The organism is Phytoamicus setariae (genome assembly GCF_016722925.1).
Taxonomy (GTDB): Bacteria; Pseudomonadota; Alphaproteobacteria; order Rhizobiales; family Rhizobiaceae; genus Rhizobium_E; species Rhizobium_E setariae.
Genome location: NZ_JAEQNC010000008.1, coordinates 169,633 through 227,303 on the forward strand (window position 1 = coordinate 169,633; position 57,671 = coordinate 227,303).

Consider the following 57,671-nt stretch of genomic DNA (forward strand, 5'->3'; position numbering starts at 1 on the left):
GCGTCATGCTGATTTATCTCTTTTCGGTGAAGCTTGGCTGGCTACCTCCCTCCGGAATCGTCGATTGGCGTTCCTACATCATGCCGATGCTCACCATGGCCACCGCCGAGGCCGCGATTTTTTCACGCTTCACCCGCTCGGCCATGATCCAGGTGCTTGAGCATCCAATGGTGGAAACTGCATTAGCCAGCGGCTTTTCCCGCGTGAAGGTCCTGTGTGTGCATGTTCTGCCAAATGCCGGTCTCCCGCTGCTGACGATTACCGGGCTGTTTCTCGGCAGTCTGATCGGCGGCGGTGTGGTGACCGAAAACGTTTTCTCGTGGCCCGGAACTGGACGATTGCTCGTGGAGAGTGTCGGTGCACGTGATTTTACGGTCGTGCAGTGTTCAATCGTGTTGATCGGCATAACGATGATTGTCGCGAACTTGCTGGTTGACCTTTGCTACTTGTGGATCGATCCGCGGTTGCGCGATGCCAAACAAAGAGGTCGGTAATGTCTGTCGTATCAGAAATTGCCCTGAGCAAAAAAAGTGCCGCAGCCGAACCTATACCGTTGCTGGTCAAGCTTTCCATTCTGTTCACGCTGCTGCTCATTTTTTGTACGATTTTTGCGCAGTGGATCATGCCCTATCCCGTGACTGGAACGGATCTGCTCAACCGTTTTGCGCCGCCAGTTCTGTTCGGGGGGAACTGGGCGCACCCGTTCGGCACCGATAATTTGGGGCGCGATATGTTGTCCCTGGTCCTGCGTGCGGTTCAGGTCAGCTTTGTGATTGCATTTATCGGAACAATTGGCGGAGCGATTGCCGGTACTATCCTTGGTTTGATCGCGGCGTGGTCGGGCGGGATCATCGATGACATCATCGGCATTTTCGTCGATTTTCAGGCAACTATGCCATTTCTGGTGCTCGCACTCGCCCTGCTTGCGGTGCTGCCAAACGCGAACATGACGCTCTTCATCATTATCATGTGTATTTACGGTTGGGAGCGTTATACGCGCCTGGCTCGATCCGTGGCATTGGCAGCCAAGGAGTCTACCTTTGTGCAGGCACTGGCCGTAACTGGCACGCCCTCCTGGCGCATTTATAGTCTGCACATTCTTCCCAACGCGATGGGCGTGCTGCTTGTCAATATGTCGCTGAATTTTCCGGCAACCATTCTGGCTGAAACGTCCCTGAACTTTCTTGGCATCGGTATTCAGCCTCCCGATACCAGCCTTGGTGTTCTGATGGGGATCGGTCGAAATCACATCTATAACGCGCCCTGGCTAGCTCTCATTCCAGGACTCATCATCCTGCTAGCGACCTTGTCAGTATCGATCATCGGAGATTGGCTGCGTGACAAAATCGACCAGAACTAATCTCGAAAGGAAAGAAATTGAAAAAGATAATCGTATTAAGTGACATCCATCTTGGTCCATCTGGCACCGTGAAGTTCGGTCTGGACACGGCAGTGAGATTTGCCCGCGCACTCGATGATATCAACAAACTGTATGGAGATGCCGATCTCTGCGTCTTCGCCGGCGATATAGCCGATGAGGCCAATCCGGCAGCCTATCAGCTGTTTGAAGACATGCGCACGCGCCTTTCGATGCCGCAATACGTGCTTCTTGGCAATCATGATGACCGACAAGTCTATCTGGATAACTGCAAGGCTCCGATGCTGGATGTCGATGGCTTCGTGCAGGGCGCGCATGATCTGGGCGACACACGCATAGTCATGCTCGACAGCTCTGAGCCTGGTCACGTTGAAGGCATCCTGTGTCCGAAACGACTAAGCTGGCTCTCCGAGCAATTGTCAGCCGCCAAGGCCAAAAACCAACAGGTTGTTTTGATTATCCATCACAACCCACAGAAGCTATTTATGCCGGTGGACCGCTACAGTTTGGCGGAACCCGATATGCTTTTATCAGTTCTGAAAGAAAGTGGCGCTCGTATTCCTCTCATTATGGCGGGTCATTGCCATATCACCACGGCCGGAAGTTGGGGTGGCTTTCCAGTCGTGACGATCAGCGGAAATCAGCACAGCGTTGCGCCGTTTCTGCCGGGCATGACGGGCCAGCAAGCTTGCTACGAAGGACCCGCTCAGTTCGGCATTATCATGTGCGAAGAGGAAAACTGCACAGTACATTTCCATAGCTATATTAACCGGAATGTTGAGCTGCCTGCCGCAATGTTTCCATGGAAAAAGGACCAGTGGCAGAAGGTTCCAGATTTCTTACAATGAAAGGGCGTCGTTCAGGGGATAATCGCGACCTGTGTGAATGTTTGCGACAGGCCCACCGGGTAATGTCGGATTGGTTTCGTCAGAAGTTTGGACTTGCTTTGGAAAAGTGGAGGGGTTTCCCTTGAACTGAAAGGAAACCGGAATGCCGAAGCAAGACCGCTCAGAAGGCGCACAGGCCTGGAAGGATATTCAGCCGCGTGACAAATATGATCGAGAGCGATAGATGGGGCCACCATCAAATGCGTTGCGAAACAGCGCGGCCATCAATCCGATACCAAGCCCGAACATAAGGCCGCCAAAAAGCCCCGCAATCAAGAGCATGGCACGGCCAGGCGCATCAGCCGCAATTGGGGGAGTGGCTTCTGAAACGACTCGAATGTTGTTTTGTAAGAGGTTCTTCTCCTCGGTCGTCTCTCCTGCACGCTTGAGAACGGCCTCGTATATTTCCTTGTCGGCGGTGGCTTTGCGTTCAAGCTCCTTCAACTGCACCATCTCGGGTGAGATAGTCGATTGCAGCGACTTCTGGGCGGCAAGTTCACTCTGCAGGCTCTTCTCAGTTTTCGAGGCTTGATCGTATTCATCCTTGGCGCTCGACACCATGCGCGATAGCTCGTTTCTGAGCTCGCTCTTAAGCGTTTCCATCGAGGCCTTGGCTGCAATCAGAGATGGATGCCTGGAACCCATCTGGCTTTCGAGCCTTCCGAGGCTCGACGCAAGATTGGCATATTGGACACGGAGGCTGCTGAGCGTGCTGGAAGCAACGGTGTCTTTCAGCGTACCGTTGACCACGTCATTCACGTTGATACGAGTGGCGGAATCGAGTTTGGACTTGGCAGCTATCGTCGCCTGTTGAGTGGTGACCAAAAGATCGTTGAGCGCCGTCAGGCGCTTGTCGGAGATTAGGTCGCCTTCTGCTTCGATCAGATCATTTTCCGACCGGAATTGCTCCACCGCGCTTTCGGACTGTTCGACCTGCTTTCTCAGTTCATCCAACCGCCCTTGAAAGGCCGAGTTTATCGTCGCGTACTTGTCAAGCTTCCTCTGCTTCTCTTGATTGAGGAAAGTCTCGACCAGTGCATTCGCTATCTTGGCTGACTGTGTGGGCGAACCGGTCGTTACCTGGACTTCGGTGATGTAGGTATCGTCCGCACGCGTGATCTTGATAGCTTTCTTTAGGGACCCAACGACATCCTCGACGGTTCCGCCGGCGCTGGGGAGATCTCTGGTAAGCCTCAGCTTCATCACTACGGGCCAGACCACACTGTCGAGAGCAATGATTTTCGTTTGGCTGTCAATCGTCGCTTTCATGACTTCGGATTGCACACTCACGTCGCGACCTTCCTGGGAGGTGCGGATCGATGTAGGATCAAAATAGAGTGTCGATATAGCTGAATACTTGCTAGGAATTGTAATGGCGAACCCTGAACCACCCAACATGCCGGCGGCCACAAGACACAGCATCATGCCACGATAGGACCAGCCGATTCGCATCACAGAGAGAAGATCGATCAGGGGAATTCTTGTTCTGTGTTCGGCTGTCTGCTCATCGGCGGTTTCAAAGTAGTCCCGCTTTTCCGCCGAAGGATCTGGCTGTTCCAGCGATTTCGAGTCCGGCGCCTTTTTGGAAGCGATATACTGCGAGTATAGAACGACTGGCTTCTTGCTTCGAGTGTACGATCCGTCGGGGCGGATGCCTAATCGTGCCGTTGCAGCGGAAGGCGCTGTGCGATCTTGTTCTGACATTAGGTCGCTCTTCGAATTGTCTTCGTCTAGTCGATTGATAAAAATCAATAAACTTTTGTAGTTAATAATTGGTTTGCTCTGATCTGCTCTGATCCCTCAAAACGGGATCGTTTGTAATTGGGCACCGTGGGAAGATCCAAGGGCGGAGCCTTTACCGTTACTGCATGCTGCAGGCACCGGGCGCCTTGGAGGACGTGCCCATTTCTGAAAGCAGCGAGAGCAACTGCGGCTTATCGCCCGCTTCTGTCGGCTGTATGTTCATGTTTTCCGTTGGCGACCACCAGTCGCCGCCCGCCCAGTATGTCCAACCCAGCCAAACATCAGAGTTATCGCCGAGCGTTCTTACCGTCGATGCAATCGCTTCCAAACAGGCAGGCTGGTGCGACCCGCCGAATTCACCGAGAAAGGCTTTTTGGCCATGCTGCCTCAGCCATGTCGTCATTTTATCAAATGACGCTGCGACTTCCGTGGCTTTCGTGCATTCCGCATGGGTTCCCGAGGAATCCTCGTCAAAATATGTGTGAACTTCGAAGGCATATCGGTCCAGCGAGTCTTTTACGCCGAGCATGACCTCGGCATTGGAGCCGCTGCCGAAATCGACCTGCCAACTCCTGACACCGCTCCAATGCGTACCCGGCACTAAAATAAGGTTGCGAGCCTTCGCTGCCCTTATCCCGGTAATCGCTCCATTGACGGCCTTCAGCCAGTTCGTGGCACTGATATCGTAGGGCTCGTTCATCAACCCGAAAACAACGTGATCCTCATTGGCGAACTCGACGGCCAACCGAGTCCAGAAGTTAGCAAATTGACGAGTGGAGACCTTTTCTGACGTGACGCGATCGGGTCCGTAATAGCCGAAGTTATGAGGGTCGAGAACTACTGTGAACCCCTTTGCTCTAAGTCCATCGACCGCATTTCTTAGCCGCTCCATCTCAGCAGAGTCGAATCGCTCGCCCAATCTTGGTTGCAGTCTTTCCCACTTGAAAGGAAGCCTAACGGTGTCGAATCCTTTCTCCGCAAAATAGGTTTTGGTCTTTTCGGTCGGATATAAGAAATGGGTACCTTCAATACCGTCCACCTCACCATATTCGGCACCGGACAGGTTGACGCCCCGGAAACAAAGATCATCGGATCCAGCATGGGCTGGAGAAAGCGGCATCAAGGCGACAGCCGTCGCAAATAGAGTCCTAAAGGCAGGCCAGGGCGCAGTCGCGCTACGAGAATCCATTATTGGTCCCCATTTCCTATTCGGTTGCAGCCGCAATCTTGTCCGGCGTCGATGATCGTCGGAGTGCGCCTCTGCGACTGAGATAACGATCGACCGGAGACTCGAAGAACGCGTGAACGAGTATCCCGACAAGCACGGATAGTCCGAGGGACATGCCGACGAAGAGGATCTCGTTCTTCAGCGCATCAAACGGTACAAGGCCGTAAAGCATCCTGGCACCGGCGAGTACGAAAATGTGCGTGATATAGATGCTATAGGATGCGTCGCCCAGATAACGAAGCCAAGACAAAGTCGGCAACTTTGAGAAATTCATTGCCGTCGCAGCATACACGATGATCGCCGCGGGGACGCCCATCTTAAACAGTCTATCGACGGGGAGATGGGAATAGTCGAGGACGAGCAGGACGATCGTCGCTACGGCAATCAGCGACAGCGACAGCGCCGGCTTGACGGCGAGCCGGTGTCCCGCGACGTAGAAATGGCCCAATACCGTACCAGCTACGAATTCGAATACGACGAGATTGCCGTAGAACAGCGATGCCGTATTTTCGGTGGGCATCAACCAGCAAGATACCGACATGAGGACGAAGGCGCCGATCATCGAAACTAGCCGGACTGCTCGAGGAAGCAGCAGCAGCGCACCGAACATGAGATAGAAATACATTTCGTAGTTTAGTGTCCATCCGGGCACGATAACAGGGGCTATCATTGCACCCGACGGATCTGCCGGGTTGATCCAGGGAATGAAGAACAACGAGGCCAGCATGTGCGGAGCATCGAAGACGGTTGAGCGCAGAATGGAGGGCACGATAAGCGCGATAAGCGCGGCGAGGATCGTGGCTGACCAATAGAGCGGAACGATACGCCGTATACGTTTCCAATAGAAATCACCCATGGAAATCTGCTTGCCGCTGGTAGTAATCCACATGACGAAGCCGCTCAGGACAAAGAAGAGGTCGACGCCACTTTCACCGAAGGCCGCGCCGGCGAGCGCAGCATTAGGATCCAGCTTTTGAAGTTGAAGGATGGCGTGGAAATACACCACCAACAGTGCGGCGATCGCGCGTATGTACTGAATTTGAACCAACATCGAGCGTTCCCAATACGTTCTGTTGCCTGGTCAACGACGTATCTGCGGTGGCCGTCCGCCGTCCGAAACGTTCATATATCCGACTAACAACCACAAAAGCCCAGCGATCTTAATGGAAAAAACCGCTGTACCGCCGATCATCATGTTCATAAAAAAGAAAATAGAAAGTGAATATGCACATCGCCTTTGAGCTGGCGTTCTCCCTACCGGGAAGAAACATACAAATAACCAAAGAGCTGTAAAGCCGAAGATTGTGCTCGCGACGACGACATAGACATAGCCGCTATCCATCAATTCGGCGATACTTGGAATGCCAAGGCCCAAGATAGCCGGAAAATCTAATTCTATTATCTTTTTAACTGTCAGAACTACTCGGCCATCCAAATCGTCTCCGACAGCCTCGGGCGACACGATGTAGACAAGGAAACCAGCAATCACCACCAGCGGCATGATCAGGAGCGAAAGAGACTTGTCTAGGCGGGGAAAAACAAAATAACCAACATAGCACATGCTGGCGAACATCAGCATCGTACGTGAGTCGTTCGTGACTAGGATTAGTGCAATCGTGAACATGAAGAGTACACGATCGAAGATCCTCGTCTCCTTGAACATGGAAATCAAGAAAACCAGCAGCACGCCGGAAAAATTGGCAAGCGAAACCTGCTCGACGAACAAGGACGATGTCCGATGGTCGGCGATATTGAACGAGAAGCGGCCTGGAATCTTGATCGAATTCTGAAAGAGCTTTGACCCACCGAAGGAAATCTGCTCGAGCCCTCTAGTGTTGCGAAAATAATTCGCCGGTTCGAACAGGTCTTCAAAGATCTTTGTCCACCATGTTTCGACAATAAGGACTCCGAGCACCAGCAAGCATGCGACGCGAAATGTGATAATTATGGTCTGCTTGTTGGCATAAGTGCCGAGAAGACCGAAGCAGCATATGATCAGTGTATTACGAAAAAAATCGACGAAGACAGTTTTGTTTATCACCGAGACGTAGCTAGCAATCAAGAGATTGAAGATCACGAAGATAACCACGATTATATCTTCTCGATAAATCCCGCGATTGAGGACATAGAGAAGTGCCGCCGCAAGAACGGCAATCTCCGTTACCGCGACATGCGCGAATGCCATCGGCATGACGTGAGCGTTTATGATGGATAGACCACCGTTATAAAGAACGGCCGCTAACGCCATCGCACATATGGCAATGCTCGCCGCCTCTTTGTGCTCAAGTGTGGCGTAATGAACGGTAGAGTTGGTGAGCTGACTCATGCGGTATCGGTCAAAGGGCGCTGAGAGGGGGTGAATCGCCCCGGCTTTGCCGGAGACCGTTTGGTTTAAGTTATGCGGCCAATGCTGGTTTGTCCAGCATGGCGTAGTATCGTTTTTCCGCTTCGGCTGACCGGGCGTGTCGCAAACTTCCGTGTTTAACCCGATGGACCATCAGAAGAGAAATTCGCGCTCCAAATCTTGTGGAGCGTGCCGATGATTCTGGATGCCATTACCGAAAAGCTGAAGCGCCGGTCTAAAGAAGATTTCAAGGGCCGGCGGCGGCTGGACGATCAACGATCAGAACGATCTGCTTGCGCGCCTCTTCGGACTGAAAAAGATTAACAAAGCATGAAAAGGGCGTCGTTCAGGGGATAATCGCGACCTGTGTGAATGTTTGCGACAAGCCCGCTTTGGTCTCGCTAAATGGAGCGTCACCCTTCGCACGCACAGCACCTCCAACGTCCCTTCAACAAGATTGATTTCATATCTGCGTACCAGGGTGAGAACTACTGATGAAGACGACGGCTTGCTTTCACAACTTCCACCGATCGCAATCAGTTAACCACTTGACCTGGCTCAGTCATGCAACGGGCAGGCGGTAACGGCCCGTTATCTTCTGAGCGATAACGTCGGTCGATAAGGAGGTCCCTATGTGCGGCATCGCCGGGTATTTCGGACACGTTCCAGACGGAGCGAATTTGCTTTCCCGTATGGCCGGCGCGATCGTGCATCGCGGACCGGATGGGCAAGGCGTGTCTTCGTGGCCGAACGCCGGTTTGGCGCACCGCCGCCTCGCGATTGTCGACCTCGCGAATGGCCAACAGCCGATGTCGACCGAGGACGGCAGGTTCTCAATCTCGTTCAACGGCGAGATTTTCAACCACGTCGAACTACGGCGGGAGCTTGAGGCCAAGGGACGCCGCTTCAGAACCGCGACAGACACCGAAGTCATCCTGCATCTCTATGAGGAACTCGGAGAACGATCCCTTTCCCTGCTGAACGGCGATTTTGCTTTCGCGGTCTGGGATTCTGTCCGGGAACAAATGTTTCTCGCACGCGACAGGATGGGCGTGAGGCCGCTCTTCTACACCCGTCATCGCGCGGCTGTATATTTCGCCTCCGAGGTGAAAGCTTTGTTGCAGGTGCCGGGGCTTCAGGCCACGCTTGACACCGTTGCCCTCGACCAGATTTTCACGCTCTGGGCACCGTTGGCCCCGCGGACGGCATTCAAGAATATCTTCGAACTGGAGTCTGCGACATATGCCATCGTGGATCGAGACGGCGTAAGGACCAGCCCCTACTGGAGACTGGAATTTCCGGACCATGGTGACCACTCGCCGACAGATGCAACCGACGAACTCGGCGATCTCTTGGCTGATGCAGTCCGGCTACGGCTCAGGGCGGACGTCCAGGTCGGCTGCTATCTTTCCGGCGGCCTCGATTCTTCCCTCGTGGCGGCGATTGCCTCTGAACAGGGCGGCCAGCCTCTGCGAACGTTCGCACTCGCCTTCGAAAGCTCGGAGCACGACGAGCGCCTTTTTCAACAGATCGTGGCCGACCGATTGGGTACGCGGCATGTTCAGACGGTGATCGCTAATGGCGATGTGGCGCTGGATTTTCCTGATGTCGTCCGCCATACGGAACGGCCCGTCATCCGTTCAGCTCCAGCCCCTCTTTTCTCGCTCGCCCGGACAGTGAGAGCCGACGGAATCAAAGCCGTTCTGACGGGAGAAGGAGCCGACGAGATCTTCGCCGGATACGATATCTTCAAGGAGGCGAAGGTGCGGCGGTTTTGCGCTCGTCAGCCCGCTTCGAAAAAGCGTCCGCTTCTGTTCCGAAAACTCTATCCCTATCTTCCGAATCTCAATCGGCAGCCAGCCGAGTACCTCTCGGCCTTTTTCTCCGTTGGAGCGGAAGACCTCGCCGATCCGCTGTTCTCGCACCGACCGAGGTTCAAGTCGACAGCCGCGTCGAAGATGTTCTTTTCCGAAGACCTGCGACGAACGCTTGGACGTTACGACGCGGCCGAGGAGATGGCGTCCCTCCTGCCCGACGACTTCCGCCGCTGGCATCCGCTGCACCAGGCGCAGTACCTCGAAACACGCTTCCTGCTCCCCGGTTACATCCTTTCCAGCCAAGGGGACCGGATGGCCATGGCGCACGGTGTTGAAGGACGCTTCCCCTTCCTCGACCATCGGCTGGTCGAGTTCGCTGCCCGGCTTGCGCCTGAACGGAAGCTCCGGGGACTGGACGAAAAACACATCCTGCGCCGCGTTGCCAGAGACCGTCTGCCCGAGGTGATCGCCGAACGCAGGAAACAGCCTTATCGAGCGCCTGACAGCGAAGCCTTCGTCGGAAGAGGCACGCATGGATTCGTCGACGCGGCACTTCGGCCGGAAACCGTCAAGGAGTTCGGGGTCTTCGATCCGGCGAAAGTGAAAAGGCTGCACGAGAAATGTGCGGCAAACCCTTCATCCGGGTTCAGGGACAATTCGGCGTTCATGGGAATATTGTCGACCCAGCTTTGGCAGCAGACCTTTTCTGAGGGATCGGCGGCAAGGGCCGCCACCTCGGCAGCGTAAAGAGAGAAAAATGTTCAGCAATCCAGTGGTAGAGATAAGAAGATTCATCGTCGAAAACTTCTTGTTCGGAGACGAAAGCGCCATGACCGGCGACAAGGAATCCCTGATAGACAACGGGATCCTGGACTCCACCGGCGTGCTCGAACTCGTGGCGTTCATCGAGGAGACCTACGACTTCACGATGGCCGATGAGGAAATCATTCCCGCAAACCTCGATTCCGTCGTCCGGATCGCGGGCTTCGTGATGTCGAAGACGGTACGCCAATCGGCGTAAGCGGAGGTCGGCGATGCGCTTCGAACGGTTCCTGGACGATAGTTCAAGGCGTTTCGCCTCCAAGACGGCGATCGTCGCCGGATCCACGCGAATGACCTATCAGGAGTTGGACCCTCTCTCGCAGGGGCTCGCCAATGTCCTGTTCGAGCATGGCGTGCGCAGCGGCGACCGCGTGCTCGTCTTCATGGACAATTGCGCCGAAGCGGCTGTTTCCATTTTCGGCATCTTGCGGGCCGGTGGCGTGTTCAGCGTTATCAACCCTTCCACCAAGGCCTCGAAGCTCGCCTACATCATCGACGATTGCGAACCCGCTGCCATCCTGACGTCGGGTCGTTTGCTGCAGATCGCCCGGCAGGCTCTTAAAGAAGCCGCGACACCCCGCCCGCCGTTCGTGCTGGCGACAGGTATCGATGCGGAAGAGATGACCACCAGCAGGATCGGGTCGTTCGAAGCCTGCCGTTCCGGGCCTTCCGGTCCCGTGAGGCATGGGGGTACGGAAGATGACCTCGCGATGCTCGTCTACACGTCGGGTTCCACCGGGCGGCCCAAGGGCGTGATGATGACGCATCGCAACGTCGAGGCGGCTTCGAAGTCCATTATTTCCTATCTCGAGAGCACTCCCGACGACATCATTTTCAACGTGCTGCCACTTGCCTTCGACTATGGCCTCTACCAGTTGCTGATGTCGGTCCGCCTCGGCGCGACGCTGGTGCTGGAGAAATCCTTCGCGTTTCCTTCCGCGATGCTCGACATGATGCGCCGCGAGAAGGTCACCGGCCTCCCTCTGGTCCCGACGATGGCGGCAGTCCTGCTGCGCATGCGCGATCTTGCCCCGGGATCGCTGCCAACGCTGCGTTACATCACAAACACGGCGGCGGCGCTGCCCGTCGACCACATTGCCGATTTGCAACGGCTGTTTCCGGATGCGCTTCTCTATTCGATGTACGGGCTTACGGAATGCAAGCGCTGCACCTACCTGCCTCCTTCGGAGCTGGGACGGAGACCGGATTCGGTGGGCATCCCCATTCCCGGCACGGAGGCGTTCGTGGTGGGCGGCAAGGGAGAAATCGTAGAGCCCGGCGAAATCGGCGAATTGGTCGTGCAGGGACCGCATGTCATGCGGGGCTACTGGCGCGACGAGGTCGCCACCGCTGACGCTTTGCGACCCGGACCGAACCCGCTGCTCCCGGCACTGCACACGGGAGACCTCTTTCGTCGAGACGAGGATGGCTTCCTGTATTTCGTCGGGCGTCGGGACGACATCATCAAGACAAGGGGTGAGAAAGTCGCTCCCAAGGAGGTGGAAGCGGTTCTCCATACCCATCCCGGCGTCGCCGAAGCGGTGGTGACGGGCGTCGCCGATCCCGTCCTGGGCCAAGCCGTCTCCGCTTTGGTGGTCATCCGCGACAAGAGTGTCACGGTCGGCGAACTCATCCGCCATTGCCAACGCGATCTCGAGGATTTCATGGTTCCGAAACACCTGGCTCTCACCGAAAGCCTGCCGAAGACCGATACGGGCAAGGTCAGCCGGAGGCTTGCAGCGGCGTTATTGGAGGCGGACCTTTGAACGGTCGCGGCACGCAACAGGCGGATGCGGCGTTTCTCGATATCGATAGCGCCGCGGAAATCGACCGCATCGCGGTGGCCATGCGCAGCCAATTGCGGGCAATGAAGAAGCGCGGGCTGATCCTGGGGCTTTCCGGCGGCATCGACTCCAGCGTCTGCGCGACTCTCGCGGTCAAGGCGGTCGGAGCGAAGAACGTGCTAGCCCTGCTGATGCCGGAGCAAGACTCGGAGTCCGACAGCGGCCGGCTGGGCAGGCTTGTCGCTGATCGGCTGGGGATTGAATACGTTGAAGAGGACATCGCACCCACTCTTGCGGCGCTAGGGTGCTATGCACGGCGGGACGCCTTTATCAGGCAGGTCGTGCCGGATTATGGTCCAGGATGGCGTTCCAAGGTCGTCATTGCCGAACTGGCCTCACATGACGGCTTTCGCCTATCATCGCTGGTCGTCGAGGACCCGGACGGAAACAAGGAGACGCACCGCCTGTCCTTGTCGGCGTATCTGGGCATCGTCGCTGCCACCAGCATGAAGCAGCGCACCAGGAAGCTGATCGAATATTACCACGCCGATCGGCTGAATTTCGCGGTGCTCGGCACGCCAAACCGCCTTGAGTTCGACCAGGGCTTCTTCGTCAAGAATGGCGACGGCGCTGCGGACCTGAAACCTATCGCGCATCTTTACAAGACCCAGGTCTATGCACTGGCGGCATCACTCGGGATCCCCGATGAAATCCAGCGCCGTCCGCCGACGACCGACACCTACAGCCTGTCGCAGACGCAGGAGGAGTTCTACTTCTCCCTGCCATACGCCCAGATGGACATCTGCCTGTTCGGCTTGAACAACGGCCTCTCGGCCGATAGCGTCGGATTTGCCGCCGGGCTGGCACCCGAACAGGTGGAGCGCGTCTGGCGGGACATTCGCTCCAAACGGAAAACGACCGCCTATCTGCACTCCAAGGCGCAACTCGCAGGAGAGGTTCCCGAAGTCTCCTAGAGCAATTCCAGCAAAAGAGCGCAGCGGTTTTGTGTTCGGGATTGCGTTAAAATAGAGGGCTAGAGCGCTTCCGCGATTCGGAGAAAAGCGGAAATGCTCTAGGGTCTGTCAGTCGAACTTTCCGCCGATGTGGCGACCCCAGCTTTCTCCGGCGAGGCCGTTCACAAAGGCTTTTCCTGCAGCGAAGCAATCGAGGACCGCTTCATCACGCGAAAACACGATGGTGGAGGAGGCGTTGGCAAAGAATATGCCCTTGCCGAGCATGGCATGCAGAAACGCCTGCTGTGTACGTCCGCGCAGGCCCGCCGCTCCGCGCTGATCGGCGTCATGGAGCATAATATCGACTACCGTTCCCTCCATCCCGGGTCGGGCGAGTATTTGCAGCACGCGGCCCACGCCGCCCTCGTGGAGATGATAGAGAACTGCTCCGACCGGCACGCCATCCGGCCTCGTGACCAGCACGGCGACAGGTTCCCCGTAGAGGGGCTTTTCAAATGCCTCGCGCACCGTATACCGCAGCAGTCTTTCTTCCCAAGAAAGCCGCAATTCGTAATGCGTCGTCAGGGGCACGATGGCATCTGCGAACTCGCCCGCATCGACACGCGTGACGAGGAGCCCGCCCATCGCGCTTCGGGCCTGCTCCTTGCCGGGGCCGCCTCGTTTGTACAGGCGGTCCAGGGTGCGGGCAGCCGGAAGCACCAACTTGCGAAGCGGGGATTTCCTCAAGACCATGTCGCAGCCGAACGCCGCGGGTCTGAGGATGCGCATCCACTCCAGGCTGTAGGGAGCGAGTACCGTGCCCCTCAGGGCGCGGGCCATATCGAGCGAAGTCTTGTTTGCCGTTTCGCTAAGCGACAGGTCTTGTGGCCCCGACAGGAAGGACTTCAGCAACCTCGCGCCCGCGGTAGGGTTTTTCTCGCGGTCCCGCACCATCAGCGCGCCACAAAAGGCGGCCTTCAACGTGCTGCCCTTGAACGTCATCGGCACAACATTGACGCCGACGAAACCCGAGACGACGCCTCCACCGTCGACGTGAACCAGCGACGGGATCTCGGCATCCACGGTCGGCCCGCCGAGATAGAACTCACCAAGGCATTTCGCCAAGCCGGGCGACGGCGTGGCACGCGGCTTAAGAAACGTGTCCTGGTAGAGAGCCGCGACCTCGCCGATATCTCTCTCCTGAAGCGGCCGGACATGACTCACGCTGTCGATCTCCCATTCGGTTCTCCCGCGGGAGCAAAGCGCCGCGCGACGGCGACGCGAGGCACGCCGTTGGCATCCGCTATGAATTCGGCGGGATGATACGCCTTGCTGCGTGCGATGAGCGTGCCGACCTGCCGAGCCTGCCCCTCCCCGAATTCACACAGCAGAAAACCGCCGGGCTTGAGGAAAGCGACGGCTTCACGAACCAGCCGTTGATGGACCGAGATACCGAAGGGACCACCGTCGAACGCCTCACGCGGTTCGTCAACCAGAAGATCGGCTTTCGGCCCGTCGAGCCGCGACGTCGAAATATAAGGAGGATTGCAGACGATCATGTCGATCGTTCCCTCGAGCCTGTCATCCGTGAAGGCGGCAAACAAGTCGCCCTGGCGGACCTCGATTCGGTCCGCCAGGGCGTTGAGTTCACAGTTGAACTTCGCAACTTGCATCGCAGCAGATTTCAAGTCGGCAGCCCACACCTTGCAGTGGGCAACCCGCGCGGCGATCGCGACCGCCAAATTGCCGCTGCCGCAGCACATGTCGATCACCCGAAGAGTCCTGTCCACCGGGAACTCGAGGAGGCATTGCACGGCGTGGTTCCCCAGCGTTTCTGTTTCGCGGCGCGGCTTGAGGACGCCTTCCGGCGCGATAACATCGACGCCCATGAATTTCATCGAGTTTCGTTGTTCGTCCGTCGGCATGGCTGTCCCGTGGTGTATGAACCGATCTAGGCAGCATCGAACACGAATCCTACTAAATTCGTACTAATACGGCGGCGATTCTGCTTTACGAGCTCCCTGGGAAAGGGAATCTCTCACCGCAGTTGTTTACATCGCAGACGGGCTTGTCGCAAACATTCACACAGGTCGCGATTATCCCCTGAACGACGCCCTTTTCATGCTTTGTTAATCTTTTTCAGTCCGAAGAGGCGCGCAAGCAGATCGTTCTGATCGTTGATCGTCCAGCCGCCGGAAAAGCCGAAGCCCTTCCTCAGCCACAGCATCGCTTCAAAACCGGCAATCGTTCGCCTCGCCGTTTTGAAGGTCTGGAAACCGCCGATTCTAGGCATGTTCTTCTTCACCCGAAATGGTCGCTCTCGATGCCTTGCTGGAGATGCTTGGTGACGCAATGCACGGGATCTGGATGCAACAGTCCATCATCGACTGACGTTTTGATCGCCGACGGGAAGGTATTGGCGCCATCCGTGCCGATCTTTTCAGGCGAGAGCAAGGGCTCGTTCTTCAGCATCTTGCGGAAGACGCGCTTGGCAGCATCCAGATCACGCCTTGCAGTCAGCAGGAAATCGACGGGGTTTCCGTGCTTGTCGATGGCTCGATACAGATATCGCCATTTGCCGCGTATCCTGATGTAGGTTTCGTCAATCCGGACCGATCCGCAATGGGGCCGGCGGAACTGGCGAAGCCGCTTCTCGATCATCGGCGCAGAGGCCAGAACCCACCTGTTGATCGTGCTGTGATCGACCCAAACCCACGTTTGCGAAACATTTCTTCCAGATCCCGATAGCGGAGCGGATAGCGCAGATTACCATGCCACCGCCTGCACGATCAGCCGTGCCTCGAAATGCCGGCCCTTGAAATCTTCTTTAGACCGGCGCTTCAGCTTTTCGGTAATTGCATTCAGAATCATCGGCACGCTCCACAAGATTTGGAGCGCGAATTTCTCTTCTGATGGTCCATCGGGTTAAACACGGAAGTTTGCGACACGCCCGAATTCGGGCTTGGACCGATGCTGATGGCTTTGCTCAAGGCAAATGGCGGCAACGCGCGGAAGGCGGGGTAGGGGATGATTTATGGTTGGAGGTCGTGGGAGTTCAAATTGAATCGCGACGACGGATCTCGCCTGGAATGTGACTGCGGCAAGCGTTACGTCACCAGTCGGCCGGCCCATAGCTTGGCAGTTGCCGCCATCGTTGCGAGATGGTCGGATGCGCTAAAGCCGGAAATGGCCTTGCGCGGCTTGAGATCATGATCGCCATCCTCGAGCCAGAGAAACGCTATCGCATTGGAGAGCCTGTAATTGGCAACTTCGTCCCTGGTTCCAAACTGGTCGCGTGTTCCCTGGCAGATCAGCGCAGGCGTCTTGATCTGCTCCAAATGCCGCGTGCGCAGACTTTCTGGCTTGCCTGGCGGGTGGAACGGATAACCGAGGCAGAGCAGACCGGCAATTTGCCGGGAGGCGTAGAGTTCATCGGCGACCATGCTGGCCACGCGACCGCCCATCGATTTGCCGCCGATGATCAACGGGGTTTTTGCATCAAGAGCCGCAATCGCTGCCAGGTACTCTCCCTTCAGAGTTTCTGCTTTCGGTGGAGGCTTGCGCGTGCCGGCGTTTCGGCGGGCTGCCATGTAGCCGAACTCAAATCGCGCGACGCGAAAACCGGTAGCAACAAGCGCTGCGGTAGCGGCAGTCATCGCTGCCGAATCCATCGGCGCGCCTGCACCATGCGCGAGCAGGATTGTCACGCGAGCATGATCGAGTCCATCAACGAGAAACATTTGATGCAAAAGGCTCTCCATCGCTAAAAACTTACCGTTCATCAGGCCCGTGACAATCTTGGTCGCAGCAATGCCCTGGACGTATCACAAACCGGCTGCCTTGGTGAGATTAATCCTGAACCGGTCGGGTCGGCGCTGATACTTGCGCGTCATTTCTGCCGATGCATGCCCAAGCTGCTTTTGCACATAGCGTTCGTCGACCTCGGCCGACGAAGCGAGACCCGCGCCTAGCGAATGGCCGGCAAATTTCTGCGCTCGTTCGGCTTCGCTGAGATCACCGCGCACGCCCGCCGCCAGCGCTGGGCGCTTTACCAGCTTTGCCACTTCCTGATCATGCAGGCGATCGGGGCCGACAGCCTTGCCTTGCCCGGTCACGCGGCGAAAAATCGGGCCATGGTGAATTTTTGCGAGTTTGAGCCAAGTCTGGACGGCAACAACCGGGCAGGTGGCATCGGATGAGCCACGACCAATCTCGACTTCGCGCCACCCAGTCTTTTCCCGGATCGTGAGCGGAATGCCCTTATCCAAAATCTCGATCCAGCCCGAACAATCGTCGGTTTGGTCGCGACTGACGTCAAGGTCGACGATTTCAGAGCGTCGTAAGCCGCCGGCAAATCCCACAGCAGCATGGCGCGATCCCGCAAGCCTCGCAGAGTGCCACGGTCGAGCGTTTCAAGCATGGCCAGGATGTCTTCTGGCAGCACGGCTTCCTTCTGGCGGGGAGGGGATGCATGCGTGTTGCGGATACCGGCGAGCACGGTTGCAATATGCCGATCCTTCCGGTCCAACGACAAGCCGCGCTGGGAAAAATTCCAGATGAGCGAGGACAGCCGCCTTTCGATCGTCGCCACCGAATTCGGTTGCTGCTCGCCCGGAGTTACTCCCCCCCGAAGCCGGGCGCGCCTTACACCTATGTGACGACGAAGCACTTCCTTTGCGCATTCGGCTTCGACACGCTGCGTGACCTTCCGGACATCGGGGCGATGGAGGATGCAGGACTGTTGAGCCGCCGGCCGATAGAGTGAAAGGTATCGGGCGCAGCACTATTACGCCTGTAGGTGGCATAGAGGTCAAAGCGTCAGCGACGGTTTCCGCGGCTGATTTCAAGGGGGCACAGACTTCCGTTTGGGTGTCGTGCTCTACGACGGCGATGCAGTTCTCCCCTTTAGGGACCGCCTCTGCGCCGCGCCGCTCTCAGGCCTTTGGAGCTAGGCAATCTGGCTACCGAAACCATCATCAATTAGGACCTCCGTTCGAATTCCCTGAAAGCGGGCTCAGGCTGCGGAGCTGACTTCCGCATTGGCCAGCTTGGCTTGGTACGAAGTACCTCAACCACAGGATTGTTGGTCGTGGTTCCGTTCCTCTCACGCGATATTGCCTAGGTCGGTTTTCCACCATCGAACCAAAGGCCGGGCCACGACAGTTCCGCCTATTTCACAATTGCTAAGTTGTGCAGAAGATTCCTTCCGCTTCTGTGCGGAAAATAGAAACTCATTTCTCGTTTCATAGCATCATATAATACATAAAAAATATAGAAAATATGTTTTAAGGATTTGGCAATGGCAATTGAAACTGTTGACCCGCACGACGGGTGGATGTCGAATTCCCGTTTGCCGGACGGAGCTGTGGCCGGCACTCTGCGTTTGCTGGAGCCGGTGTTTCGCAATTGTCTGGCGATCGCCCTTTTCCTTCTGCTTTGGGAACTGGCCCCACGCGTCGGCTTGATCAACCGGACGTTTCTGCCACCCTTTTCCGAGATCATCGTCAAGGGCGTCGAGTATGCGTGGTCCGGCCAATTGCTGCCGCAGATACTGGTGAGTGTCGGCCGGGCGGCAGGCGGGTTTAGCTTGGGCGTCGTGACCGCGGTTCCACTTGGGATATTGCTCGGTTGGTACAGGCCGCTTGAAGCCTACCTCAACCCGCTGCTGCAACTGCTGCGCCAGACCAATCCGGTGTCGCTCTTTCCGGCCTTCATCTTGTTCTTCGGGATCGGATATTTCACAAATGTGGCGATCATCTATTGGGTGGTGGTCTGGCCGATCCTGCTCGGCACGACGAGCGGCGTGCGCTATGTCGACCCATTGTTGGTTAAATACGCACGCTCCGTGGGACTCTCCGACTGGCAACTGCTTCTCAAGGTGGTACTGCCGTCGTCAGTGCCATCGATCATCACGGGCATGCGGCTGGCAGTCACCTATTCTTTCCTGATGCTTGTCGTTTCGGAGATGGTCGGGGCGTCGAGCGGCCTTGGCTACATGATCGTCAATGCTCAATACTTGCTGAGCATTCACCTCCTCTATGTCGGCGTCATCGTCCTTGCCCTCCTGGGCATCGCCAGCAACTGGCTTCTGGTTGGGCTGGAACGCCGCCTGACCTCATGGAAGCAGGACATCAATCCCTGAACCAAAACCATTCCGGCAAGCGCTAACCTTCCACGTCGGCCGGCAACCAAGGAGATGAATAAATGAAATTCAACGTCACGAAAATCCGGGCGACCCTGGCAACGGTCTCCGTCGCCGTCATGCTATCCACATCTGGCCTTGCCCAGGCCGCGGAACTGCAAACCGCCAAGATCTTCTATCCCGGAGCTTTCGGCTGGGCTGGGGGCTTCGAACTTGTCGAAGTTGCCGATGCCAAGGGCTTCTTCAAGAAGCACGGCATCGACGCACAATTGACCACATTGCCGTGGGATCAGTACACCGTCGCACTTGATAGCGGTGCCATCGATTTTGCGCCCTATGCGGATTATGCCTACTTCATCAATGTCTACGACAAGGGCGTCAAAGCCAAGGAGGTCGTGTCCTCGACGCTACCTTTCGATCCGCGCAATGCTGGAGATGCGCTTGTCGTCGACGCAAGTGGCCCAATCAAGAGTGGCGAGGACTTGAAGGGCAAGAAAATCGGCACAGTCAATCCGAGTTTTTCGGGCGTTTGGTTCGTGCTGGATTGGTTGGGAAAGAAGGGGATAACCAAGGACGACGTGACAATCGTTACCATTCCTCAGGCGCAGCTCGAGCAGGTGCTGAAACAGGGTGGCGTCGATGCCATCATTGCCTATTCGCCGTTGGATGCCGAACTTCGCCGCCGCAAGGATGAAGGGTTTCGCGAGTTGTTCCAATGGACCGACGTTGCCGGCAGGCCGGTACTGCGCGGCGGCACAATGGCGTCCGAAAAGACCATTGCGGAACGGCCTGATCTGGTGAAGGGTTACGTAGCGGCCATCGCAGAAGCTGCGGACTGGGCGAATGGGCATCCGGCTGATGTCGTCAAGCTCGGCATTGAGCGCGGCCGTATTGCCGCCGATCTCGCTCCCTACATCTATACCCGTGACGGCAAGGGTGACTACAGCACGCTTTCATGGTCGACGCATGGCCTGAATAAAGAGGCAGATATTGCTTTCTGGCTTGATGTGGTCGAACGCGCCGGCATCGTGCCGAAGGGCAGGCACAAGCCTTCGGATTTCTATACCAACGAGTTCAATCCCCACGCCGACAAGACAGCGTCGAACTGAAGCCAGTTGAAGAGGAGCCGCGTCCGGCAGCCTGGACGCGGTCCCGTCTCTTAACGATCCACGCGAAAGATCCTCCCATGAGCAGCGCCATCAGCATTCAGAATGTCGGTAAGACCTTCACGGTCGCCGGCGGCCCGGAAAACCACGGTAAGCCGCAAACCTTCACGGCGCTTGCCGATATCAATCTGGACGTCAGGGCCGGTGAGTTCGTTTCTGTCGTCGGGCCCAGTGGCTGTGGCAAATCCACTCTGCTGGATCTACTTGGTGGGCTTGCGACCCCCTCGTCCGGAAAAATCCTGATCGACGGCCAGCCGATCAAGGGGCCGGCGCTCGATCGTGGCATCGTCTTTCAGCAGTACGCGCTCTTTCCGTGGAAATCGGCGCTCAAGAACATTGAATTCGGCCTGGAGATCAAAGGCGTCGCGAAGACCGAGCGCAGTCGCATCGCGCTGCATTTTCTCGACATGGTCGGCTTGTCGGAATTTGCCGACCGCTATCCGCACGAACTGTCCGGTGGCATGAAGCAGCGCGTCGCGATTGCCCGCAGCCTGGCCTACGATCCCGGGGTACTGCTGATGGACGAACCGTTCGCCGCGCTCGACGCCCAAACCCGCGAAACCTTGCAGGAGGAGCTACTGCGGATCTGGGAGCGGTCTGGCAAGACCATTATCTTCATCACCCATGGCATCGAGGAAGCGATCTACCTCGGCCAGCGCGTTGCGGTCATGTCGGCCAAGCCTGGGCGGATCAAGGCAATCCTAGACATTCCTTTCAAATCTAGGACCAGTGAGAACGATCTGCGCTCGACACCGGAATTTGCGGCATTGCGCCATCAGGTCTGGGGTCTCTTGCACAGTGGCGCAGCCCAGCATGCCGCCAGGGCCGCATGAGACCTGCAAAGGCTTCTCCGTTTTCGTCATGAACACCGTCGCGCCATTGGCGCCGATCTCTTAACCTCGGCTGCGCGAACAGACCTCTCGAAGGCACTCTCGCAGCCATCGATGGCCCGGATCTGCGTCCAGCCGGGGATGCCAGAGCATCGACACCGTGAACTCCGGCATCGGAAATGGCAGCGCAAAGCTATGCATGCCAGCGCGGAGGTGTTGGGTATGCTTTTCGGCCACGGTAGCGACAAGGTCGGTAGAGCGGCAAAGAGAAAGGGCGGTTGAATAGCCATCGACGATCGTTGCAACGTCGCGCTCCAATCCAAGGTGCAAAAGAGCTTCGTCGATTGGACCCTTTGCAAGGCCGCGCCGCGAGACTGACACATGCCTGTTCGCGGCGTACAGCGGGGCTGTGATCTCACTGTCAGCCAACGGGTGCGTAGCGCGTATGACCCCGATGAACCTATCGCGGAACAGGGCCTGGGAACGCACCTCCGGACTTGTCGCCTTGCCGACAACACCGGTTTCGAGATCGACCGTACCTTCGCGCAAGGGAGCACTGTCCTTGTTTGGCTTCTGCACAAAGCGAAGCTGGACGCCTGGGGCTTCCTTCTGGATGCGGGCAATCAGGCTCGGGCCGAAGTTTTCAACGAACCCATCACTGGTACGCAGTGTAAACGTCCGCACGAGACGACCGAGGTCAAGTCTTTCTGCTGGACGCAGGACCGCCTCGGCCTCGTCCACAATCCTGCCGACCCGCTCGCGCAGCTCAATGGCCCGCGGTGTCGGAACGAGTCCGCGACCAGCCCTTACCAACAATGGATCACCTGTCGTCTCGCGCAGCCGGGCCAGTGCCCGGCTCATGGCGGATGGGCTTAACCGCAGTCGGTAGGCGGCACGCGCCACGCTGCCTTCTGCAAGCAGGACATCGAGGGTGAAGAGCAGGTTGAGATCGGGTTTGGACATGCGTCTTCATAGCACGCATATCGAATGATGTGGCGTCTAACGCACGAATACAATGCAAACGATGCGTATTCCGCCATCTATTGCGAGGGACTACGCTTCTTGCAGCCTCATATCAGGGGCGATTTGAAAGGAAGCATCGTGACGGAAGTGGCTACGGACCAGCAAGGCAATGGAGGTACACCGCTAAGTCCAACAGCGCGTTGGGCGCTATCGGCGCTGTCGATCTCGATGTTTCTGTCATCACTCGGCACAAGCATAGCCAATGTTGGATTGCCCACGCTGGCCGAAGCGTTCGATGCCTCGTTCCAGCAGGTACAGTGGGCTGTTCTGGCCTATCTTCTGTCCATCACCACGCTGATCGTCAGCGTTGGCCGGCTGGGCGATATGATTGGCCGGCGACGGCTGCTGCTTGCCGGGATAGGCCTCTTCACCGCCGCATCGGTCGCCGCAGGGGTTGCACCTGCATTGTGGGTGCTTGTTGCCGCCAGGGCCATGCAAGGGGCGGGTGCAGCCATCATGATGGCAATGACAATGGCCTTTGTGGGTGAGATCGTCCCGAAGGCGAAGACAGGGACCGCAATGGGGCTTCTCGGAACCATGTCTGCGATTGGCACGGCCGTTGGCCCATCCCTGGGCGGGCTACTGATCGCCAGCTGCGGTTGGCGGGCAATCTTTCTTGTCAATCTTCCGCTCGGAATCCTGGCATTTTTCCTGGCTCTGACAAAACTGCCGAACGACGGCTTGCCGAACAAGGGGCGAACCAGCTTCGACACCGCCGGCACGCTCCTGCTTGCTCTTACACTCGCCGCATATGCACTGGCCATGACCACGGGCGGGGGCAGCTTCGGACCACAGAACATGGCCCTGCTTGTGGCCGCCGCCGTTGGTCTAGCCACCTTTGTATTTGTCGAGATGCGAGTGGCGTCGCCTTTGATCCGCCTGGCGATGCTGCGCGAGACGAGCCTGATCGTGGGCCTGGCGACAAGCACAATGGTCTCCACCGTGATGATGGCGACTTTGGTGGTGGGTCCCTTTTACCTTGTCCGTGGCCTCAGCCTCGATGCCGCCGCCGCTGGGCTCGTCTTGTCGGTTGGCCCGTTTGTCGCCGCGCTGACTGCCGTCCCGGCCGGCCGCATTGCCGATCGCCTCGGCGCACAAAGGGTGCTGGTGGCAGGCCTCATCTTCGTGTTGATAGGCTGCCTGTTTCTCTCGATTTTGCCAGAGACGCTCGGCGTTCCCGGCTACGTTGTACCCATCTCCGTCATCACGTTCGGCTATTCGCTTTTTCAAACCGCCAACAACACATCTGTCATGAGCGACGTTCGGGCGGATCAACGTGGCGTGGTTTCCGGATTGCTCAATCTGTCTCGTAATCTGGGACTGGTCACCGGCGCGTCCGTGATGGGCGCTGTCTTCTCGTTTGCCTCGGGTGGAGCAGACGTAACGACTGCCACGGCGGTGGTCGTGGCACCGGCCATGCGTACAACATTCACAATCGCGACGGCGCTTATTTCAGTGGCGCTCGCAATTGCGGTCGCAGGGCATACATTCGTGACAATGCGCTCCGCTCGCGACGTTTCCTGAGGACCAACGCCGTCCATCTTCCAAGCTGCGCCTCCCTTTCAAATGGGCGGCGCAATCGGCATAAATAAGTAAAATCTAAATTAAATAGGCGATTGCATGGGGGTGCGCTAGAATGAGCCGGATCGCTGGTATCCCAGCCCTGGGATGGCGCATGCTTTGTTGGAAAACCGATGAAACAGAGACTTGCCGCAGTGCTGGCGGCAGATATGGCAGGCTATAGTCGGCTGATGGAGGCCGATGAAGCAGGTACGCTCGCCCGCCTCAGAACGCACCGTATTGAGTTGATCGATCCCGCCATCGCAAAGAACGAGGGCCGGATCATCAAAACGACGGGTGACGGTATGCTGGTCGAATTCCAGAGCGTGACCGACGCCGTGAAATGCGCCGTGGAAATCCAGCAGCGCATGAAAAGGCGCAATTCGGATGTGCCTCAGGATCGGCGGATCGAATTCAGGATCGGCGTCAATCTCGGCGATATCATTTTCGACGACGGTGACATCTTCGGCGATGGCGTCAATATCGCCGCTCGCGTCGAACAATTGGCCGATGTGGGGGGCATATGCATCACCGCCGCGGTGGCAACGCAGATTGCGGATCGTCTCGAAGTCCCCATAGAGCATCTGGGCGAGAAGATGCTGAAGAACATCAGTCGTCCCGTCCATCTTTATAGGGTTGGGCTCGAGGAGGCCGTGCTGCAGCCTGCGTCGGAAGGCAAGGATACGAAGCGGGCCGTTTCGAAACCCACAATCGTCGTCCTGCCGTTCGACAATATGAGCGGCGATCCTGAGCAGGAGTTTTTCGCCGATGGCTTGACCGAAGACATTATCACCGCACTGTCCCGCCGCCACGAGCTCTTCGTCATCTCGCGCAACTCCAGCTTCGTCTACAAGAACCAGCCCGTGAACGTGCGTGAGGTCGCCGAGAAGCTGGGGGCTCAGTATCTGGTGGAAGGCAGCGTCCGAAAAAACGCAGACAGGGTGCGTGTCACGGTCCAGCTCATCGACGCGATCAATGATGCCCATATCTGGGCGGACAAGTACGACCGAAAACTGGACGACATTTTTGCCATTCAAGATGAGGTAACGGCGGCGATTGCAGCCACGCTGCCCGGGCGCGTCGAGGCGGCCCAGCGAGATCAGCTGGCTCGCACCAAGCCTGCGAACATGGCCGCATATGAGTGTGCGCTCGCAGCCAAGGTGCTGCACCACCGAGGCACTGTCGCCGACAACGAGCAGGCTCAGACCCTGATAGAGCGGGCCGTCGCGCTCGACCCCGGATATGCTCACGCCCACGCCTGGCGGGCGTGCATCCTCGGGCAAGCGTGGGTCCATGGCTGGTGCGAAGACAAAGACACCGTCTGGTCCAATATTGTTGCCGAGCTGGAACGGGCGCTAGCGCTCGACGACAATGACGCCGACGTCCATCGTATTCTTGCGGCCGTGAACGTGAACAACAACGAACTGACGACGGCGCGCTATCACCAGGAGCGTGCCCTTTCCCTCAATCCCAATTACGACCTGGTGGTGGTCCAGCAGGGCGAGCTGTTGACGTGGCTTGGGCGACCGGACGAGGGGGTTGAGTGGATTCGCAAGGCAATGCGGCTCAACCCGCATCATCCCGAACGGTTTTGGAGCCATCTCGGAAAAGCCTATTTCGCCGCGCGGCAGTATGGCGATGCGATCGAGGCTTTCATGCACCTTTCGGCAATGGACGACGTCCAGCATGCTTTCGCCGCGGCCTGCTATGGCTGGCTAGGCGACGACATTGCTGCAGCTGCGCATATCAAGAAGGTCAAAGCACTCAATCCCGATTTTGACATCGAAGTCTTCCTCGCCACGCTGCACTATGCAAAGGAGTCCGACGCGCAGCACATCCGTGAAGGGCTTGTCAAAGCTGGCGCGGGCGACTGCTTGGCAGAAACGAACGACCTCGCCGCACAATAAGGTCTCCACTTCCGCTTCGTCATGAACGGATATGCGATCGTAGTGCTTTCGCAAGGAGAAGGCTTTCGCGACGCTCTAGGAATGCGACGGAAGGCCCTACGCCAGGGCCCGGCCGGAGCGACCGCGCCGAAAATCTGATGGCGAAACGCCAGCTAAGCGGCGAAAGGACTTGCTAAAAGCGCTCAATGAGCCGAAACCGCTGTCCATCGCGATATTCAGCACACTCGCGTCATCCTCCATCAGCAGCGCCTGTGCATAGCTCAACCGCAGCAGGTTGACGTAGGCGTTCAGCGTCATTCCGGTCGTTCGGCGAAATGCGTTCATCGCGTATTTGGGGTGCAGACCGACCTTGGCGGCAATATCCGTTGCACCGATCTCATCGCGAAAGTTTGCGGCGATGTAGCCGCACATGGCCTGGACTACGCGTGATGACTGGCTGTGCAACGCACTGACATTTTGTTCAGCGGCCAGTTTTCCGGCGACCATACGATAGGAGTCAAACCGCACCCGATCGAGTCGCAGCAGCAACTCGTCCACGGCGTGCTGCGATTTCATTGCATCCTTCGAGCCCACATAATCGAACCAGCGGGGAAAATTCTCGTAGTCCGCCGCTCCCGTTACGCGCGACACCAGGGTGGCGCCCCCCATCAGGCGATGAGGCACATCGGGTGGTAGCTGCAGCCGGAAGAAATAGACCAAAGGCAAATGGGCTCCGGCGTAAAGCGCATCCTCACTGCTCCAGTCCATCTGGTGCGGCAGCCCACCCCAAAACAGCGCCAAGTCCCCCTCCGAAAGGGATACGTCGTGACCAGCCATCCGATAGCGAACCGAACCGCGCATGATGAAGTTGACCTCGACCTGCGCATGCCAGTGTGGAGAAGCCATCGCGACTGGATGGCGGTGGAACATGTGCAGCACCGTCGGTGTCGATTCAATCGTGCTGGCGCGGGGGCGCCAGCGAATTATTTCCGGAATCTTACTTTCGGACAACTCGACCTTCCCTTCCTGTGAGACACGGCCTTTGGGATGGATAACCTATCAATGCACGAACCGTGCGCAACGGGGAAAACACAACCAGCGTCGAGAATCGAAAAACTGCGCGCGAAACAACGACAACGTCATGGGAGGACGGCTTCAAGATGGGAATCTCATACACTGCAACACTGGGTGCTGCCGCGATCATGCTTGCGACCAACGTATCGGCGGGCGAGATTGTCTTCAATTCGGACATGTCTTGGCCGCAGTCCAAAAAAGCGCTCGAGCGTATCGTCGATGGCTTTCAGAAGGCCAATCCAGGTATCACGGTAAAGGTCAACTACTTCGACAACGAAGGATATAAATCCGCGATCCGGAACTTCCTGACCGCCGATGCGCCCGATCTCGTCAACTGGTTCGCAGGCAATCGCATGGCGCCCTTCGTCAAGGCGGGGCTGTTCGAGCCGGTCGATGATGTCTGGGCAGCCAACGGGCTCGACGAATCCCTGAAATCCGCTGCTTCGTCGATGACCATGGATGGCAAGAAATGGGGTGTTCCCTACACCTACTACCAGTGGGGCATCTACTACAGGAAGGACATCTTCGCGGAACACGGCCTGACGCCGCCGAAGACCTGGGACGAATTGATCGCCGCTTGCGAGAAACTCAACGCGGCGGGGATCAAGCCCTTCGCCATCGGCACCAAGGCGCTCTGGCCTGCAGCTGGCTGGTTCGACTATCTCGACCTGCGCGTCAACGGCTACGAATTCCATATGGATCTCACAAGCGGCCGCGCGTCCTATACCGACCCGAAGGTCAAGGCTGTGTTCGACAAGTGGGCGGAGCTGGTGAAGCCGGGATACTTCATCGACAACCACGCCGCCCTCGACTGGCAGGACGCCATCCCGCTGATCGTGCAGGGCAAGGCGGCGATGTACCTGATGGGCAATTTCGCCGTGGCAAACATGAAAGAAGGCGGGTTGACCGAGGATCAGCTCGGATATCTGCCATTCCCCGAAATGACGCCCGGCGTACCACGCGCCGAAGACGCACCGACCAATACGATCCATATTCCGGCCGCCGCCAAGAACAAGGAGGACGCGAAGAAGTTCCTCGCTTACCTCGCGCAGCCGGAAGTGCAGGCGGAGGCCAACGTTATCCTCGGTCAGCTCCCCGTAAACAGCAAATCCAAGCGTCCTGACGATGTCTACCTGCAGGCCGGCTTCGAATTGCTTTCCTCGGCGCATGGCCTGGCCCAGTTCTACGACCGTGACGCGCCCGCCGATATGGCCAAGGTCGGCATGGAAGGCTTCCAGGAGTTCATGGTCAAGCCGGATCGGATCGACGGCATTCTGGCTAATCTCGAGAAAATGCGCGGGCGTGCCTACAAGTAATGTCCTCCCAAGCGCAGGGGAGCGGCCAAGCGGTCGCTCCCTTTCTCACTCCATGACCTGATGCAGCCGCGGATGAAAACGTGACCGACAAGACTTTGGGCGCATTGCCTCAATCGCGCTGGTGGAAAAGAAGCCAGCGCAAGCTGGCGCCATGGATTTTCATGGCACCTGCATGCATCGTCTTCGCGGTCTATGTGATCGCGCCTATCTTCCAGTCCATCTGGATCTCTTTCTACGATTGGGACGGGATCGGGGTCAGCACGTGGGTCGGGCTCGGCAACTATGCCGAACTGTTCCACGACGATACTTTCTACACGGCGATCGGAAACAACCTGATCTGGCTCGTCCTGTATTTCCTGGCGTTGCCCGCCGGCCTGCTCCTGGCAATCTTCCTTAACCAGACGGTGACGGGCGTCCGTCTCTATAAGTCGCTGTTCTTCTTTCCATTCGTCATCAGCCAAGTCGTCGTCGGCCTGATCTTTTCCTGGTTCTACGCGCCTGATTTCGGTCTGCTATACCGGCTTATTCGCACACTCACCGGTGCCGAGGTCGCGATCCTGGCCGACGAGCGCTACGTCACCTATGGGATCATCGCAGCCGGGCTCTGGCCGCAGATCGCCTATTGCATGATCCTCTACCTTGCCGCCCTGAATACGGTGTCGAAAGAACAGATCGAGGCAGCGCGCATCGATGGAGCGAAGGGCTGGCGGATGCTCTTGCACATTGTGCTGCCGCAATTGATGCCGGCGACCTTTATCGCGATCGTCGTCACCATCATCGGCGCGCTGCGTTCCTTCGACTTGATTTCCATCATGACGAAAGGCGGTCCCTACGGCACCAGCACGGTGCTGTCCTACTTCATGTACGAGCAGGCGCTCTCGGAATACGGCTTCCGCATGGGGTACGGCGCGGCAATCGCTGTCGTCTTGTTCCTGATGATGATGGCGCTCATCTCGGGCTTCGTGTGGCGCATGATGCGCGACGGCAAAGTGGGGCACTAGAATGTTTCCGACACCTGTCCAGCGTCGTTCCGCCTTCGCCCAATGGCGTTATGCGATCGTGGTTCCCGTAACGCTCGTCATTTGGCTCCTGCCACTGATCGGCGTCGCGGTCACCTCACTGAAGCCGGCCGGCGACCTTGCCGCCGGGAATTACTTCGGTCTCCCTTCTCATCTGGCTTTCGAGAACTACGCGGCCGTCTTCCACAACTCGCCGATCGGTCAATACATACTCAATTCCTTCAAGGTGACGATCCCCTCGGTCGTCGGTGCACTCTGCCTGTCGCTGCTCGCCGGTTTCGCGCTCGCAGTCTATGATTTCAGGTCGCGGCTGTTGATATTCTTCCTTTTTGTCGCGGGCAATTTCGTGCCGTTCCAGATCCTGATGGTGCCGGTGCGCGACCTGACGCTGAAACTCGGCATGTATGACACGATCGGCGGGCTGATTGCCTTTCACGTGGCCTTTCAGACCGGTTTCTGCACCCTCTTCATGCGCAATTTCATCAAGGCGCTGCCAGTCGAGTTGATCGAGTCGGCACGCGTGGAGGGCGTTTCGGAGTTCCGTATCTTCTGGCACATCGTGCTGCCGTTGATGCGCCCTGCGATCGCGGCACTTGCGGTGCTCGTCTTCACCTTCGTCTGGAACGACTATTTCTGGGGCCTGGTGCTCGCCCAGGGCAGCCACGCCTTGCCGGTGACCGTGGGACTCTACTCGCTCAACGGGCAATGGGTTGCGGTGTGGAACCTGATTTCGGCCGCCTCTCTCATCGCCGCGCTTCCGCCGGTCATCATGTTCTTTCTCATGCAACGTCATTTCATCGCCGGCCTCACCATGGGCGCGACGAAGGGCTGAATCTGGAGTTCGATATTATGGAAACATCTGAAACGCCGAAGATCCGCTGGGGGATCCTTGGTCCTGGAAACATTGCCAAGGCGTTTACGCAGGGAATCGCGCATTCCCAAACCGGGGAATTGGTTGCGATCGGCACCCGCAACCCCGGCAAGCCCGGATTGGCCGACGTATTCCCAGGTGCACGTATTCTCGAAGGCTACGACGCACTGCTGGCCGACAATACCGTCGATGCCGTTTACATAGCGACCCCGCATCCCACGCATGCGCAGTGGGCCATTAAGGCGCTGGAAGCCGGCAAGCACGTCCTCGTCGAGAAGCCCGTCGGACTGACCGCGTTTGAAGCCGGCGCCATGGTCCATGCCGCCCGCAAGGCCGGCAAGTTCCTCGGGGAAGCCTACATGTACCGGGTCCATCCGCAGACGTTGCGGCTCGTCGAACTGGTCGCAAGCGGCGCCATAGGCGACGTGCGGCTGATCAAGTCCAGTTTCGGCTTTGCCATGCCCGCCGTTTTGCCGGAACACCGCCTCTATTCCAGCGATCTCGCTGGCGGCGGCATCATGGATGTCGGCGGCTATCCGGTCTCGATGGCCAGGCTCATCGCCGGGGCGGCTGTTGGAAAACCCTTTCTCGATCCAGACTCTGTTGTGGGCAGCGCCCATCTCGGTCAAACCGGTGTCGACGAATGGGCATCCGCCATATTGCATTTCGACAACGGCATTGTGGCCGAAGTGTCGTGCTCGGTCTCCGTCGCCCAGGACAATGTGCTGCGCATATTTGGCAGCCAGGGGCGGATCGAGGTCGATGACTTCTGGTTTGCCAGCGGCAAGCAAGGCGGCGTTGGCAACATCAGGATCCTGCGCCCCGATGGCAGTGCGGAGACGGTTTCCGTTGAGGAGAAAGGCTGGCTCTACGCATTCGAGGCAGATGCGGCCGGTTATGCGATACGGGAGGGACGGCAGGAATTCGCCTGGCCCGGAATGAGTTGGGCCGACAGCCTTGGCAATCTGCGTGTCATGGACAAATGGCGCTCGGCCGCAGGGCTGGAATTCAGCATCGAAAAGCCTTCAATGCGCACGACCACGCTTTCCGGGCGCAAGCTGAAGCCGCGCGGCAACCGGATCCCCACGAAGGCGTTGCCCGGTCTGGCGCGCCCGATTTCGAATTTGGCGCTCGGCTTCGAGGATTTCCGGACCTTTTCCTCGGCCAGCATCCTGCTGGATGCCTTTTTCGAGTATGGCGGCAATCTTTTCGATACTGCCTTCCACTACGCCCAGGGCATACCCGAAACGCTGTTCGGTCAGTGGCAGCGCAATCGCGGGGTGCGCGAAGAGATCGTGATCATCGGCAAAGGCGCACACACTCCCTTTTGCACGCCCGACGCCATCGGGAAGCAGCTTTCCGTATCGCTCGACCGCCTGCAGACCGATCATGTCGATGTTTACTTCATGCACAGGGACAATCCGACCGTCCCCGTCGGTGAGTTTGTCGATGCCATGGATGCCGAGTTCAGGGCTGGCCGTATCCGGGGGCCGTTTGGCGGGTCGAACTGGACGCGCGAACGCATGGAAGAAGCCATCGCTTATGCCCACAAGAACGGCAAGCAGGCGCCTGGCGTGCTGTCCAACAACTTTTCGCTGGCCGAGATGCTGGTGCCGCTGTGGGAGGGATGCGTCGCTTCTTCCGATGACGCCTGGAAAGAGTGGTTGACCAGCCGCCAGATGCCGAACTTCGGCTGGTCCAGCCAGGGGCGCGGCTTCTTTACCGATCGTGCCGGCCGCGACAAGCGCGACAATCAAGAACTCGTCCGGTCATGGTATTCCGAAGGAAATTTCATGCGCCGCGATCGCGCCGTCGAACTCGCCCATCGCCTTGGCAAGCACCCGATCCATGTCGCGCTCGCCTATGTTCTTGCGCAACCCTTTCCCTCCTTCCCGCTGATCGGTCCTCGCACACTGGAGGAATTGGACGACAGTCTCGAAGCGCTCGCCATCCCGCTTTCGCCAGAGGATCTCGATTGGCTTGCCCGAGGCGCCGTGGCGCTGGAACACAAGGCAGGATGAAAAATGTCCGTAAACGAGAGACAGGGAGGGTTGCTTGAGCGAGATTGAACTCAGGTCGGTGCGCAAGTCGTTCGGGGCACTGGACATCATTCACGGCATCGACCTTGCAATCGAGCCCGGCGAACTGTGCGTGTTCGTCGGCCCCTCGGGTTGCGGCAAGTCGACCCTGCTTCGCATGATTGCCGGCCTGGAAGACATCACGGACGGTGAAATCCATATCGGCGGAAGGATCGTCAACAAGCTGGATCCGGGCGATCGGGAGATCGCGATGGTCTTCCAGTCCTACGCACTCTATCCGCACATGACCGTGGCGCAAAACATGGGTTTCGGATTGCGGATGTCCGGCGCGCCGAAAACCGAGATTGCCAGGCGTGTCGATGAAGCGGCCGGCATCCTGCAACTCCAGCCGCTGCTGCAGCGCAAACCTGCGCAGCTTTCCGGCGGTCAGCGGCAACGCGTGGCGATTGGCCGCGCGATCGTGCGCAACCCGAAGGCATTTCTGTTCGATGAGCCGCTATCCAATCTCGATGCCGAGCTCCGCGTCCATATGCGTGTCGAGATTGCCAAGCTTCATCAGGCACTCAAGACGACGATGGTCTACGTGACCCACGACCAGGTCGAGGCAATGACGCTGGCCGACAAGATCGTCGTGCTGCGCGCCGGTCGCGTCGAGCAGATCGGTTCTCCGATGGAGCTTTACAACAATCCGGACAACGTCTTCGTGGCGGGCTTTATCGGTTCGCCGAGAATCAATCTGTTGCAGGCACGGGTCGGCGTAAACGGTGTGCTGACGATCGGTGATTGTCGCTTCCAGCCGACGCTCGATGTCAAACTTGCCGAAGGGGAGAAAGTGACGGTCGGCTTGAGGCCGGAGCATTTCGACACAAACGGGAATGCCGAAGCGTCCCTCGCCATGAACGTCGATGTCGTGGAGAACCTCGGTGGGACGTCGATCTGGCACGGAAGTCTTTCGACAGGGGAAAGGCTGCTCATCGAGCGAAAAGGCTTCCGTGAAATGCATCCCGGCGATGGTGTGCAACTTTCCTTTTCGCCCCGCGACGCGCTGATCTTCGACCCCAACGGCGTGCGGTTGCGTTGAGCCTTCATTGCCCCCGAAACAAGCTTGGCTCAAATTTCGTGCCTGTCGGTCTGTTGACGCGAGGAGGGATTTTCACGCTTCAATTGTCACGGAACGTGCCGATAATTCTGAATGCCCTCGTTGAGGAGCCAGTCACAAGGCAAATTCAGGACCGTAAGCGGATCATCCAGGCTGTTGCCCGGGCGCCATAAGGCGCTGCTGCGCGCCGGCCGGGCGATCCTTCAGCACCTTCCCACTCAAAGGGAGCCGAGCGAGCACTTACGTGGCAATGCGATCTAAAGAGCAAAATCCGCGGCAGTAAGGTCAACGCGCCCGCTCAGGTCGATCTGAAAATCGGACACCTTGTCGCCGTCAATATCGCCGGAGATCAAGGTATGCGAGCCGTTTCCGGTCCCCTGCTGATCCCAGGTCAGTTGACCCTTAACGCCGGTGAACCCGTGCCCTTCAGCAGCGACGAACGAAAAGTTGCCCTCGCCGGAGACGCCGCCATTGGCATCTATGCTTGACAGATCTATCTTGTCACTGAGATGGATGAAGTCTGTGATAAGATCTCGGGTCGAGGCGGTCTTGCCCATTTCGGAGACTGAGTCGAACTCGAAATAATCCTTTCCGCCGCCGCCGCTGAGAATGTCAGGGCCTTTGCCGCCGATGAGATTATCGATGCCGGCCCCGCCCACCAGCTCGTCGTTACCATCGCCCCCCGATAGCGTGTCGTTGCCTCCTGCTCCGCGCAGGACGTCATTACCGGCATCACCGAGCACAACGTCGTCACCGGTGCTGCCAACGAAATGATCGTCGCCGACATCGAAAGAGAATATTTCGACTGAGGAATATTCGTCGCCCTTGGCCTCGCCAAGGTTTTTGGTCGGATCGATGAGATTGACCGTGCTCTCTGTGGTGAGCCTGACCGTGTCGGTACCGGCACCACCAATGATGACGTCTGCGCCGGCTCCGCCGTTCAGCACGTCATTTCCATCCTTGCCGAGCAGCGTGTCCTCGCCGTCGCCACCATCGAGATTGTCGTCGCCGGTGCCGCCATTGAGGAAATCGTCGCCATTGGCGCCGGTCAAGGCGTCAGCACCGTCGCCGCCGAGAATGAAGTCATCCCCGTTTCCGCCCCAGGCGAAATCATCTCCGCCATAGGCATGAATGACATCGTCACCGTCAAAACTGAGGAGCTGGTCAGCAATTGCAGTGCCCTGGATATCGTCACTTTCCGACAGCAGCGCGGCGGCGATGGTGGCTGCACTGAAGGCGGAGGCGGGGACGTTAACGTTGAATAGCGAATTGAACATGGATCCGCTTGTCGGCAGCGTGGAAATTTCGATCGAATAGACCTGGGTTGCGGTGGAGGAGCCTTCACCGAAAATGACTTTGTCAAACAGACCTTCCAATTGCCCCGGAAAAGCCTGCGACTGCGTGACATTTTCTCCGCTGAGTTGAGTAAACAGAACAGCGCTGCCGTTGCGCAACTGCACCACCGCCGGGTTAAAGGGATCGTTCTGGCCAGCGCTCAGAATGGACGTTCCCTGCGCTTTTGCGAGATCGAGCGCTTCCAGGATACTCCTCGAAACGCCGCCGACAATGTAGTGCTGAACGATTGCCATGCCTTCTCCTGTCGCTGCGGAATATCGCCGAACAGGCCGAACATAGCCCTCGGCCATCAAGGCCATATTTAGTTTTTGCACTCTCTGATTTGCCAGTCAACGCACACTAATTGACGACCCGAACCGTAGCAACTCGAAGAAAATCTCCGGGCTTGATGAGGGTGTCTAATCGCACATGGGGTGCCAAGTATTCTGATGTCTGGTGACGAAACTTCTGTCTTATCTTTTGGTCATTCAGGCGTATATTTGAACGCATGAATAATGATCGGGTGACCGTGCGGCCCCGGAGGTTTTGCCAACAGGCAATACGAACCTTCGTTCTGGCACTCATCTGGGGTTCGGCATTCCTGATTTCCGTCGCTTCGACAGCGGGCACGGAACGCGTTGCTTTTATGCTGCAGCTGAATGGCGCCGTCAGCCCCGCATCCGCCGATTATGTGATCCGCGGCATAAAGCTTGCCGGCGAGCGTCACGTGGCATTGGTCGTTCTGCAGATGGACACGCCCGGCGGCCTCGACACGTCGATGCGGGAAATCATTCGCGCGATCCTTGCTTCATCCGTGCCTGTCGCAAGTTTCGTGGCCCCGAGCGGTGCGCGCGCGGCCAGCGCCGGTACCTACATTCTCTATGCCAGCCACATCGCCGCCATGGCACCGGGCACCAATCTGGGCGCCGCGACGCCCATTGCTCTCGGAGGCGGCGGAGAAGACGACGGCCGGGATGGTGAGAGCAAGAAACCACAGTCGCGCAGTGCTGCAGAGACCAAGGCAGTGAACGACGCGGCCGCCTATCTTCGGGGTCTGGCCGAGTTGCGCAATCGGAATGCCGACTGGGCAGAGAAGGCGGTACGTGAAGCAGCCAGCCTTTCATCCACCGCAGCAGAACGGGAGAAGATCATTGATTTCGTCGCGGCCACCGTCGATGAGCTGATGGCGAAAGCCAACGGTCGCACGGTGCGGGTGGGTGAAGGGGATATCCGGCTCGATACGACCGGTCTCATGGTCCAAAACATCGAGCCTGACTGGAGAACCCGTCTCCTATCGGTCATCGCCGACCCGAACGTGGCGCTCATCCTGATGGTTATCGGCATCTATGGTCTGATATTCGAGTTTCTCACGCCCGGGGCCGTGATACCGGGGACTGTCGGCGGCATATGTCTCCTGCTCGGTCTTTATGCCCTGGCCATGTTGCCCGTCAGCTACGCCGGCGTCGGCCTCATCGTCCTTGCGGTTGGCTTGCTTGTCGCGGAAGCGCATGCGCCGAGTTTCGGCGTCCTTGGCCTTGGCGGTGCGGTCGCGCTTGTCCTGGGAGCAACCATTCTCTTCGATACGGATGTGCCTGAATTGGAAGTGAGCCGGCAAGTCCTGGTTGGCATCGCCATCTCCGCTCTCGCCTTCAGCCTCATTGTCGTTCGGCTCGCATTCGTAGCGCGCCGGCACGCTGTTGTGACGGGTGCGGAGCAGATGATCGGCATTTCGGGTACAGTTTCCAGTTGGACGGACACCAGCGGTTATATCGTCGCCCATGGAGAGCGCTGGAGCGCCGTCTCCGCCGAACGGCTCTCGGCCGGTGACGATGTGAGAGTGATTGCCAGAGATGGGCTAACGCTTGAGGTCGCCCGCAATTCCCGCAAGGATCGGCAACCTCTGGAAGGCAGGGAGGAGCGCGCATGACCATGCTCGGAGGTTTCATCTTCTATATTGTCGCGCTCATCCTACTGCTGGTCATTCTGGCGAACGCGATCAAGATTCTGCGCGAATATCAGCGGGCAGTCGTTTTTACTCTGGGCCGGTTTACCGGCGTGAAGGGTCCCGGATTGATCCTGCTTGTTCCCTACGTGCAGCAAATGGTGCGGGTCGACCTGCGGACGCGTGTGCTCGATGTCCCCAGCCAGGACGTCATCTCGCACGACAACGTCTCGGTTCGCGTCAGCGCAGTGATTTACTTCAGGGTCATCGATCCGGAGAAGTCGACGATCCAGGTCGAGGATTTCATGGCAGCCACGAGCCAGCTCGCTCAAACGACGTTGCGCTCGGTGCTTGGCAAGCACGATCTCGATGAGATGCTCGCGGAACGCGACAGGCTGAACGAGGATATTCAGAGAATGCTCGACGCTCAAACGGATGCGTGGGGCATCAAAGTTGCCAACGTTGAGATCAAACATGTCGACATCAACGAATCGATGATCCGTGCGATTGCCCGGCAGGCGGAAGCTGAACGCGAGCGGCGCGCGAAAGTCATCAATGCCGAGGGTGAGCAGCAGGCCGCGGCGAAGTTGGTGGAAGCCGCCGAAATGCTGGCCAAGCAGCCTTTGTCCATGCAACTTCGCTACTTGAGCACGCTGAACGTCATTGCCGGAGAAAACAGCTCAACGATCATATTCCCATTCCCGATGGAACTCGTTCATCTCCTGGCCGGCAGGACGGACCCACCAGGAAAATGACGAACGGAGGCGATTTAGGGGAGCGTCGGCTTGTTCCCGGCGAACATTGGATAGGTAGGAGGGAATATATCCTCGACCCTCGGATGACCCCATGTGCGGTCAGGATACTTCGCCACCAACCCGTCGAATTGTGCCTGAGCGCGTCGGCGGGCTTCGTTGAGGTCAATACCCGCAACCGCGCCGTCGCACATCGAAAGGCGTCCGTCGACGAAGACGGCGCGCGTCACGCGACCGGTTGCGCCGAAGATAAGCGATTGCACGGGATCCACGGTCGGGGCGAAGCGCGGGTCGCTCAGGTCGAAGATCGCGATGTCGGCTTTGGCGCCCGGCTGCAGCCGGCCGAGATCGGGACGACCGAGAGCGTCCGCGCCGCCCGTCGTGGCCGCGTCAAAGACCTCCGAGGTCGCCAGTCCTGCCGCTCCGCCTTCCGCGATCCGCCCGGTCATCAGGGCAACGGCCATGTTCAGTACCATGTCGGGTGGCGCGGTGTCGGTGCCCATGCCGATGCGGATACCGAGATCACGGCAGCGGCGGAAGGATCGCAACATCCCCCCATCGCGCGCATAGACCAGCGGGCAATGGGCAATGGTAACACCATGCGCTGCATAGAGATTGAGGTCCTCGGGCTCCGCCTCCACCGCATGGGGGGCGATGAGCCGCTCATTCAGAAGACTATGTCGGGCAAGCCATTGCGGGCCGGTGGTACCGTGCAGTTGCTGGACCGTCTGCCGTTCCATCTTGCCTTGCGCCATATGCAGCCGGACCGGCAGGCCCATTTCCGACGAGGCGGCCATGGTTCGCTGTAGAAGCGGCAGCGTGCAGGTCTCCACGCGGTCAGGCGCCAGCATCGCTTGCACCAGGCCCTCGTGCTGTCCCGCCACCCGCTCGGCAAAGGCAATGGCGTCATCGAGCCCGTGCAGGCCGCGCGCCTCGTCGAAGACCGGCTTCAGCACGCCGGGCGCCTCGCAAACCATGCCGCCGGATCGATAGGCGGGACCTAACCAGACGCGCAGGCCGAGTTCGCCGGCGGCTTCGGCGGCGGCTTCGAATTCGGCTGATGTCTCGCCCCACTCACGATAGAACAGCGAGGCAATCGGCAGGGCGGTTGTGATGCCGCTCAGCAGCAACTGGCTGAAGGCAAAGCGCTTCTGGAAGGCCAGTTCCTCGGGTGAATACATTTCGTAGGGTCCGCGTTCGACATAGCTGCGCGGCCAGACGCGGCCGGTGGCCCAGCCGGGATCGTAGTCGACGGTCAACAGCGTTGTATCGAGGTCGGAAAGCGCGTCGAGATCGATGAACCCGGGCGAGACCAGCATGTCGCCAAGCTCGATACGTCGGGCGACCTCACCGGGAAAGCGAGCCCCGACATAGAGGACCTGGGCACCCTCAATGACGATTTCGCCGTCCCGCAGCAAGCAGTGACGCCCATTGGCGTGCGCGACGATCCAGCGGGCAGCGAGCGCGGTGCGGCCAGACGGACGGGCGCCGAGGGTGAGGGCGGACAGGTTCATAAGTATCAATACTCCACGATTGTAGCGTCTTCGGCTATCGCGTTTGGCGCGCAATGGTAACGACGCGGTATTAACGGGCCGGACCCGCCGCTCCCACCTGATCGCCGGTCTTGTCGCGGGGAAAGGCATAGGCTCCAACCTTCGAAGTGCGAAAGCCTCCACCCGCCAACGCCTCGGCCAGCTTCACCGCCGCTGTCACGCCGTCGATTACCGGTACTCCAGTCTCGCGCGACAGCCAGTCACACAGTTCCGCCATACCCGCGCAACCAAGCACGATGGCATCCACTCCGTCCTCGCGAAGCGCGGCGCGAGCTTCTGCCAAAAGCCGTGTTCGCGCCGTTGCCGGGTTGGCTTCCAGCGCCAGGACCGGCAGGTCGACGGCGCGCACCCGACGGCAGCGCGCCGCGGCACCATAATGCGCAATCAGGTCTTCGATCACGGGTACCGAGCGCGGCAACGTTGTGATGACCGAAAACCGCGCCGCCACCGTCACTGCCACCTGAACCGCCGCCTGGCAGATGCCGATGACGGGGCCAGAAGCCACCTCGCGCGCGGCGGCAAGCCCTGGATCGTCGAAGCAGGCGATCACATGCGCCGATGCCCCTCGCGCCTCGGCGGAACGAATGGCTGCGAGCATCGCGGGCACGGCCATGGCCTCATCTGAGTAGCCCTCGATGGAGGCGGGGCCGCCGATGGATGTCACCGCCTCGATCACGGTGCCCTCGGCCCGAGCCGCTTCGGCCGCGTGGGCGATCTGGGCGGTCATCGAGGCGGTGGAATTGGGGTTGATCACATGGATACGGATCACTTTGCAGCCCTTTCTGATCTGGGCGTCACCTGTGCAACCTCGTAAGGCCAGAGTGAATCAGGCTTCTTCATTTCGAATTGACGGTCGGAGGTGATGTAATTGTCGGCATGCAGGCGTGCGATCGGCTGATAGGTTTCAGGGTTTACATATCTTCCTGCAGCATCAAGGCACCGGTCATGGACATGCATGTGGACGACCTCGCCGATAATCAGCGCACGCTTGTCATAATCGATGATCCGTTCGACCCGACATTCGAAGCTGCATGGGCTTTCGGCAATGCGGGCGACGTCGATCTGCTTGCAGGGGAGGGGCGTCAGCCCAGCGAAAGCCAGTTCGTCCACATCCGCGGTGAAGTTTACCGCGCAGACGATCATTGCCTCGGCGATGGACATGTCGACCATGTTGACGACGAATTCGCCGGTGCGGCGAATGTTGCCAACGGTATCCTTCTCGTCGCCGTTGCCGCGATACTGGATGCCAAGGACGACCAGTGGCGGCTCGTGCGAGAAGACGTTGAAGAAGCTCATCGGGGCAGCGTTGTTATGTCCTGCAAGCGAACGGGTTCCGACCAGGGCGATCGGCCGTGGGCCTATGAAATTCGTCAGCATCCGGTAGCGGTCAGGGCCGGGAAGTGTGGTGAAGTCGACGTTCATGGTCAGACCGTCCTCGACGGATTGCTCGCCTCGCCTGCAACCACCGCACCCCGGCGCACGACACACCGGCCCACGGGACGTCGGCAAAGCGCGTCACCTGCATTCTGCGCCGCGATCATCACGAAATCGGCGCGGGCGCCGGCGCGAAGGCCGTAGTCGGCAAGACCGATGGCGCGGGCTGCAGCTTCGGTCGCGCAGCCGATGGCGCGGCGGAAATCCTCGTCGGTGTTCCAGTCGAAGCGGTAGGCGGTGAGGAAAGCGCGCTCCAGCATGTCGCCATTGCCGAAGGGCGACCAGGAATCGCGGATGCCGTCGGACCCACAGCAGACCGTCACCCCGATCTCGGTCAGCCGCTCCACGGGCGGGACCGCAACGTCGGCGGGGGCAGACGTCATCAGTGAAATCCGGAGATCGGCCAAACGCTGCCCGATCTGGTCCAATCGCGCCTCGGGGATCATACCGAGGCAATAGGCATGCGAGATCATCACTTTGCCGGCAAGGCCAGATGCCTTGGTATGGTCGGCGATGCGCTCGATCTGCCATGCGCCGAGAGCGCCCTTGTCATGCAGGTGGATATCAACGCCCGCGCCTTTTTCGACGGCAAGATCGAAGATGAAGCGAAGCTGCCCCTCGGGGTCGCCATCGATCCCGGCCGGATCGAGGCCGCCGACGGTTTCCACGCCCATGTCGATAGCCTGCCGCATCAGGTCCGCGGTGCCGGGGCGGCACAATAGGCCTTGCTGCGGAAAGGCAACGAATTGCAGGTCGACCCTGTCGCGCCACGTCTCGCGCAGCCGCAGCATGGCCTCGACATGTGAAAGGCCCATGTCGGGCGCCACATCGATATGCGAACGAACGGTTGTAGTGCCATGCCGCAACATCTCCGAAAGTAGGCGAGAAGCGCGCTCCTCGGGCGGAGTAGTATTCGAGGACAGAATACGGCGTTCGTTGTCGATGTAATCGCGCAGGCGTCCCGCACGACGGCCGGACTGCCAGCTTTCGCCCCAAAGCGTCTTGTCCAGGTGGACATGCGGTTCGACAAAAGCCGGCAGGACCAGCCGCCCGTCACCGTCGACAGCGTCAGGGGCCGTGATGCCGGGGCCAATGGCTTCGATCCGGCCGCCGGTGCAGCGTATGCCGATGGTCTCGCCGTCGATATTCCGCAGGTTGGTGTAGGTGGTGGTCATGCTTGCCCTCGATTATTCTGGCGCGGCGCCTTGCGGGCCGCGCCGTTTAACTTGTCAGCCTTTGAGGCGGGTCCAGATCTTGTCACGCAGATCGCGGGCCTTGGGGCCGCAGTCCTTCGTCGGGACCAGCCGGCTGGAATATTCGGCAGGCATGTTGATTGCTTCCATCTTCCGCCACTGTTCGCTCAGGAACTCGTCAGACTTGATCGCATTGGCATAGGCGATGGCGTTCGACACCGCAGCCGCATTTTCGGGCGCCATCATCCAGTTGATGAAGATCTTTGCATTCTCGGGATGCGGGGCATTGGCGGGAACCGCGAAGTTGTCGCGGAACATCGGCGTGCCTTCCTTCGGGTAGATGAAGCGGATCGTGTCGCGCTGTGCCGTGGCGCGGGCCGTCGCGCCGTTCCATAGATGATGCATCGCCACTTCGCCGGCGGCCATGCGGTCGACCGTGGTGTCGGAGCTATAGAGTTTCAGCTTCGGCTTCTGCGCCTCCAGCAGCTTGAGAATGCGGGCGGCGTCCTCGTTGCTTTCGGTGCATTGCGGGATGCCGAGGTAGAGCGAGGCAGCCGTGATTTCGTCGCTCGCTGTATCAAGCGCGGCGATCTTGCCTTCCAGTTCCGGGCGCGGCTCGAAGTATTCCTTCCACGTCGGCTCCAATACACCGCCCGGAACCTGAGCACTGTCATAGGCAAGGCCGGTCACGCCCCAGAGATAAGGCGCAGAATATTCATGCTTCGGATCAAAATCCGGGTTCTTGAACGCGTCCTTCATGTGGACGTAGTTCGACATCTTGCTGGTGTCGATCTTCAGCAGCAGCCCGTCCTTGATCAGGCCGGGGATCACATAGTCGCTGGGTACGATGACGTCGTATGACGCCCCGCCGGACTGGAGTTTCGCCAGCAGCGTTTCGTTGCTGTCGAAGCCGTCGAGGATTACCTTGATTCCGGTTTCCGCCTCGAACTTCGTCAAAAGTTGCACGGGGTAATAGTCGGTCCAGTTGTAGAAAAAGAGCGTCTTTTCCGTTTCCTGCGCCGCTGCGGGCAACGCAAGAAGGGCTAGTGCAGCAAGTGCAGCACCAAAGCGGAATTTCGAGGTCATGCCAGTACTCCTTTGGGGTTAGCGGCGCAGGCGGCCGAGGAAGAAGGAAAGCGAGACGAGTAGAACGGAGACGACCAGCATAACCGCCGAAATCGCGTTGATTTCGGGCGAGATACCGGAGCGTATGGCAGAAAAAATGTAGACGGGCAGGGTGGTGGTGCCGGGCCCGGACAGGAAGAACGAGGTCAGGAAATCGTCGAGGCTGGTGACGAAGGCCAGTGTGAAACCCGCCATCACGCCAGGCAACAACATCGGCATCGTGACCCGTCGGAAGGTGCGGAAGTGGCTGGCGTAGAGATCCTGAGCGGCCTCCTCATAAGTGCCGCTCATGCCATCCAGACGCGCGCGGATCGGCAGGTAGGCGAAGGGGATGCAAAAGGCGGTATGCGCTGCAATCATCGCACCCAATCCGAGGTGCACGCCCAGTGCCACGAACAACAGCAGCGTCGCGACGGCAACCACGATTTCCGGCAGGATCAGCGGCACATTCAGCACAGTCTCTGCCGCGCCCCGGCCCATAAAGGCGCGTCGCGTGGAGAGTGCCGCCAGCAGCGCAAGGATCGTCGCTGCCGTTGCCGCAGTGATCGCGACCACCAGCGAATTCCATGCCGCAGCCTGGATCGAAGGGTTCACGAGGATGCGACCATACCAATCCAGCGAGGCGTGGGTCCAGATCGTTGCCGTGCGGTTCGCGTTGAAGCTGTAGACGATCAGCACGAAAACAGGCACGTACAGATAGGCGAGCACCACCAGTGAAATCTCGCGCGTCAGGGGAAAGCGCCTCGGATTCATGCCGGCCTCCTGTTTCGCAGCAGCGCCATGGCGATCATGACGATCAGCATCACCGCCAGGAGGATCACCGAAAGCGAAGCGCCGAAGGGCCAGTTGCGCGAGGCGCCGAACTGCATCTGGATGATGTTGCCCAGCATCAGCGTCTTGCCACCGCCCAGAAGGGCGGGGGTGACGAAGGCGCCGAGGCAGGGGATGAAGACCAGCAGCGATCCGGCCATGATCCCGGGTGCAGCGATGGGCAGCACCACACGACGCAGCGCCCGCTTGCGGGTCGCGCCGAGATCATACGCGGCCTCCAGCAGCCTCCAATCGAATTTTTCAAACACCGTGTAGAGCGGCAGGATCATGAAGGGCAGGAAGGAGTAGGTCAGCCCGATCGCCACCGCCACGTCATTGTAGAGCAGTTGCACGGGCCCAAAGGGCGAGATCGCGTTGACGAACTTCGTCACCCAGCCGTCCTCGCGCAGGATGATCAGCCATGCATAGTTGCGGACGAGGAGGTTCGTCCAGAACGGGATCGTGATCAGCAGCAGCATGGCGTTGCGCCCAGTGCGCGACAGGCCAGCCATCCACAGCGCGACCGGCAGGCCCAGAAGCAGACTGAGGATCGTCGTGACTGCGGCCAGTGCGACCGAACGCAGGAAAATCACCAGATAGCTGGCGTTGAGGATCATCGTGCCGTCGAAATCCTCTTCCCAGACGAGGCGGATATAGTTTGCCGCCGATGGCGTCGAAGCCCAGTCCACCCCGGCGCTCGAGCCTTTTTCGAGGAAGGAAATCCACCCCATCAATCCGAGCGGCACGCCGATGAGCAGCAGAATCGTGGCCAGGGCCGGGGTCAGAAGCAAGGTGCGACGCAGGGCGGGGCGTTGCCTCATTGTACCAGCACCTGAAGCGCTTCGCCGGGTAACGTCAGCCCGACGAGACAGCCTGTCTCGGGCGGCTGTCCAGAGGATTCCGATTGTCGCAGCAGGAATGCACTGCCATCCGGAAGCCCCAGCTTGTGCAGCATCGACGTGCCCAGATAGGCAGTGTGGATCACCGTCGCATCCAGCGTGCCCTCTCCGGCAGGCACAAGGCGGGCTCGCTCCGGACGGATTGCGATCGTGACCTTGCCTGGCACACCATGTGTCAACGGCAACACCGCGCCCGCGTCAAGACGGACACCGCCGCCCGGCAATGCTTCGCCCTCCAGCAAGTTAATGTCACCGATGAAGTCGGCCACGAAACGGTGGGTCGGCTTCTCATAGATAGCGCGGGGCGGACCCATTTGCAGGATGCGCCCGCCCTGCATCACCGCTACGCGGTCGGACAGGGTAAGTGCCTCTTCCTGGTCATGGGTCACGAACAGGAAGGTGATTCCGGCCTCGGTCTGCAACTGCTTCAACTCGATCTGCATTTCCTTGCGCAGCTTCAGGTCCAACGCTGAAAGCGGTTCGTCCAGCAGCAGCACGCGGGGGCGTGGCGCCAGGGCGCGGGCCAGCGCCACGCGCTGCTGTTGTCCACCAGACAGTTCGGCGGGGCGGCGGCGGGCGAAAGCCCCCATCCGCACCATCTCCAGTGCCTCGCCCACGCGGGTGCGGATCGCCTCGCGTGCCAGGCCCTGTTCCACCAGCGCGAAAGCCACATTGTCCTCGACCGACAGGTGGGGAAACAGGGCGTAGCTTTGGAACACCGTGTTGACCGGACGATGAAACGGCGGTTCGGCGGTCACATCCTGGCCTTCGATCGAGATCGTTCCGGCATTGGCGGTCTCGAAGCCTGCGATCAGACGCAGGAGCGTGGTCTTTCCGCAGCCGGAAGGCCCGAGCAGCGTGAAGAATTCGCGCCGCCCAATATCGAGCGACACGTTGTCCAATACGGGGATGGCGTAGATTCCCCTGCCAAAGCTCTTGCTGACATTCCGGATCGAAACCGCAGGGGGAACGGACGCATCTGCCATGCTTGCCTCTCGTTTGGTTTAGGCAAGCGTCCTATATTGCATACGATATTGTCAATATGTGTATGCGATATATGGGCAATAATTGTATGCAATCTTTGAAGGTGTTGATTTATCTGGTCAATATGTTCCGGCCTTGATCATTCATTTCGTATCCTTCCCGCATAGTCGGCCAGAACAGCCCGCACATCGCACTCTTTCTTGACGCCAAGCTGGGCGCGCGAGGCCACTTCTTCGACATGATGTTCCATCAGGTCGGCGGCCCGTTCCGTATCGCCGGCAAGCAAGGCTTCGACGATATCCCGGTGCTCGCGTGCGCCGCAGTCGGCGGAATGCGGGCGGCCATACATCGCCATGACCAGTGAACAGCGCGACACCACTTCGTTTATATATCGCTGCAACAGCGTATTGCCCGTCAGCGCGGCAAGATGCAGGTGAAATTCGCCTGCCAGTCGGATCGCTTCAACCTCGCTCTTCTCCGCAAGCGCCGTCTCTTCGTCGACCATCCGACGCAGCGTCGCAGCCGCTTCCGCATCTATCCGGCCCGCAAGTTCCTTCACCATCGCGCGCTCGAGCGCAGCGCGAACGACGAAGACGCCTCGCCCCTCATCCAGCGAGGGGTTCGCGACAAAGGCCCCTCTGTTCGGCTTCAGCTCCACCAGCCCTTCCACGGCAAGACGGCCCAAGGCTTCGCGTGCGATTGTGCGGGAGGATTGGAAGGCCTCGCCGATCATGTCCTCGGGCAGCCGGACGCCGGGCGCCAGCCGCTGGTCAAGTATGGCGAGGCGCAGCAACTGATGCACTCTCTCGGTTCGGGTGAGTGGACGGTCGGTTGCGTGAGACGCGTTGTTCTCGGCTATCATTTCAGGCACAGCTTTCGTTTCTGGACTGCGCCCATAACGGCCATATCCCGCTTGCCGAGGCAAGTGGAAACGGGGCGAAGCAGAACCAAGCATAGCTGTTGCAAGCGGCGGCCGGACTGAAATGCAGCTCAGATTGATCGCCCTTGGTGGTAAAGCGATGCCCTCCGCTCAAGTTTTTGCTCGCTTTTTTGATCTAAGCTTGGGAGGTTAAGCACAACGGTAATAAATGGCTGCGCATGAATGTTCTAATGCGAGCATCTCAGGTCCGGGAACTGAGCATTGATGCCAGAGCCTCGGCGGGCACAGAATCCATTGGGCCGTTCTTTGATGCCCATGCCTCGATTTTCGCCGCCCGAACTCATCGATCGCGCTGACAGGCTGAACAGCTGCTATCGGCCGGAGTCTGTCGGCGGCCGAACTGGCTGCCGGATGAAAAATGCAATATGGTCCTCCCTCTAAATGTTGGGAGGATGCAATGGCTGCGTATCTTATCGCCGACGTAAACGTAACTGATCACAACGCCTTCGAAGAATATCGCAGGGAAGTTCCGGCAACTGAAGCGCGCTATGGCGGGCGATACCTCGGGCGCGGTGGAGCAACCAAAGTGCTTGAGGGCGATTGGGAGCCACATCGCCTTGTGATTGTCGAGTTTCCAGACATGACATCGCTGATGGCTTGGTATGACTCTCCCGAGTACGCCCGCCTCAGAGCTATTCGCGAACGCTGTGCAACGACGAGAATCATTGCTCTCGAAGGAGTTGCTTTACCCGGCTAGGCTCGCGCATCAACGACGATTGGACGCTGGACCATCGAGCCTGAACTGGCAGGATTGGGCGACGCTTGAACAATCACGAAAGCCTGTATTTCTTCACTGAAAGCAGATATCAGCCGATTATGCGCAACACCCCGCCATCGAACTTGTCGTCGCTGGTCGTTCTCGTCATCGACGAGAACAGGATCCGCGCGTCGATTATCGAGGCTGGCCTAAGGGAGGCCGGCTATGAACAGGTGACGGTCATTCAGGAGATCGACGGGATCGCCAGGCGGATCGCCGAGATCAATCCTGATGTCATCGTCATCGACCTCGAAAACCCGAACCGCGATATGCTTGAAAGCATGTTCCAGCTTTCGCGGGCCGTAAAGCGGCCGGTCGCGATGTTTGTCGACAAATCCGACGAAGCCTCGATCGAGGCGGCTGTCGAGGCCGGGGTCTCCGCCTATATTGTCGACGGCCTGAAGCAGGAGCGCGTCCGGCCAATCCTCAAGATGGCGATCAGTCGCTTCAATGCCTTTGACCGTCTCGCGCGTGAGCTCGATGAAGCCAAGGGCGCGCTTGAGAACCGAAAGATTGTCGATCGTGCCAAGTCTCTCCTGATGAAATCCCGGGGCATCTCGGAGGAGGCGGCCTATACGCTGATGCGCAAGACGGCGATGGACCAGAATCGCAAGATCATCGACATCGCGCAGAGCCTCGTCAGTGTCGCCAACATGCTCGATCCCGGAGGGAAGCCATGACAACCCGTTTTGACGTCACGGCTGGATTTGTGCCGCTCGTCGACAGCGCCGTGCTCGTCGTTGCCCGGGAGATGGGTTTCGCGGAGGACGAGGCTGTCGCGCTCTCACTTGTACGTGAGGTCTCCTGGGCAACGATCCGCGACCGGCTGGCTGTCAGACAGTTCAATGCCGCCCACATTCTGGCGCCCATGCCGATCGCCTGCAATCTCGGGCTTACGGCGCTTTCGCCGCGCATGATCACGCCGATGGCGCTCGGCCTGGGCGGCAACGCCGTGACGGTGTCGCAGGCGCTCTGGCGGAGGATGTCTGATCACGGCGCGACAACGAATCTTGACCCAGCCACGAATGGAGGAGCGCTCAAGGCGCTGCTCGCGAAAGGCGACGGCAAAAGGTTGCGGTTTGCCGTGGTTCATCCGTTTTCGGGCCACAATTATGAATTGCGGTACTGGCTCGCTGCCTGCGGTATCGACCCGGACGTCGATATCGAACTCCTGATCCTGCCGCCGCCTGATATGCCGAATGCGCTGCTGCTCGGAGCGATCGATGGCTATTGCGTCGGGGAGCCATGGAATACGGCGGGTGTACTTCAGGGCGAGGGGCATATTGCCACCACAAAGGCCGCCCTCTGGCGCTCCAGCCCGGAAAAAGTCCTCGGCGTCAACGCGGATTGGGCGGAAAGTGAGCCGGAGGCGCTGACGGCGCTGTTGCGCGCACTTTACCGCTCGGCAGTATGGTGCTCCCTGGCTGAAAATCGCGAAGTGTTGGCCGAACTGCTTTCAAGGCAGGCCTATATTGGCAAGCCGGTTGAATGGATCCGTCCTGCCTTGACCGGGAATTTCCAGATCGGTGATGGTGCGACCCATAGCGTCGGCGAGTTCTTCGTAACGCAGGCGAAGGCTGCGACCTTTCCGTGGAAGAGCCATGCCCTCTGGCTCTACAGTCAGATGGTGCGATGGGGGCAGGTCGCTCACACGCCGCGGAACGCGGATGTCGCAATGAACACCTACCGCCCGGATATCTACCGGACGGCGCTCAAATCCCTTTGCGTTGCATTGCCGAGCGCCAATTCCAAGGTCGAGGGGTTTCTTACCCAGGAGACGCCGGTGGGATCGACGGGCGCCCTGACGCTCGGGCCTGACGGGTTTTTCGACGGCACGCTGTTCGACCCCGACAAGCTTGATGATTACATCGCACAACAGCAACGGTAGCCTAGCTAGAATGCCGGTTTCTTGTGCAATGCAAAAAACTGCCGACCAAATAATCACCAGGCTCGGCGCTCGACCAATCCAGTCGTCTCGTTAACGGTTTGATTTTCCTTGAATCGTAGCCAGTATCAAAAACTGGCACGCTGATTGCATATTCATTCTCAAAGGCATCGAGCCTGATATCGACGTCCAACGACGGGCGTTCTCACAGCAAAGCCGCTGAACAGGATTCAAAGCACATGCGCAGGCGTGTGCGATCCCTGCTCAGCGGCTTTTTTCGTTCAACACGTGATGAGGTGGCGCCAGGCGCGTCAAGCAAGCCATGATCGAACCCAATCAAGCACTGCCCTCTCCCCAGGATTCAAACCGCGCGCTTTGGCTTTCCACCGGCGCCTTCACCATCTGTTTCGCGGTCTGGACGATCTTCTCGATCATCGGGATCCGCATCAAGCAGGAACTCGGCCTGACCGAAAGCGAGTTCGGCTTGCTGGTTGGAACGCCGATCCTCACCGGCTCGATCGTGCGTGTCGTGCTCGGCATATGGACCAGCCGCTACGGCGGCCGGCTGGTCTACACGCTGACGATGCTGCTCGCAGCACTCGCGACGTTCCTGCTGAGCTTTGCGCACACCTACCCGCAAATGCTTCTCGCTGGGCTTGGTGTCGGCCTTGCCGGCGGATCGTTTGCGGTTGGGGTCGCCTATGTCTCACCCTTCTTCGCCGCTGAAAAGCAGGGTACGGCACTCGGGATTTTCGGCGCCGGCAATGTCGGTGCGGCGGTGACCAAGTTTCTCGCACCATTTGTGCTGATCGCCTGGGGATGGCAGTCGGTCGCGCAGATCTGGGCGCTTGGTCTCGTGCTGATGGCTGCAGCCTTCTGGTTTTCAACGACGGATGATCCTGCCTTCCTGGCTCGCAAGGGAAATCCTGGTGCTTCGAAGAGCCTTCTCGAAGAATTCGCGCCGCTCAAGAATGCACAGGTCTGGCGTTTTTCGCTCTACTATTTCTTCTCCTTTGGCGGCTTCGTGGCGCTCTCGCTCTGGTTGCCGCGCTATCTGGTCGGCGCCTATGGCTTCGAGCTGGCCACCGCCGGTATGATCGCTGCGGCCTATTCGATCCCCGGCAGCATCTTCCGCGCCTATGGTGGCGCGCTCTCGGATCGCAAGGGCGCGCGTAGCGTCATGTACGCCGTGTTTGTCGTATCCGCGATCGCGACGCTCATTCTCGCGCTGCCTGCCGCCAGCGCGCAAAGCCATTTTCCGGTGACGATCGCACCGCTGGCATTCATCGTCATCATCTTCGTCCTCGGCTTTTTCATGAGCCTGGGTAAAGCGGCCGTCTACAAGCACATTCCCGCCTATTACCCCGAGAATGTCGGCTCGGTCGGCGGCGTGGTCGGGATGATGGGCGGACTGGGCGGTTTCATCCTGCCGATCGCCTTCGGCTACCTCAAGGATGTCACGGGCTTGTGGTCGAGCTGCTTCCTGCTGCTCTTCGCACTGGTCGTCGTCTCTCTTGTCTGGATGCATTTTTCAATCCGCAGTCTCCAGCGTAGCGAGCCCGCGACGCTGACCTCTGCCGTGGCGAGCTGATGGGAGCCCAGAACATGACTCAGAAACTCGTCATCATCGGCAATGGCATGGCCCCGGGCCGCATGCTGGAGCATCTGTTGGAGCGGGCGCCCGGCCAGTATCAGGTCACGATTTTCAACGCCGAGCCGCGCGTCAATTACGACCGTATCATGCTCTCGCCGGTTCTTTCCGGCGAGAAGGAATACGAAGAGATCATCATTCACGGTGACGGTTGGTATATCAAGCACGACATCACCCTCTACAAGGGCCACAAGATCGTCGCCATCGACCGTGCGGCAAAGACCGTAACGTCGGATCACGGCGTGACCGAGAGCTACGACAAGCTGGTGATCGCCACCGGCTCCGTGCCCTTCATCATCCCGGTTCCGGGCAGGGACCTTCCCGGTGTCATCACCTACCGCGATCTCGACGACGTCCAGGCGATGTTGCTGGCGGCGCAATCGCGCGAGAGGGCTATCGTAATCGGCGGCGGTCTGCTCGGGCTCGAGGCTGCGGCAGGCCTGGCTTCGCGTGGCATGGACGTCACCGTGCTGCATGTCATGCCGACGCTGATGGAGCGCCAGCTCGATCCGGCTGCTGGCTACCTCCTGCAAAAGGCGGTGGAGGAGCGCGGCATCAAGGTTGTCACGAAGGCGAACACCAAGGCGATCATCGGTAACGGCAAGGTCGAGGGCATCGAGCTGGACGACGGCCGTATCATTCCTGCCACGCTCGTGGTGATGGCTGTCGGCATCAGGCCGAATGTCGGCCTTGCCAAGGATGCGGGTATCGCCTGCAATCGCGGCATCGTTGTCGATGCCGGCATGCAGACCTCGGATGGCTCTATCCTGGCTCTGGGTGAATGCGCCGAGGTCGACGGCCAGGTCTATGGCCTGGTCGCACCACTCTACGAGATGGCGCGCGTTGCCGCCTCGCATCTGGCGGGCGATCGTTCAGCTGCCTTCGTTCATGCCGATACACCGACCAAACTGAAGGTCACCGGTATCAACCTCTTCTCGCTCGGCGACTTCGCCGATGGCGAGGACCGTCAGGAAATCGTGCTCCGCGATGCCGCAGGCGGCACATACAAACGCCTTGTGCTGAAGGACAACAGGATCATCGGAACGGTTCTCTACGGCGAGACCACCGATGGGGCCTGGTTCAACGACCTGCAGAAGAAGAAGGTCGATATCTCGGATATGCGCGACACGCTTATCTTCGGCCAGGCGTTCCAGGGAGGCACCCCCCTGGACCCTATGGCGGCCGTTGCAGCCTTGCCGGATGATGCGGAAATCTGCGGCTGCAACGGCGTATGCAAATCCAGGATCACCAACACTATCGTCTCAAAGGGTCTGACGACACTGGATGGCGTTCGCGCCCACACCAAGGCGTCGGCCTCCTGCGGATCCTGCACTGGCCTGGTCGAACAATTGATGGCCATCACCCTGGGTGATGCCTACAACCCGACCGCGGTTACCCCGGTCTGCGGCTGCACCCATCTTGGCCATGACGATGTCCGACGCCTGATCAAGGCGAAGGCGCTCAAGACCATCCCGGCAGTGATGCAGGAGCTGGAATGGAAGACATCCTGCGGCTGCGCGAAATGCCGCCCGGCGCTCAACTATTACCTCGTCTGTGACTGGCCGGACGAATATGCCGACGACTACCAGTCGCGGTTCATCAACGAGCGAGTACACGCCAACATCCAGAAGGACGGCACCTATTCAGTGGTCCCTCGCATGTGGGGTGGTGTCACCAACGCCAAGGAACTGCGCGCCATAGCCGACGTCGTCGACAAGTTCGAGATCCCGTTGGTCAAGGTCACAGGCGGCCAGCGTATCGACCTGCTCGGCATAGAGAAAGAAGACCTGCCGGCAGTCTGGGCGGATCTCGGTCAGGCCGGTTTCGTCTCGGGACAGGCCTATGCCAAGGGTCTTAGGACGGTAAAGACCTGCGTCGGCTCGGACTGGTGCCGGTTCGGCACACAGGATTCGACCGGCCTCGGCATCCGCATCGAGAAATTCATGTGGGGCTCGTGGACGCCGGCCAAGCTGAAGCTGGCCGTCTCCGGCTGTCCGCGCAACTGCGCCGAAGCCACCTGCAAGGACATCGGCGTCATCTGCGTCGATTCCGGCTTTGAAATCCATTTCGCCGGGGCCGCCGGCCTCGACATCAAGGGTACCGAAGTGCTCGGCCTGGTGAAGACCGAGGACGAGGCGCTCGAACATATCGTCGCGCTGACGCAGATGTATCGCGAACAGGGTCGATATCTCGAGCGCATCTACAAGTGGGCAAAGCGCATCGGGCTCGCTGAGATCCGCCGCCAGATCATGGACGAAGCGGACAAGCGCCAAGCTTACTATGAGCGCTTCGTCTACAGCCAGAAATTTGCCCAGGTCGACCCATGGTCGGAGCGCGTCTCCGGCAAGGACAAGCATGAATTCCGCCCGATGGCTTCGGTCGGCTTTGCTGACGCTGCCGAGTGAAGGAGAACGAAATGAACTGGATCGCAATCGGCAAGCTCACCGACATCCCGCTGCGCGGCGCACGCTGCGTAAAGACGCCACAAGGCAAGATCGGCGTGTTTCGCACGGCGGAAAACCAGGTCTTCGCTATCGAGGATCATTGCCCGCACAAGGGCGGGCCGCTCACCCAGGGTATCGTGCATGGGACCTCGGTTACGTGTCCGCTGCACAACTGGGTGATTTCTCTCGAGACAGGCGAGGCGCTCGGTGCCGACGAGGGCTCGGTCAAGACCATTTCGCTGGAAGTTCGGGGCGATGAGATCTTCATCGCCCTGGAAGAGCAACTGATGGCAGCGGAGTGAGGATGTCAATGACGGCAACGCGCTTGATACCCCCCTTTGGCCTGCCGGCCATCTCCCCCACAAGGGGGGAGATCAGCAGACGTAGACCCACATTGCCCCAATCGAGCCGCCTATACTTGGCGGGGAGTGCGCTCCATCCAATCTCCCCCCTTGAGGGGGAGATGGCCGGCAGGCCAGAGGGGGGTGCGGCAACACTGACTGCGAGGGAATTGTACCATGCCGCATGAAACCCGCACCACCTGCCCGTACTGTGGTGTCGGCTGCGGCGTCATTGCCAAGGTCGATGAACATGGCATCGTGAGCGTCAAGGGCGATCCCGACCACCCCGCCAATCTCGGTCGGCTCTGTTCCAAGGGCTCGGCACTGGCCGATACGCTATCAATGGATGGTCGTGCGCTTTTTCCGGAGATCCGTGGCGAGCGTGCAGATTGGAATGACGCGCTCGATCTCGTGGCGCAGAAATTCTCGGAAGCGATCGCCGAGCATGGTCCGGATTCGGTGGCCTTCTATGTCTCCGGCCAGTGCCTGACGGAAGACTATTATGTTGCCAACAAGCTGATGAAAGGCTTCATCGGCTCGGCCAACATCGACACCAATTCGCGGCTGTGCATGGCCTCATCCGTTGCCGGCCATCGCCGCGCTTTCGGCAGCGACACGGTTCCGGGCACCTATGAGGATCTCGAACTCGCCGACCTGATCATCCTCGTCGGCTCCAACCTCGCCTGGTGCCATCCTGTCCTTAACCAACGCATCCAGGCGGCAAAGCAGAGCCGACCGGGCATGAAGATCGTGACGATCGACCCGCGCCGTTCTGTCAGTGCCGATCTTGCCGACATGCACCTGATGATCCGCAGCGACGGCGATGTGGCGCTGTTCAATGGGTTGCTCGCCCATCTCGCCTCGTCCTCGGCCTTCGATCACGATTATGTCGCGGCCCACACGACAGGTTTTCCTGATGCGCTCGAGGTGGCGAAAAGCAGAACCATTCTCGATATCTCGCAGGAAACTGGGCTCACTGTCGTTGAGTTGCGCGCCTTCTATCGCCTGTTCGAGACGACGGGAAAAGTGGTCACCTGCTACAGCCAGGGCGTCAACCAGTCTTCCATCGGCACCGACAAGGTCAATGCGATCCTCAACTGCCATCTGGCGACCGGCCGCATCGGCAAGCCCGGCATGGGACCATTCTCGCTGACCGGCCAGCCCAATGCCATGGGCGGCCGCGAAGTCGGCGGGCTCGCCAATATGCTGGCCGCCCATATGAACATCGAAAGCGAAGCGGATCGCGAGCGTGTCCAGCGTTTCTGGAACGCGCCGACCATCGCCCAGAAGCCCGGCCTCAAGGCCGTCGACATGTTCGAGGCGGTGGCCGATGGCCGTATCAAGGCACTGTGGATCATGGCGACCAATCCGGTCGTGTCGATGCCGGATGCCGACCGGGTGCGCGAGGCGATCCGCAATTGTCCATTCGTGGTCGTCTCCGACATCCAGAAGAACACCGACACCGCAGCGCTTGCCCATGTGCTGCTGCCCGCCACCGGCTGGGGCGAGAAGGATGGAACGGTCACCAATTCCGAGCGGCGTATTTCCCGTCAGCGCGGCTTTCTCGATCTGCCCGGCGAGACCCGGCCCGACTGGTGGCACATGGCCGAGGTCGCCAAGCGCATGGGCTTTGCGGGCTTTGACTACGCCGGTCCGGCCGAGATCTTTGCCGAACATGCGGCGCTCTCGGCATTCGAAAATGGCGGCAGCCGCGATTTCGACATCGGTGCACGGGCGAACATGGGTGCGGATGAATTCGATGCCATGATGCCATTCCAATGGCCGCAGCCACGCGGCATGGCGGCAAGCACGACACGCTTCTTTGCCAAGGGCGGGTTCTACACGCCCGACAGGAGGGCGCGATTTATCGCAGTAAAGTCCGGGCGCGACGATCGCACGGGCTCTGACGCCCCCTTCATCCTCAACACCGGCCGCATTCGCGACCAGTGGCACACGATGACGCGGACCGGCAAGGCAGCGCGGCTCTCCTCGCATCTCGCCGAACCCTTCGTCGAGATCAACCCTGCTGACGCGCTCGAACTGGGCATCTCCAAAGCCGGGCTGGTGCAACTCGAAAATGGCTTCGGCTCGGTCGTCCTGCGGGCGCTGCTCACGGAGCGCCAGCCGCGCGGCAGCGTGTTCGTGCCAATGCACTGGACCGACGAATATGCGGCCGATGCCCGGATCGGTGCATTGCTCGCGCCGCGCACCGATCCGGTCTCCGGCCAGCCGGCGCTAAAACATGCCGGCGTTCGCGTGCGCCCTGCCGAGATGACGGCGTTCGGCTTTGCGGTCGTCGCGTTCCGGCCGGGGCGTTTCGATGCGCCCTATTGGGGCATGGCCAAGGCGGAAGGCGGTTGGCGGGTTGAGTTCGGCTTTGATGCCATGCCCGACGATATGGAGGCGTGGTGCCGCGACAGTTTCGGCCTCTCCGATCGGATGGAGCATCTCGCTTATGCCGACAGCACGACCGGCCAGCAACGCCACGGCTTCTTCGAGGACGATCGCCTGGTACTCGCCTTCTATGCCGCGCCGGAGCCGGTGGCCGTCTCGCGCGACTGGGCGGTAAAGCAGCTCAGCACCTCGCTTGCGACAGCGCGCGCTCGCTTTGCCATTCTCGCCGGGCGCCCGGGTGCAGGACAGATGGATCCGGGCGCTACTGTGTGCTCGTGCTTTTCGGTCGGCGTCAACCAGATCGTCGCCGCTGTCGCAGACGGCTGCCGCACGGTCGAGGCCATCGGCAACGCGTTGAGCGCCGGAACCAATTGCGGCTCGTGCCGCGTCGAAATCAAGGGGATCATCGATGGGTGTCGTCGCCAAGCCGCAGAATGAGCGTATTGCAACACTTGCCTCCCTGCCGGTGTTCTTCGACCTGAAGGGCAAGCCGGTGCTGGTGGCCGGCGGCAGCGACGGTGCTGCCTGGAAAGCCGAACTTCTGGCCGCCACGGGTGCTCAGGTGCATGTCTTCTGCCCGGACGAGCAACTCTCCGACACTTTCCGGGGCATGTCGAGCCACCTCACGCATCACGACCTTCATTGGGACGGCGCATATTTCAAGAGCTTTGCGCTTGCCATCGGCGATTGCGAAAGCGACGAAGAAGCGCGTGCCTTTCATGATCGGGCTGCGGCTGCGGGTGTCCCCGTCAATGTGATCGACAAGCCCGAGTTCTGTCAGTTCAAGTTCGGCTCGATCGTCAATCGGTCGCCGGTGGTGATCGGGATATCCACGGATGGCGCGGCCCCCATTCTCGGGCAGGCGATCCGCCGCCGGATCGAGACACTGCTGCCGCAATCACTGAAGTCCTGGGGCCAACTCGCCCAGATGGTGCGCGCCCGTGTCATGGAGAACCTGACATCCGTGCAGCGGCGAAATTTCTGGGAGCGGTTTGTCGATCGAGCCTTCGCGGGCAATGAGCCCGAAGCAGATGCCGTACAACGACTTCTTGCCGATGCCGACCGCATTCGCAGCGATGTCGCACGCCCCGGCCGAGTCACGCTTGTGGGTGCCGGACCCGGCGATGCCGAGTTGCTGACTCTCAAGGCGGTGCGCGCGCTGCAGGCCGCGGATGTCATCCTGTTCGATGATCTCGTTTCGAATGAAGTGCTGGAGCTTGCCCGTCGCGAGGCCAAGCGCATGCTGGTGGGAAAACGTGGCGGCCGGGAAAGCTGCAAGCAGGAGGACATTAATGCGACCATGCTGGCTCTCGCCAAGGCCGGCAAGCACGTTGTCCGCCTGAAATCCGGCGATCCAATGGTCTTCGGCCGCGCGGGCGAGGAAATCGAATTTCTGGAACACGCTGGTATAGTCGTCGATGTCGTGCCCGGCATTACCGCTGCGAGCGCCATGGCATCGCGGCTCGGTGCATCGCTCACTCATCGTGATCATGCCCAGACGGTGCGCTTTGTCACTGGTCATTCGCGTCAGGGACATCTCCCCACCAACCTGGATTGGCGCAGTCTCGCCGATGCCCGGACGACGACGATTTTCTATATGGGTGGCCGGACCGCCGACGAAATCCGGTGCAATTTGCTGACGCATGGCATGAACCCGGAAACGCCTGCCGTTGTGATGAGCGCTGTTTCGCGCCCCAACGAGACCCAATGGACCGGGTTTCTTGTCGATCTGCACACGGCTATCGAGGCGATCGGCGTCGATGAGCCAGTCCTGATTGGCATCGGTTTAGTGTTCTCGAAGCGCCAGCAATCGAACGCCAGGCAACAGGGCTTCGAATTCCCGGAAAGGGTCGCGCGATGACGATTTCGATTTTACCGCAATTGTTGCTGTGCGTTGCCGCTGCCTGTTGCTGGCAACGCTTCAGCCTGATCTTTTCTCCGGCCACAACGCGTTCACTCTTGTTGTCCCCGATGACTTCCGTTGCCACATCGGTTTTCCTATGCTCGGCAAGCCTGGTCTTCACCGAAACCGGGGTTGCCGCCGGCGCGCTCCTGGCGGTCATCACAGTCTTGATGGTGTTCACGATTCCGGAAGCGAATTCCGCATTGAAGACCATGGCGGGCGCAACATGCCTGGCCCTTCATGTTGCTGGGATCTAGGTAGCGGGGTCGCTGACACCTTTCACGTGGCCATAGATATTGCCGAAGGTATGCCGTCGGGTGCCTAGCACCTGCGATTACGAGCGCTGCA

The 57,671-nt window shown here is 59.2% G+C and carries 46 protein-coding genes and 4 pseudogenes (1 of these 50 running past the window's edge); 29 read left to right on the forward strand and 21 right to left on the reverse strand.

Annotated elements, in window-relative coordinates; translation table 11 throughout:
• The 3 genes in view from JJB09_RS15890 to JJB09_RS15900 are tightly spaced (at most 17 nt apart) and all read left to right on the forward strand, a layout consistent with a single transcriptional unit that may run on beyond the window.
• Nucleotides 1-494, forward strand: partial view of an ABC transporter permease gene (locus JJB09_RS15890; protein WP_201660084.1) — the 3' portion only. The gene continues 439 nt to the left of window position 1, outside the view; 494 of the gene's 933 nt are visible here — the last part of the coding sequence; its start codon lies off the left edge, out of view; the stop codon is at nt 492-494.
• Nucleotides 494-1,360 (forward strand): ABC transporter permease, encoded by an 867-nt coding sequence (locus JJB09_RS15895; protein ID WP_201660086.1) that lies wholly within the window; start codon nt 494-496, stop codon nt 1,358-1,360. Before JJB09_RS15890 ends, JJB09_RS15895 begins: the two co-directional genes overlap by 1 nt.
• A 17-nt stretch (nt 1,361-1,377) precedes the next feature.
• Complete coding sequence (locus tag JJB09_RS15900; RefSeq protein WP_201660088.1) at nt 1,378-2,226, forward strand: metallophosphoesterase; 849 nt, start codon at nt 1,378-1,380, stop codon at nt 2,224-2,226.
• Nucleotides 2,227-2,415: 189 nt separating this feature from the next.
• On the opposite strand, the gene JJB09_RS15905 is transcribed toward JJB09_RS15900, so the two are convergent.
• From JJB09_RS15905 to JJB09_RS15920, 4 genes are all read right to left on the reverse strand, one after another.
• Nucleotides 2,416-3,969, reverse strand: a complete 1,554-nt coding sequence (locus JJB09_RS15905) for a GumC family protein (protein WP_201660091.1) — start codon at nt 3,967-3,969, stop codon at nt 2,416-2,418.
• Nucleotides 3,970-4,126: 157 nt separating this feature from the next.
• Nucleotides 4,127-5,197 carry a glycoside hydrolase family 5 protein gene (locus JJB09_RS15910; RefSeq protein ID WP_201660094.1) on the reverse strand — a complete coding sequence of 357 codons (1,071 nt, stop codon included), beginning with the start codon at nt 5,195-5,197 and terminating at the stop codon, nt 4,127-4,129.
• A gap of 16 nt (nt 5,198-5,213) precedes the next feature.
• Entirely contained in the window at nt 5,214-6,287 is a 1,074-nt protein-coding gene (locus tag JJB09_RS15915; RefSeq protein WP_201660097.1) for an acyltransferase family protein, read from the reverse strand.
• 30 nt (nt 6,288-6,317) lie between these two features.
• Nucleotides 6,318-7,562 (reverse strand): hypothetical protein, encoded by a 1,245-nt coding sequence (locus JJB09_RS15920; RefSeq protein ID WP_246748751.1) that lies wholly within the window; start codon nt 7,560-7,562, stop codon nt 6,318-6,320.
• 274 nt (nt 7,563-7,836) lie between these two features.
• On the opposite strand from JJB09_RS15920, the pseudogene JJB09_RS15925 reads away from it, so the two are divergent.
• From JJB09_RS15925 to nadE, 5 genes and pseudogenes are all read left to right on the forward strand, one after another.
• Nucleotides 7,837-7,914, forward strand: a pseudogene (locus JJB09_RS15925) (IS6 family transposase); the annotation flags it as partial.
• Nucleotides 7,915-8,212: 298 nt separating this feature from the next.
• Entirely contained in the window at nt 8,213-10,144 is a 1,932-nt protein-coding gene (asnB, locus tag JJB09_RS15930; RefSeq protein ID WP_201660100.1) for an asparagine synthase (glutamine-hydrolyzing), read from the forward strand.
• A 10-nt stretch (nt 10,145-10,154) separates the two neighbouring features.
• Nucleotides 10,155-10,418 carry an acyl carrier protein gene (locus JJB09_RS15935; protein ID WP_201660103.1) on the forward strand — a complete coding sequence of 88 codons (264 nt, stop codon included), beginning with the start codon at nt 10,155-10,157 and terminating at the stop codon, nt 10,416-10,418.
• Between the two features lie 13 nt (nt 10,419-10,431).
• The gene (locus JJB09_RS15940; protein WP_201660106.1) at nt 10,432-11,985 is read left to right on the forward strand and encodes a class I adenylate-forming enzyme family protein; all 1,554 of its coding nucleotides are present in this window, start codon (nt 10,432-10,434) and stop codon (nt 11,983-11,985) included.
• Entirely contained in the window at nt 11,982-12,977 is a 996-nt protein-coding gene (gene nadE / locus JJB09_RS15945; protein WP_201660109.1) for an NAD(+) synthase, read from the forward strand. Before JJB09_RS15940 ends, nadE begins: the two co-directional genes overlap by 4 nt.
• 108 nt (nt 12,978-13,085) lie before the next feature.
• Here the strand turns inward: nadE and JJB09_RS15950 are convergent, their stop codons facing one another.
• From JJB09_RS15950 to JJB09_RS15970, 5 genes and pseudogenes are all read right to left on the reverse strand, one after another.
• The gene (locus JJB09_RS15950; RefSeq protein WP_201660112.1) at nt 13,086-14,180 is read right to left on the reverse strand and encodes a hypothetical protein; all 1,095 of its coding nucleotides are present in this window, start codon (nt 14,178-14,180) and stop codon (nt 13,086-13,088) included.
• Nucleotides 14,177-14,854 carry a N5-glutamine methyltransferase family protein gene (locus JJB09_RS15955; RefSeq protein WP_246748752.1) on the reverse strand — a complete coding sequence of 226 codons (678 nt, stop codon included), beginning with the start codon at nt 14,852-14,854 and terminating at the stop codon, nt 14,177-14,179. Before JJB09_RS15955 ends, JJB09_RS15950 begins: the two co-directional genes overlap by 4 nt.
• A 221-nt stretch (nt 14,855-15,075) precedes the next feature.
• Nucleotides 15,076-15,827: pseudogene (locus JJB09_RS15960) on the reverse strand (IS6 family transposase).
• A gap of 236 nt (nt 15,828-16,063) precedes the next feature.
• Entirely contained in the window at nt 16,064-16,696 is a 633-nt protein-coding gene (locus tag JJB09_RS15965; protein WP_425523733.1) for an alpha/beta hydrolase family protein, read from the reverse strand.
• Between the two features lie 84 nt (nt 16,697-16,780).
• A pseudogene (locus JJB09_RS15970) lies at nt 16,781-17,562 on the reverse strand (site-specific integrase); the annotation flags it as partial.
• A gap of 21 nt (nt 17,563-17,583) precedes the next feature.
• On the opposite strand from JJB09_RS15970, the pseudogene JJB09_RS15975 reads away from it, so the two are divergent.
• The 4 genes and pseudogenes from JJB09_RS15975 to JJB09_RS15990 all read left to right on the forward strand — a co-directional run.
• Nucleotides 17,584-17,721, forward strand: a pseudogene (locus JJB09_RS15975) (SMC-Scp complex subunit ScpB); the annotation flags it as partial.
• Nucleotides 17,722-18,255: 534 nt separating this feature from the next.
• Complete coding sequence (locus tag JJB09_RS15980; RefSeq protein WP_201660120.1) at nt 18,256-19,098, forward strand: ABC transporter permease; 843 nt, start codon at nt 18,256-18,258, stop codon at nt 19,096-19,098.
• Between the two features lie 62 nt (nt 19,099-19,160).
• Nucleotides 19,161-20,207, forward strand: coding sequence for an ABC transporter substrate-binding protein (locus JJB09_RS15985; protein ID WP_201660123.1), 1,047 nt, complete (start codon nt 19,161-19,163; stop codon nt 20,205-20,207).
• Nucleotides 20,208-20,284: 77 nt separating this feature from the next.
• Nucleotides 20,285-21,097: an ABC transporter ATP-binding protein gene (locus JJB09_RS15990; RefSeq protein ID WP_201660126.1), complete on the forward strand. Its 813-nt coding sequence runs from the start codon at nt 20,285-20,287 to the stop codon at nt 21,095-21,097.
• A gap of 60 nt (nt 21,098-21,157) precedes the next feature.
• Here JJB09_RS15990 and JJB09_RS15995 read toward each other — a convergent pair whose 3' ends face one another.
• Nucleotides 21,158-22,057, reverse strand: coding sequence for a LysR family transcriptional regulator (locus JJB09_RS15995; RefSeq protein WP_201660129.1), 900 nt, complete (start codon nt 22,055-22,057; stop codon nt 21,158-21,160).
• A gap of 138 nt (nt 22,058-22,195) precedes the next feature.
• Between JJB09_RS15995 and JJB09_RS16000 the strand changes: the two genes are divergently transcribed.
• Together JJB09_RS16000 and JJB09_RS16005 are read left to right on the forward strand one after the other, a co-directional pair.
• On the forward strand, nt 22,196-23,641 hold the full coding sequence (locus JJB09_RS16000; RefSeq protein WP_343229040.1) for an MFS transporter: 1,446 nt from the start codon (nt 22,196-22,198) through the stop codon (nt 23,639-23,641).
• Nucleotides 23,642-23,811: 170 nt separating this feature from the next.
• On the forward strand, nt 23,812-25,584 hold the full coding sequence (locus JJB09_RS16005) for an adenylate/guanylate cyclase domain-containing protein (RefSeq protein ID WP_201660132.1): 1,773 nt from the start codon (nt 23,812-23,814) through the stop codon (nt 25,582-25,584).
• A 96-nt stretch (nt 25,585-25,680) separates the two neighbouring features.
• On the opposite strand, the gene JJB09_RS16010 is transcribed toward JJB09_RS16005, so the two are convergent.
• Nucleotides 25,681-26,559 carry a helix-turn-helix domain-containing protein gene (locus tag JJB09_RS16010; RefSeq protein WP_343229041.1) on the reverse strand — a complete coding sequence of 293 codons (879 nt, stop codon included), beginning with the start codon at nt 26,557-26,559 and terminating at the stop codon, nt 25,681-25,683.
• Between the two features lie 164 nt (nt 26,560-26,723).
• Here JJB09_RS16010 and JJB09_RS16015 point away from each other — a divergent pair, with 164 nt between their 5' ends.
• The 5 genes from JJB09_RS16015 to JJB09_RS16035 all read left to right on the forward strand — a co-directional run bounded on the left by JJB09_RS16015 (nt 26,724) and on the right by JJB09_RS16035 (nt 32,963).
• The gene (locus JJB09_RS16015; protein ID WP_201660135.1) at nt 26,724-27,953 is read left to right on the forward strand and encodes an ABC transporter substrate-binding protein; all 1,230 of its coding nucleotides are present in this window, start codon (nt 26,724-26,726) and stop codon (nt 27,951-27,953) included.
• A gap of 161 nt (nt 27,954-28,114) precedes the next feature.
• Nucleotides 28,115-28,954 carry a carbohydrate ABC transporter permease gene (locus JJB09_RS16020; protein WP_201660351.1) on the forward strand — a complete coding sequence of 280 codons (840 nt, stop codon included), beginning with the start codon at nt 28,115-28,117 and terminating at the stop codon, nt 28,952-28,954.
• A gap of 1 nt (nt 28,955) precedes the next feature.
• Nucleotides 28,956-29,804, forward strand: a complete 849-nt coding sequence (locus JJB09_RS16025) for a carbohydrate ABC transporter permease (protein WP_201660138.1) — start codon at nt 28,956-28,958, stop codon at nt 29,802-29,804.
• 17 nt (nt 29,805-29,821) lie between these two features.
• The gene (locus JJB09_RS16030) at nt 29,822-31,864 is read left to right on the forward strand and encodes an aldo/keto reductase (protein WP_201660140.1); all 2,043 of its coding nucleotides are present in this window, start codon (nt 29,822-29,824) and stop codon (nt 31,862-31,864) included.
• A gap of 34 nt (nt 31,865-31,898) precedes the next feature.
• Nucleotides 31,899-32,963, forward strand: a complete 1,065-nt coding sequence (locus tag JJB09_RS16035) for an ABC transporter ATP-binding protein (RefSeq protein WP_201660143.1) — start codon at nt 31,899-31,901, stop codon at nt 32,961-32,963.
• A 275-nt stretch (nt 32,964-33,238) separates the two neighbouring features.
• Here the strand turns inward: JJB09_RS16035 and JJB09_RS16040 are convergent, their stop codons facing one another.
• Nucleotides 33,239-34,570, reverse strand: a complete 1,332-nt coding sequence (locus tag JJB09_RS16040; RefSeq protein WP_201660146.1) for a calcium-binding protein — start codon at nt 34,568-34,570, stop codon at nt 33,239-33,241.
• Nucleotides 34,571-34,824: 254 nt separating this feature from the next.
• Between JJB09_RS16040 and JJB09_RS16045 the strand changes: the two genes are divergently transcribed.
• Nucleotides 34,825-36,243 carry an NfeD family protein gene (locus JJB09_RS16045; RefSeq protein WP_201660149.1) on the forward strand — a complete coding sequence of 473 codons (1,419 nt, stop codon included), beginning with the start codon at nt 34,825-34,827 and terminating at the stop codon, nt 36,241-36,243.
• On the forward strand, nt 36,240-37,013 hold the full coding sequence (locus JJB09_RS16050; protein ID WP_201660152.1) for a slipin family protein: 774 nt from the start codon (nt 36,240-36,242) through the stop codon (nt 37,011-37,013). The genes JJB09_RS16045 and JJB09_RS16050 overlap by 4 nt, the downstream gene beginning before the upstream one ends.
• 14 nt (nt 37,014-37,027) lie before the next feature.
• Here the strand turns inward: JJB09_RS16050 and JJB09_RS16055 are convergent, their stop codons facing one another.
• The 9 genes from JJB09_RS16055 to JJB09_RS16095 all read right to left on the reverse strand — a co-directional run bounded on the left by JJB09_RS16055 (nt 37,028) and on the right by JJB09_RS16095 (nt 45,870).
• Entirely contained in the window at nt 37,028-38,524 is a 1,497-nt protein-coding gene (locus JJB09_RS16055) for an amidohydrolase family protein (RefSeq protein ID WP_201660155.1), read from the reverse strand.
• 70 nt (nt 38,525-38,594) lie between these two features.
• Complete coding sequence (locus JJB09_RS16060; protein WP_201660354.1) at nt 38,595-39,329, reverse strand: aspartate/glutamate racemase family protein; 735 nt, start codon at nt 39,327-39,329, stop codon at nt 38,595-38,597.
• Nucleotides 39,329-39,985 carry a flavin reductase family protein gene (locus tag JJB09_RS16065; protein ID WP_201660157.1) on the reverse strand — a complete coding sequence of 219 codons (657 nt, stop codon included), beginning with the start codon at nt 39,983-39,985 and terminating at the stop codon, nt 39,329-39,331. The genes JJB09_RS16060 and JJB09_RS16065 overlap by 1 nt, the downstream gene beginning before the upstream one ends.
• 2 nt (nt 39,986-39,987) lie before the next feature.
• Nucleotides 39,988-41,172 carry an amidohydrolase family protein gene (locus tag JJB09_RS16070; RefSeq protein WP_201660160.1) on the reverse strand — a complete coding sequence of 395 codons (1,185 nt, stop codon included), beginning with the start codon at nt 41,170-41,172 and terminating at the stop codon, nt 39,988-39,990.
• 54 nt (nt 41,173-41,226) lie between these two features.
• Nucleotides 41,227-42,276: an extracellular solute-binding protein gene (locus JJB09_RS16075; RefSeq protein WP_201660162.1), complete on the reverse strand. Its 1,050-nt coding sequence runs from the start codon at nt 42,274-42,276 to the stop codon at nt 41,227-41,229.
• 18 nt (nt 42,277-42,294) lie between these two features.
• On the reverse strand, nt 42,295-43,068 hold the full coding sequence (locus JJB09_RS16080; protein WP_201660164.1) for an ABC transporter permease: 774 nt from the start codon (nt 43,066-43,068) through the stop codon (nt 42,295-42,297).
• Nucleotides 43,065-43,946: an ABC transporter permease gene (locus tag JJB09_RS16085; protein ID WP_201660166.1), complete on the reverse strand. Its 882-nt coding sequence runs from the start codon at nt 43,944-43,946 to the stop codon at nt 43,065-43,067. The genes JJB09_RS16080 and JJB09_RS16085 overlap by 4 nt, the downstream gene beginning before the upstream one ends.
• The gene (locus tag JJB09_RS16090; RefSeq protein WP_201660168.1) at nt 43,943-45,010 is read right to left on the reverse strand and encodes an ABC transporter ATP-binding protein; all 1,068 of its coding nucleotides are present in this window, start codon (nt 45,008-45,010) and stop codon (nt 43,943-43,945) included. The genes JJB09_RS16085 and JJB09_RS16090 overlap by 4 nt, the downstream gene beginning before the upstream one ends.
• Before the next feature lie 137 nt (nt 45,011-45,147).
• Complete coding sequence (locus tag JJB09_RS16095; protein ID WP_201660357.1) at nt 45,148-45,870, reverse strand: GntR family transcriptional regulator; 723 nt, start codon at nt 45,868-45,870, stop codon at nt 45,148-45,150.
• A 475-nt stretch (nt 45,871-46,345) separates the two neighbouring features.
• Between JJB09_RS16095 and JJB09_RS16100 the strand changes: the two genes are divergently transcribed.
• The 8 genes from JJB09_RS16100 (at nt 46,346) to cysG (ending at nt 57,281) form a co-directional block, all read left to right on the forward strand.
• Nucleotides 46,346-46,645, forward strand: coding sequence for a DUF1330 domain-containing protein (locus JJB09_RS16100; RefSeq protein WP_201660170.1), 300 nt, complete (start codon nt 46,346-46,348; stop codon nt 46,643-46,645).
• Between the two features lie 119 nt (nt 46,646-46,764).
• A complete protein-coding gene (locus JJB09_RS16105; RefSeq protein ID WP_201660360.1) occupies nt 46,765-47,385 on the forward strand; it encodes an ANTAR domain-containing response regulator in 621 nt (206 codons plus the stop codon).
• A complete protein-coding gene (locus JJB09_RS16110) occupies nt 47,382-48,593 on the forward strand; it encodes a CmpA/NrtA family ABC transporter substrate-binding protein (protein WP_201660172.1) in 1,212 nt (403 codons plus the stop codon). The genes JJB09_RS16105 and JJB09_RS16110 overlap by 4 nt, the downstream gene beginning before the upstream one ends.
• 319 nt (nt 48,594-48,912) lie before the next feature.
• Nucleotides 48,913-50,181, forward strand: a complete 1,269-nt coding sequence (locus JJB09_RS16115; RefSeq protein WP_201660174.1) for an MFS transporter — start codon at nt 48,913-48,915, stop codon at nt 50,179-50,181.
• Nucleotides 50,182-50,195: 14 nt separating this feature from the next.
• Complete coding sequence (gene nirB / locus JJB09_RS16120) at nt 50,196-52,646, forward strand: nitrite reductase large subunit NirB (protein ID WP_201660176.1); 2,451 nt, start codon at nt 50,196-50,198, stop codon at nt 52,644-52,646.
• A gap of 11 nt (nt 52,647-52,657) precedes the next feature.
• Nucleotides 52,658-52,987: a nitrite reductase small subunit NirD gene (gene nirD / locus JJB09_RS16125; protein ID WP_201660179.1), complete on the forward strand. Its 330-nt coding sequence runs from the start codon at nt 52,658-52,660 to the stop codon at nt 52,985-52,987.
• A 216-nt stretch (nt 52,988-53,203) separates the two neighbouring features.
• Complete coding sequence (locus JJB09_RS16130) at nt 53,204-55,858, forward strand: nitrate reductase (protein WP_201660181.1); 2,655 nt, start codon at nt 53,204-53,206, stop codon at nt 55,856-55,858.
• Complete coding sequence (gene cysG / locus JJB09_RS16135) at nt 55,830-57,281, forward strand: siroheme synthase CysG (RefSeq protein WP_201660184.1); 1,452 nt, start codon at nt 55,830-55,832, stop codon at nt 57,279-57,281. The genes JJB09_RS16130 and cysG overlap by 29 nt, the downstream gene beginning before the upstream one ends.
• The last annotated feature ends 390 nt before the right edge of the window (nt 57,282-57,671 follow it).

Coding starts and splice junctions, on each gene's coding strand:
- JJB09_RS15895 (WP_201660086.1), top strand. CDS start 494: ATGTCTGTCGTATCAGAAATTGCCCTGAGCAAAAAAAGTGCCGCAGCC.
- JJB09_RS15905 (WP_201660091.1), bottom strand. CDS start 3,969: ATGTCAGAACAAGATCGCACAGCGCCTTCCGCTGCAACGGCACGATTA.
- JJB09_RS15910 (WP_201660094.1), bottom strand. CDS start 5,197: ATGGATTCTCGTAGCGCGACTGCGCCCTGGCCTGCCTTTAGGACTCTA.
- JJB09_RS15915 (WP_201660097.1), bottom strand. CDS start 6,287: ATGTTGGTTCAAATTCAGTACATACGCGCGATCGCCGCACTGTTGGTG.
- JJB09_RS15920 (WP_246748751.1), bottom strand. CDS start 7,562: ATGAGTCAGCTCACCAACTCTACCGTTCATTACGCCACACTTGAGCAC.
- asnB (WP_201660100.1), top strand. CDS start 8,213: ATGTGCGGCATCGCCGGGTATTTCGGACACGTTCCAGACGGAGCGAAT.
- JJB09_RS15935 (WP_201660103.1), top strand. CDS start 10,155: ATGTTCAGCAATCCAGTGGTAGAGATAAGAAGATTCATCGTCGAAAAC.
- JJB09_RS15940 (WP_201660106.1), top strand. CDS start 10,432: ATGCGCTTCGAACGGTTCCTGGACGATAGTTCAAGGCGTTTCGCCTCC.
- JJB09_RS15955 (WP_246748752.1), bottom strand. CDS start 14,854: ATGAAATTCATGGGCGTCGATGTTATCGCGCCGGAAGGCGTCCTCAAG.
- JJB09_RS15965 (WP_425523733.1), bottom strand. CDS start 16,696: ATGTTTCTCGTTGATGGACTCGATCATGCTCGCGTGACAATCCTGCTC.
- JJB09_RS15980 (WP_201660120.1), top strand. CDS start 18,256: ATGGCAATTGAAACTGTTGACCCGCACGACGGGTGGATGTCGAATTCC.
- JJB09_RS15985 (WP_201660123.1), top strand. CDS start 19,161: ATGAAATTCAACGTCACGAAAATCCGGGCGACCCTGGCAACGGTCTCC.
- JJB09_RS15990 (WP_201660126.1), top strand. CDS start 20,285: ATGAGCAGCGCCATCAGCATTCAGAATGTCGGTAAGACCTTCACGGTC.
- JJB09_RS15995 (WP_201660129.1), bottom strand. CDS start 22,057: ATGTCCAAACCCGATCTCAACCTGCTCTTCACCCTCGATGTCCTGCTT.
- JJB09_RS16005 (WP_201660132.1), top strand. CDS start 23,812: ATGAAACAGAGACTTGCCGCAGTGCTGGCGGCAGATATGGCAGGCTAT.
- JJB09_RS16015 (WP_201660135.1), top strand. CDS start 26,724: ATGGGAATCTCATACACTGCAACACTGGGTGCTGCCGCGATCATGCTT.
- JJB09_RS16020 (WP_201660351.1), top strand. CDS start 28,115: ATGGCACCTGCATGCATCGTCTTCGCGGTCTATGTGATCGCGCCTATC.
- JJB09_RS16025 (WP_201660138.1), top strand. CDS start 28,956: ATGTTTCCGACACCTGTCCAGCGTCGTTCCGCCTTCGCCCAATGGCGT.
- JJB09_RS16030 (WP_201660140.1), top strand. CDS start 29,822: ATGGAAACATCTGAAACGCCGAAGATCCGCTGGGGGATCCTTGGTCCT.
- JJB09_RS16040 (WP_201660146.1), bottom strand. CDS start 34,570: ATGGCAATCGTTCAGCACTACATTGTCGGCGGCGTTTCGAGGAGTATC.
- JJB09_RS16045 (WP_201660149.1), top strand. CDS start 34,825: ATGAATAATGATCGGGTGACCGTGCGGCCCCGGAGGTTTTGCCAACAG.
- JJB09_RS16050 (WP_201660152.1), top strand. CDS start 36,240: ATGACCATGCTCGGAGGTTTCATCTTCTATATTGTCGCGCTCATCCTA.
- JJB09_RS16055 (WP_201660155.1), bottom strand. CDS start 38,524: ATGAACCTGTCCGCCCTCACCCTCGGCGCCCGTCCGTCTGGCCGCACC.
- JJB09_RS16065 (WP_201660157.1), bottom strand. CDS start 39,985: ATGAACGTCGACTTCACCACACTTCCCGGCCCTGACCGCTACCGGATG.
- JJB09_RS16070 (WP_201660160.1), bottom strand. CDS start 41,172: ATGACCACCACCTACACCAACCTGCGGAATATCGACGGCGAGACCATC.
- JJB09_RS16075 (WP_201660162.1), bottom strand. CDS start 42,276: ATGACCTCGAAATTCCGCTTTGGTGCTGCACTTGCTGCACTAGCCCTT.
- JJB09_RS16080 (WP_201660164.1), bottom strand. CDS start 43,068: ATGAATCCGAGGCGCTTTCCCCTGACGCGCGAGATTTCACTGGTGGTG.
- JJB09_RS16085 (WP_201660166.1), bottom strand. CDS start 43,946: ATGAGGCAACGCCCCGCCCTGCGTCGCACCTTGCTTCTGACCCCGGCC.
- JJB09_RS16090 (WP_201660168.1), bottom strand. CDS start 45,010: ATGGCAGATGCGTCCGTTCCCCCTGCGGTTTCGATCCGGAATGTCAGC.
- JJB09_RS16095 (WP_201660357.1), bottom strand. CDS start 45,870: ATGATAGCCGAGAACAACGCGTCTCACGCAACCGACCGTCCACTCACC.
- JJB09_RS16100 (WP_201660170.1), top strand. CDS start 46,346: ATGGCTGCGTATCTTATCGCCGACGTAAACGTAACTGATCACAACGCC.
- JJB09_RS16105 (WP_201660360.1), top strand. CDS start 46,765: ATGCGCAACACCCCGCCATCGAACTTGTCGTCGCTGGTCGTTCTCGTC.
- JJB09_RS16110 (WP_201660172.1), top strand. CDS start 47,382: ATGACAACCCGTTTTGACGTCACGGCTGGATTTGTGCCGCTCGTCGAC.
- JJB09_RS16115 (WP_201660174.1), top strand. CDS start 48,913: ATGATCGAACCCAATCAAGCACTGCCCTCTCCCCAGGATTCAAACCGC.
- nirB (WP_201660176.1), top strand. CDS start 50,196: ATGACTCAGAAACTCGTCATCATCGGCAATGGCATGGCCCCGGGCCGC.
- nirD (WP_201660179.1), top strand. CDS start 52,658: ATGAACTGGATCGCAATCGGCAAGCTCACCGACATCCCGCTGCGCGGC.
- JJB09_RS16130 (WP_201660181.1), top strand. CDS start 53,204: ATGCCGCATGAAACCCGCACCACCTGCCCGTACTGTGGTGTCGGCTGC.
- cysG (WP_201660184.1), top strand. CDS start 55,830: ATGGGTGTCGTCGCCAAGCCGCAGAATGAGCGTATTGCAACACTTGCC.